The 41,201-nt window shown below is 70.0% G+C and carries 37 protein-coding genes (1 of these 37 only partly in view); 17 read left to right on the top strand and 20 right to left on the bottom strand.

All coding sequences use genetic code 11. The annotated features are described in order from the left end of the window. Positions 1–41 precede the first annotated feature (41 nt). Positions 42–461, top strand: coding sequence for a tRNA (adenosine(37)-N6)-threonylcarbamoyltransferase complex ATPase subunit type 1 TsaE (gene tsaE / locus ACIRDX_RS00410; protein ID WP_396623415.1), 420 nt, complete (start codon positions 42–44; stop codon positions 459–461). Positions 462–500: 39 nt separating this feature from the next. Here tsaE and ACIRDX_RS00405 read toward each other — a convergent pair whose 3' ends face one another. Together ACIRDX_RS00405 and ACIRDX_RS00400 are read right to left on the bottom strand one after the other, a co-directional pair. Further along, positions 501–806, bottom strand: a complete 306-nt coding sequence (locus tag ACIRDX_RS00405) for a hypothetical protein (RefSeq protein ID WP_396623411.1) — start codon at positions 804–806, stop codon at positions 501–503. Further along, a complete protein-coding gene (locus ACIRDX_RS00400; protein ID WP_396623410.1) occupies positions 803–1,627 on the bottom strand; it encodes an HAD-IB family phosphatase in 825 nt (274 codons plus the stop codon). Before ACIRDX_RS00400 ends, ACIRDX_RS00405 begins: the two co-directional genes overlap by 4 nt. Before the next feature lie 172 nt (positions 1,628–1,799). Here ACIRDX_RS00400 and ACIRDX_RS00395 point away from each other — a divergent pair, with 172 nt between their 5' ends. Beyond that, the gene (locus ACIRDX_RS00395) at positions 1,800–2,912 is read left to right on the top strand and encodes a GntR family transcriptional regulator (protein ID WP_396623409.1); all 1,113 of its coding nucleotides are present in this window, start codon (positions 1,800–1,802) and stop codon (positions 2,910–2,912) included. Between the two features lie 53 nt (positions 2,913–2,965). On the opposite strand, the gene ACIRDX_RS00390 is transcribed toward ACIRDX_RS00395, so the two are convergent. The 9 genes from ACIRDX_RS00390 to ACIRDX_RS00350 form a co-directional block, all read right to left on the bottom strand. Continuing rightward, positions 2,966–3,859: a PIG-L deacetylase family protein gene (locus ACIRDX_RS00390; protein ID WP_396623408.1), complete on the bottom strand. Its 894-nt coding sequence runs from the start codon at positions 3,857–3,859 to the stop codon at positions 2,966–2,968. Positions 3,860–3,974: 115 nt separating this feature from the next. After that, a complete protein-coding gene (locus tag ACIRDX_RS00385; RefSeq protein WP_396623407.1) occupies positions 3,975–4,868 on the bottom strand; it encodes a PIG-L deacetylase family protein in 894 nt (297 codons plus the stop codon). A 203-nt stretch (positions 4,869–5,071) separates the two neighbouring features. Next, positions 5,072–6,616: an IMP dehydrogenase gene (guaB, locus tag ACIRDX_RS00380; protein ID WP_396623406.1), complete on the bottom strand. Its 1,545-nt coding sequence runs from the start codon at positions 6,614–6,616 to the stop codon at positions 5,072–5,074. An 83-nt stretch (positions 6,617–6,699) separates the two neighbouring features. Beyond that, complete coding sequence (gene secA, locus ACIRDX_RS00375; RefSeq protein ID WP_396623405.1) at positions 6,700–9,810, bottom strand: preprotein translocase subunit SecA; 3,111 nt, start codon at positions 9,808–9,810, stop codon at positions 6,700–6,702. Positions 9,811–9,921: 111 nt separating this feature from the next. Then, positions 9,922–10,827 carry a M23 family metallopeptidase gene (locus tag ACIRDX_RS00370; RefSeq protein WP_396623404.1) on the bottom strand — a complete coding sequence of 302 codons (906 nt, stop codon included), beginning with the start codon at positions 10,825–10,827 and terminating at the stop codon, positions 9,922–9,924. Between the two features lie 108 nt (positions 10,828–10,935). Next, a complete protein-coding gene (locus tag ACIRDX_RS00365; RefSeq protein ID WP_396623403.1) occupies positions 10,936–12,420 on the bottom strand; it encodes a YifB family Mg chelatase-like AAA ATPase in 1,485 nt (494 codons plus the stop codon). 137 nt (positions 12,421–12,557) lie between these two features. Then, entirely contained in the window at positions 12,558–14,279 is a 1,722-nt protein-coding gene (locus ACIRDX_RS00360) for a transglycosylase SLT domain-containing protein (protein ID WP_396623402.1), read from the bottom strand. 244 nt (positions 14,280–14,523) lie between these two features. Continuing rightward, positions 14,524–16,308: an aldehyde dehydrogenase family protein gene (locus ACIRDX_RS00355; protein ID WP_396623401.1), complete on the bottom strand. Its 1,785-nt coding sequence runs from the start codon at positions 16,306–16,308 to the stop codon at positions 14,524–14,526. Positions 16,309–16,329: 21 nt separating this feature from the next. Next, the gene (locus ACIRDX_RS00350) at positions 16,330–16,626 is read right to left on the bottom strand and encodes a BMC domain-containing protein (protein WP_396623400.1); all 297 of its coding nucleotides are present in this window, start codon (positions 16,624–16,626) and stop codon (positions 16,330–16,332) included. A gap of 148 nt (positions 16,627–16,774) precedes the next feature. On the opposite strand from ACIRDX_RS00350, the gene ACIRDX_RS00345 reads away from it, so the two are divergent. The 11 genes from ACIRDX_RS00345 to ACIRDX_RS00295 all read left to right on the top strand — a co-directional run bounded on the left by ACIRDX_RS00345 (position 16,775) and on the right by ACIRDX_RS00295 (position 27,524). Beyond that, positions 16,775–17,626 carry a hypothetical protein gene (locus ACIRDX_RS00345; RefSeq protein WP_396623399.1) on the top strand — a complete coding sequence of 284 codons (852 nt, stop codon included), beginning with the start codon at positions 16,775–16,777 and terminating at the stop codon, positions 17,624–17,626. A 105-nt stretch (positions 17,627–17,731) separates the two neighbouring features. Beyond that, positions 17,732–18,409, top strand: coding sequence for a lytic transglycosylase domain-containing protein (locus tag ACIRDX_RS00340; RefSeq protein ID WP_396623398.1), 678 nt, complete (start codon positions 17,732–17,734; stop codon positions 18,407–18,409). A 3-nt stretch (positions 18,410–18,412) separates the two neighbouring features. Beyond that, a complete protein-coding gene (locus ACIRDX_RS00335) occupies positions 18,413–19,621 on the top strand; it encodes a type II secretion system F family protein (RefSeq protein ID WP_396623397.1) in 1,209 nt (402 codons plus the stop codon). A gap of 70 nt (positions 19,622–19,691) precedes the next feature. Then, the gene (locus ACIRDX_RS00330) at positions 19,692–21,311 is read left to right on the top strand and encodes a GspE/PulE family protein (protein WP_396623414.1); all 1,620 of its coding nucleotides are present in this window, start codon (positions 19,692–19,694) and stop codon (positions 21,309–21,311) included. A gap of 1 nt (position 21,312) precedes the next feature. After that, on the top strand, positions 21,313–22,272 hold the full coding sequence (gene pilM, locus ACIRDX_RS00325) for a type IV pilus biogenesis protein PilM (RefSeq protein WP_396623396.1): 960 nt from the start codon (positions 21,313–21,315) through the stop codon (positions 22,270–22,272). Then, positions 22,269–22,889 (top strand): hypothetical protein, encoded by a 621-nt coding sequence (locus ACIRDX_RS00320; protein WP_396623395.1) that lies wholly within the window; start codon positions 22,269–22,271, stop codon positions 22,887–22,889. The genes pilM and ACIRDX_RS00320 overlap by 4 nt, the downstream gene beginning before the upstream one ends. A gap of 1 nt (position 22,890) precedes the next feature. Next, positions 22,891–23,466, top strand: a complete 576-nt coding sequence (locus tag ACIRDX_RS00315) for a GspMb/PilO family protein (RefSeq protein WP_396623394.1) — start codon at positions 22,891–22,893, stop codon at positions 23,464–23,466. Next, positions 23,456–24,028 (top strand): hypothetical protein, encoded by a 573-nt coding sequence (locus ACIRDX_RS00310; protein WP_396623393.1) that lies wholly within the window; start codon positions 23,456–23,458, stop codon positions 24,026–24,028. Before ACIRDX_RS00315 ends, ACIRDX_RS00310 begins: the two co-directional genes overlap by 11 nt. A gap of 43 nt (positions 24,029–24,071) precedes the next feature. Continuing rightward, a complete protein-coding gene (locus tag ACIRDX_RS00305; RefSeq protein ID WP_396623392.1) occupies positions 24,072–26,522 on the top strand; it encodes a secretin N-terminal domain-containing protein in 2,451 nt (816 codons plus the stop codon). Then, positions 26,519–27,031 carry a prepilin-type N-terminal cleavage/methylation domain-containing protein gene (locus ACIRDX_RS00300; RefSeq protein ID WP_396623391.1) on the top strand — a complete coding sequence of 171 codons (513 nt, stop codon included), beginning with the start codon at positions 26,519–26,521 and terminating at the stop codon, positions 27,029–27,031. The genes ACIRDX_RS00305 and ACIRDX_RS00300 overlap by 4 nt, the downstream gene beginning before the upstream one ends. A 16-nt stretch (positions 27,032–27,047) precedes the next feature. Further along, positions 27,048–27,524 carry a type IV pilin protein gene (locus tag ACIRDX_RS00295; RefSeq protein WP_396623390.1) on the top strand — a complete coding sequence of 159 codons (477 nt, stop codon included), beginning with the start codon at positions 27,048–27,050 and terminating at the stop codon, positions 27,522–27,524. 37 nt (positions 27,525–27,561) lie between these two features. Here the strand turns inward: ACIRDX_RS00295 and ACIRDX_RS00290 are convergent, their stop codons facing one another. The 5 genes from ACIRDX_RS00290 to ACIRDX_RS00270 form a co-directional block, all read right to left on the bottom strand. After that, complete coding sequence (locus tag ACIRDX_RS00290; RefSeq protein ID WP_396623389.1) at positions 27,562–27,924, bottom strand: P-II family nitrogen regulator; 363 nt, start codon at positions 27,922–27,924, stop codon at positions 27,562–27,564. After that, positions 27,921–29,204: an ammonium transporter gene (locus ACIRDX_RS00285; protein WP_396623388.1), complete on the bottom strand. Its 1,284-nt coding sequence runs from the start codon at positions 29,202–29,204 to the stop codon at positions 27,921–27,923. The genes ACIRDX_RS00290 and ACIRDX_RS00285 overlap by 4 nt, the downstream gene beginning before the upstream one ends. A gap of 231 nt (positions 29,205–29,435) precedes the next feature. Further along, a complete protein-coding gene (locus ACIRDX_RS00280; protein ID WP_396623387.1) occupies positions 29,436–30,992 on the bottom strand; it encodes a sigma-54 interaction domain-containing protein in 1,557 nt (518 codons plus the stop codon). A 114-nt stretch (positions 30,993–31,106) separates the two neighbouring features. Further along, positions 31,107–32,381, bottom strand: a complete 1,275-nt coding sequence (locus tag ACIRDX_RS00275) for a porin (protein ID WP_396623386.1) — start codon at positions 32,379–32,381, stop codon at positions 31,107–31,109. Between the two features lie 322 nt (positions 32,382–32,703). Next, complete coding sequence (locus ACIRDX_RS00270; RefSeq protein WP_396623385.1) at positions 32,704–33,909, bottom strand: PKD domain-containing protein; 1,206 nt, start codon at positions 33,907–33,909, stop codon at positions 32,704–32,706. Positions 33,910–33,931: 22 nt separating this feature from the next. Between ACIRDX_RS00270 and ACIRDX_RS00265 the strand changes: the two genes are divergently transcribed. After that, the gene (locus tag ACIRDX_RS00265) at positions 33,932–34,696 is read left to right on the top strand and encodes a hypothetical protein (RefSeq protein ID WP_396623384.1); all 765 of its coding nucleotides are present in this window, start codon (positions 33,932–33,934) and stop codon (positions 34,694–34,696) included. A 24-nt stretch (positions 34,697–34,720) separates the two neighbouring features. Here ACIRDX_RS00265 and ACIRDX_RS00260 read toward each other — a convergent pair whose 3' ends face one another. Genes ACIRDX_RS00260 through ACIRDX_RS00250 form a run of 3 tightly spaced genes read right to left on the bottom strand, consistent with a single transcriptional unit; the run spans position 34,721 to position 38,119 of the window. Next, positions 34,721–35,875 carry an MFS transporter gene (locus tag ACIRDX_RS00260; RefSeq protein WP_396623383.1) on the bottom strand — a complete coding sequence of 385 codons (1,155 nt, stop codon included), beginning with the start codon at positions 35,873–35,875 and terminating at the stop codon, positions 34,721–34,723. After that, a complete protein-coding gene (locus tag ACIRDX_RS00255; RefSeq protein ID WP_396623382.1) occupies positions 35,875–36,918 on the bottom strand; it encodes a serine hydrolase domain-containing protein in 1,044 nt (347 codons plus the stop codon). The genes ACIRDX_RS00260 and ACIRDX_RS00255 overlap by 1 nt, the downstream gene beginning before the upstream one ends. Beyond that, a complete protein-coding gene (locus ACIRDX_RS00250; RefSeq protein WP_396623381.1) occupies positions 36,905–38,119 on the bottom strand; it encodes a glycoside hydrolase family 10 protein in 1,215 nt (404 codons plus the stop codon). The genes ACIRDX_RS00255 and ACIRDX_RS00250 overlap by 14 nt, the downstream gene beginning before the upstream one ends. A gap of 121 nt (positions 38,120–38,240) precedes the next feature. Here ACIRDX_RS00250 and ACIRDX_RS00245 point away from each other — a divergent pair, with 121 nt between their 5' ends. After that, the gene (locus tag ACIRDX_RS00245) at positions 38,241–39,215 is read left to right on the top strand and encodes an N-acetylglucosamine kinase (protein WP_396623380.1); all 975 of its coding nucleotides are present in this window, start codon (positions 38,241–38,243) and stop codon (positions 39,213–39,215) included. Further along, positions 39,196–39,927, top strand: coding sequence for a glucosamine-6-phosphate deaminase (gene nagB, locus ACIRDX_RS00240; protein WP_396623379.1), 732 nt, complete (start codon positions 39,196–39,198; stop codon positions 39,925–39,927). Before ACIRDX_RS00245 ends, nagB begins: the two co-directional genes overlap by 20 nt. 3 nt (positions 39,928–39,930) lie before the next feature. Here nagB and murQ read toward each other — a convergent pair whose 3' ends face one another. Continuing rightward, positions 39,931–40,881, bottom strand: a complete 951-nt coding sequence (murQ, locus tag ACIRDX_RS00235; protein ID WP_396623378.1) for an N-acetylmuramic acid 6-phosphate etherase — start codon at positions 40,879–40,881, stop codon at positions 39,931–39,933. Positions 40,882–41,015: 134 nt separating this feature from the next. Between murQ and ACIRDX_RS00230 the strand changes: the two genes are divergently transcribed. Further along, positions 41,016–41,201 carry the start of an AAA family ATPase gene (locus ACIRDX_RS00230; protein ID WP_396623377.1) on the top strand. It continues 807 nt past the right edge of the window, so only the first 186 of its 993 coding nucleotides appear in the window; its start codon is at positions 41,016–41,018; its stop codon lies off the right edge, out of view.

The following is a 41,201-nucleotide window of genomic DNA, read 5'->3' as shown; positions in this document are numbered from 1 at the left end:
GAACTCTCCGCCGAGCGGAAGGCCGGCGACGACGAGGACGAGTGATCGCGGAGACGACAACATCGGAACGCGCGACACGCGCGGTGGCCCAGCGCCTGGCCGCGACGCTGGCGCCGGGCGCGGTCCTGCTCCTGCACGGCGACCTGGGAGCGGGCAAGACGGCGTTCGTCCGAGGACTCGCCGAAGGCCTCGGCGTTGCGGAAGACGAGGTGAGCAGTCCGACTTTCACCCTGGTCCATGAGTACCGGGGCGGAAGGCTGCCGCTCCATCACGTCGACCTCTACCGCCTGCCCGACGGCAGTGCGTCCCTCGAGGACCTGGGACTCGACGAGACGGCCGAGGACGGCATCCTGGCCATCGAGTGGCCCGAACGCCTCGCCCGGCCCGTGGCGGGGGCCCTGCACGTCCGATTCAGCATCATCGACGAGGACACGCGCGCGCTGACCATCGGCGAGACGTAGCGCGGGACCAGGCCCCGTAGGGGAGGCTGTCGGGCGTGCTCAGGCGGCCTCCGCGGCCCTCCGGTCGCCACCCGCCTCGGTTGCGGGCGCGGCGGTGGAAGGCGCGGTGCCGGACGCGGGTGCCGAATCGCGGTCCCGACGATGCCGGTACTCAGCCCAGCAGGCGGCGCTCAGCACCAGGATGTTGGACCCGATGACGGGGGGCGCCTGCAACACCAACCCGTAGGTCAGCCACAGCGTCGCGCCGGCCATCTGCACGCGCCGCAACCGCGCCTGCTCGCGTGTCAGGTATGAGGCCGTGAAGACGGCCGTCGCCGCCCAGCCGATGGCATCAGGGGTGGTCATGCCGACTCCGCCCGGACGAGCGCGGGCGTTTCCCGCAGGGTGATGCGGTCGGTGCGTGCCCGCTCCCAGTCCTGGAGCGACAGCCCGTACCCCGCGAACAGCTCGCGAATCCGCGTCGAGTTCCACCCGGCCACATGTCCGAGGATCGGCACCATGACGCTGAGGGCGCTGTCGCTGAGGAGCGTGCGACGGGCGATCCGCGCGAGGTGGCGATTCTCGGAGACGGCGATCGTGAAGCCGTCGCGGTTGTTGACGTGCAGCATCACGTGGACATCGGAACTGCCGTCGCCGACGTAAATCGTGTGCTCGGGCCGACTGCTGGTCCGCGCCTCGAGCTGCTCGAGCACCGCCACCTTGCCGTATCCGGCCGGCACGTGCTTCACGGCCGTGACCTCGCCCGACTGCGCGTCGAACTCGAGCTCGGTGCCGAAGATGTGATCGTCGGGCACGACGCCCTCGAGGGCGGCGCAGATCACCTCGCGCGGGGCCGCCGAGATGACGAAGAACGAGAAACGGCAGCCCGGAATACCCCGCGAGAGGACGTCCACCAGGTGCGGGATGTCGTCCTTCAGCCGCACGCGACGCCCGGCTTCGATCAGGTGCTCCCGCCGGACCGCCCGGAACTCGGGGTCGTGGCGGAGCAGGTAGGCCAGTTCGCCGCCCTGGTGCACGAGGTTGCTGCGGGCGAGGCCGGCGACCTTCTCTTCGAAGCCCGATGCGCCGATGAGTTGGCTCAGCACCACGCCCGAGTCGTTGAAGCTCAAGGTCTGGTCGAAGTCGCTGGCCACCAGGAAGTGCACCGGTTCATTCGTGGTTGTCATGTCACTCCTTCGGAGCTACACCAAGCCTCCTGAAAGAGAGCATAGCAACTTCATAGTGGTCTGACCAGTAAACTTTGCGTAAATGCTTAGACAATGGCGTCACGATATCCCTTGAAGCACGCGCGGGAGCGTGAGCCTTGTTCATGTCGCCAAGTTGTCATAGCATCTTGACATGCAACGGAGCGCGCTCGCCGTCCCCAAGTATCAGGTCGTGTTCGAGGCGCTGCGTCGCGACATCGAGAGCGGCCGGCTGCCGGCCGGAGGACGGGTGCCGAGCGAGGCTGAGCTCGTGGAGCGATTCGGGGCCTCCCGCATCACGGTCGGTCGCGCGGTGAGGGACCTCCAGCTCCAGGGGCTCGTCGAGCGCCGCGTCGGCTCGGGCACGTTCGTCCGTCGTCCGCCAGCCACGGCGGCCGTCGATTGCACGTTCGGCGTGCTGGTACCCGACCTGCCCGACATCGAGATCTTCGAGCCCCTCGTGCAGGGCCTGCTCGCGGCCCCGGAGTCACGCGGCCACGCCTTTCTCTGGGGCGGCGGCGAGCCTGCGCCGGCGGCACGAGCCGCGGCGGCGTGGTCTCGGGTGCAGCAGTACATCGCCAGGCGCGTCGATGGCGTGTTCCTCGCGCCGCTGGAGGGACTGGCGGCCGGCGACGACACGAACGTGCGCATCGTGACGGCGCTCGATGCTGCAGGCATTCCGCTCGTGCTGCTGGATCGGTCGGCCTATCCGTACCCCAGGCGGGGCCCCTACGACCTGGTGGGCATCGACAACCGGCGTGTCGGATTCGCCGTGACCGAGCACCTGGTGCAGGCCGGAGCGAAGCGGGTCGCGTTTCTCGGCTCGGAGATGGGCGTGTCGACGATCGACGGGCGCCGCGCGGGCTACCGGGAAGCCCTCGACGTGCTCGGGGCTGACACCACGCTGGCGCGGCTCCCGCTGCCGTCGCCAGATGACCGCGACGCCGTGGCGGCGTATCTCGCCAGTCATGCGCCCGACGCCGTGGTCTGCGCACACGACCGGGGCGCTGCCCGGCTCATGCATACGCTGCTGGCCCTCGGACGTCGGATTCCCGACGACATCCGCATGGCGGGGATCGACGATGTCGAGTATGCCGGGTGGTTGCCGGTGCCGCTCACCACGATGCGGCAGCCGGTGGCGCAGATCGGGGAAGCAGCGGTCGCGGCGATGCTGGAGCGTCGGGCTCACCCCGAACGCCCCGCTCGCGACATCTTCGTGCAGTGCTCGCTGGTGGTCCGCCAGTCGTGCGGCGTCCGGGCTCACTGACGGGCTGAAGGCCACAGGCCGCCTGTAGCCCGTGGCCTTGTCGCCTGGTGGGACTATCGCGGCAGCAGCGTGTCGAGGTCTGCGGCCGTCACCTGACGGCCGTACTGGTTCAGCTGGAACGCCTCGGCGTACTTCACTTTCGACCCACGCTCCTGGCCGTATCGCGCGATGAGCTGCGCGCGATACTCGTTGGCCCCGGCGGCGAGCCACCCCTTCACCGTCTCGACGATGTAGGCCTTCCGCCCGGCCTCGTCGGTCGGCATGTTGGGCAGGGTGCGGCCCTGCCACGAGTCCGCGTCGCCGAACTGCGACGGCATCGCCGCGATGCACTGGAACTTCTTCTCCGCGACGGCATCGATGTCCACCACCACGCTCGGCACGAAGGTCTTCGGCACGTCGAACCCGTCGGCCGAGTTCAGGTAGATCGGGTTACGGGGCGTGGCCGGCGTGTCGGGCACGAAGAACGGCGCCTGCACCACGATGGCCGTGTCGTTGAGCAGCACCCCCACGTTGCGGTGGTCGGCGTGGTAGTCGTACGGACGATGGCCGATGACGATGTCGGCCTGCCAGTCGCGAATCTTGCGCGCGAAGGCCCGGCGCGTCTCCAGGTCGGGCACCAGCTCGCCGTCGTGGATGTCGAGCACGTCGGTCGTGATGCCGAGGATGCGCGCGCACTCCTGCACTTCCTTGTAGCGCCGCTGGGCAAGCGGGCCGCCCGCCTGGCTGAAGTGCCCGATGTCGCCGTTGGTCGCGGCCACGAACTTCACGCGATGCCCCTGGGCGGCCCACATCGCGGCCACGCCCCCGGCCTGCAACTCGGCGTCGTCGGGATGCGCGCCGAACACGATGATGTTGAGCGGGCGTTGCGCCGTCAGCGGCGCAGACGACGATGCGAGGGTAACCGCGAGCAGGGTGGCCGCCAGGGCCGGGAGCGAACGACGAGTCATGTGAGCCTCTGGGGGAGGTGAGCCCCGGCACGCGCTGCGCGCCGGGGCCAGGCAGGGGAGCGATCGGCCTGAGTCGCGGGGAGGGCCGGACCGCCTGCTGACGAAGGCCGGACGCCTACTTCGGGAACATGCCGTCGAGGTCAGCCGGCTTGACCTGCTTGCCGTACTGGTTGAGCTGGAACGCCTCGGCGTACTTCACCTTCGACCCACGATCCTGCCCGTAGCGCGCGATCAACTGCGCGCGGTACTGGTCGGCGACGGCCGCCGAGCGCTGCTTGGCGAGCTCGAGCAGGTAGGCCGGGCGCTTGACCGGATCATCGGGCACATCAGGACGCGTCCGCCCCTGCCAGGAGTCCTTGTCGCCGAACTGCGACGGCATGGCGTTGATGCAGGCCCACTTCTTCTCGGCGACCTCGTCGATGCCGACGACGACACTCGGCTCGAAGGGCTTCGGATCGGTGAAGTTGTCGGAGTAGTTGAGGTAGATCGGGTTGCCGTTGGTCGCCGGCGTGTCCTGCACGAAGAAGGCAGCGCCGACGACGACGGCCGTGTCGTTCAACAGCACACCGACGTAGCGGTGATCCGGGTGGTAGTCATAGGGGCGGTGGCCCATCACGATGTCGGCCTGCCACTCGCGGATCTTGCGCGCGAACATCCGGCGGTACTCGAGCGTCGGCTCGAGCTCGCCGTCGTGGATGTCGAGCACGTCGGTGGTGATGCCCATGATGCGGGCACACTCCTGCACTTCCTTGTAGCGGCGCTGGGCCAGCGGGCCACCCGCCTGCGCGAAGTGCCCGATGTCGCCGTTGGTCGCCGCCACGAACTTCACCTTGTGCCCGGCCGCGGCCCACTTGGAGGCCACGCCCGCCGCCTTCAGTTCGGCGTCGTCGGGATGGGCACCGAACGCGATGATGCGGAGTTGGCGAGGAGCTGATGGCTGTGTGGCCGAGACGGCGACGCCGAGCGCCAGCAGGCAGAGCCCGAGGGAGGGGAGGAGACGACGAGTCATGTCGCGCATTCTAGACCGGGTTCCGGGTACCGGGTACCGGGTTCGGGATGCCTCGATGCCGACGGCGCGAATGCCGGAGGGGAGAACGTCGGGGGAACGAGGAGGATGGGAAAGGAAACGGCCGTCGGAGGGAAGGCCGACGGCCGTTGGCGTGCGCGAACTCCGTACCCGGCACCCTGTACCCGGTACCCGGCTCCTGATGCCTATCGTTCGACGCGGTAGTTCGGGCTTTCCTTGGTGATGATCACGTCGTGCACGTGGCTCTCGCGCTGCCCGGCGGGCGTGATGCGAATCAGCTGGGCCTCGCGCTGCAGGGCCTCGATGTTCGCGCAGCCGCAGTAGCCCATGCCGGCCCGCAGGCCGCCCACCAACTGGTGCACCATCGCCGCCACGGTGCCCTTGTGCGCCACCCGGCCCTCGATGCCCTCCGGCACGAGCTTGTCGGTGCCCTCGCCGGTCACGGCGTTGAGCTCGAACTCGTCCTGGAAGTAGCGATCGCGCGAGCCCTTGCGCATGGCGCCGATCGAGCCCATGCCGCGGTACTCCTTGAAGGAGCGGCCCTGATAGAGGATGACCTCGCCCGGGCTCTCGTCGGTGCCGGCAAACAGGCTGCCGATCATCACCGTGCTGCCGCCCACCGCGATCGCCTTGGTGATGTCGCCCGAGTAGCGGATGCCGCCGTCGGCAATCACCGGGATGCCGGACGGTTTGGCGGCGCGGGCGCACTCGGCAATCGCCGACACCATCGGCACGCCGATGCCGGCGATGACGCGGGTCGTGCAGATCGAGCCGGCGCCGATGCCGACCTTGACGGCGTCGACGCCCAGCTTGATCAGGTCCGCGGTCGCGGCGCCCGTCGCGACGTTGCCGGCGACGAGTTCGACCTGCGGGAACTTCTGGCGCAGGCGTCGGACCATCTCCATCACGCCGACCGAGTGGCCGTGCGCCGTGTCGATCACCAGCACGTCGACATGCGCGGCAACGAGCGCCTCGGCGCGGTCGAGCGTGTCCTTGGCGATGCCCACCGCCGCGCCGACCCGCAGGCGGCCGAGCGGATCCTTGCACGCCATCGGGTACTTGAGGGCCTTCTGGATGTCCTTGACCGTGATGAGGCCCTTGAGGCGGTACTCGTGATCCACCACGAGGAGCTTCTCGACCTTGTGGCGGTGCAGGATGTCCTGCGCCTGGTCGAGCGTCGTGCCCACGGGAACCGTAATCAGGTTCTCACGGGTCATGATCTCGTGAATCGAGCGATCGAGGCGCGTCTCGAACCGGAGGTCGCGGTTGGTCAGGATGCCGACCAGGCGGCCCTCCTTGCTCCCGTCCTCGGTGATCGGCACGCCGGAGATGCGGTACTTCCGCATCAGCTGGTGCGCCTCGGCGATGGTCTGCGACGGCGAGAGCGTGATCGGGTTGACGATCATCCCGCTCTCGGAGCGCTTGACGCGATCGACCTCGTTGGCCTGGTCCTCGATCGGCAGGTTCTTGTGGACGATGCCGATGCCGCCCTGCTGCGCCATGGCGATCGCCAGACCGGACTCGGTCACGGTGTCCATCGCGGCGCTGGCCAGCGGCACGTTGAGCCGGATGTTGCGCGTGAACCGCGACGAGATGTCGACCTGGCTCGGCAGGGTCTCCGAGCGCTGCGGCACGAGCAGGATATCGTCGAAGGTGAGTGCGGTCTGCAGGCCGCGCTCCACTTGTTCAGCGGGCGAAAGGGTCGCGAGGGTGTCCGTGGTCATGGGCATTCAGGCGCGTGGAAACACGAAAGGCCGACGCATGTCGGCCTCGTGCTGTCGTGCGGATGGCGGAATCGTGGCGCACACCGGCGTCACAGGCCCGCCCCGTGGCACTTCTTGTACTTCTTGCCGCTGCCGCAGGGGCAGTCGTCGTTGCGGCCGACCTTCGGCACGTCGCGGCGCACCGTGCGCAGGCCGGCGTCGTCGCCGCCGACGCGCGCCGGCTTCGGGGCCGTCGCCCCGGTGGGAGCGCCGAACAGGGCCCCGGCCGAGGAGGGCGACGGTCGGTTCTCCTCCACGCGCTTCGGGCGCTGGAAGATGTCGGGCGTCGCCGGCGGGCGCTGCACGGAGGGCACGGGCGCGGACTGGCGCGGCGCCGGTGTGGCGGGTGCCGCCACCGTCGTCTCGTCCTCGGCCAGCACCTCGGCGGGCGCGGGCTCGGACCGGCCGAACATGGGCCGGAGCCGCCACAGGTACCGCACCGTCTCCTCGTCGACGCGCTGCTTCATCGCCTCGAAGAGGGCGTAGCTCTCCTTCTTGTACTCGACCAGCGGATCACGCTGGCCGTAGCCGCGCAGGCCGATGCCTTCCTTGAGGTGATCGAGGCTGTAGAGGTGATCCTTCCACTGCCCGTCGACGACCTGCAGCATGAGGTTGCGCTCGATCGGCGCCAGCACGCTGCGCCCGCCCATGGACGTGCGCTCGTCGCCCTCGACCGTCTTCATCTGCTCGAAGAACGTCGGTCCCGCGATCTGCGGGATGACTTCCTCGGGCAACTGCAGCAGGTCGCGCCCGACCGCCGCCTCCTTCTCGCCGTAGGCGTGCTCGACTTCCTCCCACAGCTCGGTCCGGATCTGGTCGGCGGTCAGCGTCTCGAGCGGCAGGTCACGGAGGATGGCCTCGTCGACGCCGAAGATGCGCTCCACCTCCTCGCGCAACTGCTCGAGGTCCCACTGCTCGGGATTGTCCTTGTTGCCGGCGTACTCGGTGACGAGGGCGCCCAGCAGGTCCTCGGCGAGCACCATCAGGTACTCACGCGAGTCCACTTCGCCGTCGTCGAGGCGGATGCTGCCCTCGAGCAACTGGCGACGCAGCGCGTACACGCTCTCGCGCTGCTTGTTCATCACGTCGTCGTACTCGAGCAGGTGCTTGCGGATGCCGAAGTTCTGGGCTTCCACCTGCTTCTGCGCGCGCTGAATCGCGCGCGTGACCATCCGGCTCTCGATCGGCACGCCCTCTTCCATCCCGAGGCGCTGCATCAGCCCCGAGATGTTGGCCGACCCGAAGATGCGCATCAGGTCGTCCTCGAGCGACAGGTAGAAGCGCGAGGAGCCCGGATCGCCCTGGCGACCGGCGCGACCGCGCAACTGGTTGTCGATGCGGCGCGACTCGTGGCGCTCGGTCCCGACGATGTGGAGGCCGCCCAGGGACACGACCTGATCGTGCTCGGCGCGGCACTCGTCGTCGAAGCTCTTGTAGATCGCGGTCCACGTCGGCGTCGGCACCCGGTAGAAGCTGTCGAGGTGACGGAAGTAGACGAACTCCTCGTCGTCGACGTACTTCTCCTGCCCGCGCGGCACCTTCTCGGCGACTTCCTCGGCCAGGCACTGCTGCCGCGCCATGTACTCGGCATTGCCGCCGAGCAGGATGTCGGTGCCGCGGCCGGCCATGTTGGTGGCCACGGTGACCTTCCCGAGGCGACCGGCCTGCGCGACGATCTCGGCTTCCTGCGCGTGGTACTTGGCATTCAGCACGACGTGCTTGACGCCCTTGCGCTTCAGCATCGTCGACAGCAGCTCGGACTTCTCGACCGAGACGGTGCCCACGAGCACCGGACGGCCCTTGGCCTGCTGCTGCGCGATGTCGTCGACGATGGCGTCGTACTTCTCGCGCTGCGTGCGGAAGACGGTGTCGGGTTCCTCGATGCGGATCAGCGGCCGGTTGGTCGGCACCTGGATCACGTCGAGCTTGTAGATCTTGTTGAACTCCTCCGCCTCGGTGTCGGCGGTGCCGGTCATGCCGGCCAGCTTCTCGTACTTGCGGAAGAAGTTCTGGAAGGTGATGGTCGCGAGCGTCTGGTTCTCGCGCTCGATCTTCACGCCTTCCTTGGCTTCGACGGCCTGGTGCAGGCCATCGCTCCAGCGACGCCCCGGCATCACGCGGCCCGTGTGCTCGTCGATGATCACGACCTGGCCTTCGTCGTTCACCAGGTACTCGATGTCGCGGCGGAAGAGCGTGTGTGCGCGGAGTCCCTGCTGCACGTGGTGGAGCAGGGGCATGTTGGCCGGGTCGTAGAGCCCGCCCGGCTGCAGGCGATGCGCCAGCAACTGCTCGGCGTGCGCCATGCCGCCCTCGGTCAGCGTCGCCGTCTTGTGCTTCTCGTCGACGATGTAGTCGCCCGACAGCTCGAGGGCCTCGCGCTCCTCGGCCTTGACCTGGCCCTGGATCACCGCACCCGGCTTGAGCTTCGGGATGATGCGGTCGACCTCGTAGTACAGGTCGGTCGACTCCTCGGCAGGCCCCGAGATGATCAGCGGCGTGCGCGCCTCGTCGATGAGGATGGAGTCCACCTCGTCGACGATGGCGTAGAAGTGCGGACGCTGCACCATCTGCGACAACTCGAACTTCATGTTGTCGCGAAGGTAATCGAAGCCGAACTCGTTGTTGGTGCCGTAGGTGATGTCGGCCGCGTACTGCCGCTGCCGCTCGTCGTCGCGCAGGTCGTGCTGGATGACGCCGACCGACATCTCGAGGAAGCGGTAGATGCGCCCCATCCACTCCGAGTCGCGGCGGGCGAGGTAGTCGTTGACCGTCACGACGTGCACGCCCTTGCCGGCCAGGGCGTTGAGGTAGGCCGGCAGCGTCGCGACGAGCGTCTTGCCCTCGCCCGTCTTCATCTCGGCGATGCGCCCACGGTGCAGCACGATGCCGCCGATGAGCTGGACGTCGTAGTGCCGCATGTGGACCACGCGGCGGCCAGCCTCGCGTACGACGGCGAAGGCTTCGGGCAGCAGGTCGTCGAGCGACTCGCCGCGGGACAGGCGCTCCTTGAACTCGGCGGTCTTGGCGCGCAGCTGGGCGTCGCCGAGCTGCTGCATGGACGGCTCGAGCCCGTTGATGCGAGCGACGAGCGGATGGATCCGCTTCAGCTCGCGTTCATTCTGCGTGCCGATGACCTTGGCGAGGAGTGTGTCGAAAACCAAAGGGCCTACCAGAAGACGGGCCCGGAAGCGGGCACCGCGATCCTTCGATTGTAGGGAAGGGTTCGAGGGGAGGCAACCCTGCGCGTGTGGAGCGCAGGTCCGGCGCGGCCGCTAGCGGGCGTCGCGCGCGACGAGGTACTGCAGCGGATTGACCGGACGCCCGTCGATCCAGACCTCGTAGTGGAGGTGCGATCCCGTCGACCGGCCGGTCGACCCGGCTTCACCCACGACCTGCCCGCGGGTCACCGACGTGCCGGGACGCACGCGATGCCGCGAGAGGTGGGCGTAGCGGGTCTCGATGCCGAAGCCGTGCGACACGATGACCAGGTTGCCGTACTCGGGGTGGTAGTGCGCTTCAGTCACGACACCGTCGGCCGTCGCGAACACCGGGTCGCCGAGGTCCACGTCGAGGTCGAGGCCGGGGTGCATGCTCTCGGCGGCCGTGAACGGGTCGCGCCGCACGCCGAAGCTGGACGACAAGGCGCCCAGGGCAGGCCAGATGGCCGGCGTGGCCCGCGCAAGGGCGGCGTGACGCTCGAGCCGGGGACGCGCCGTCTCCAGTCGTGATTCGAGGGCGGAGAGCATCTGCCGCACCACGCCGACCGCATCGGGCTGGGCCGTGGGGCCGCTCAACGCGAGGCGCGTCGCCTCCGGCGACAGACCGCCGAGCGCCGACTGCTGCACGCCCTTCGGCAGTCGCCCCATCGCCGTGCGCTCGGTGGCCGACGGCGACAGCTTCGAGATGTCGTCCACCACCGACTGCAGCGACGTGATCTGGGAGGTGAGGGCCCCGGTGGCGCTGCGAATCGTCTCGTTCTCGGTCCGCAGGGCGGCCAGTTCCGCCTCGAGCGACGCGGTCTGCCACGCGGCCTTGCGGGAGGCGCCCAGCACCATCAACATCACGAGCACGCACACCCCGACGCTGACAATCGCCACCGGACGGAGCGACAGCGTCAACCGGCGAACGACCCCGGTGCGGCGATTGGCGATGATGAGGCTATAGCGTGTCGACAGCATGCCGTGTTCTCGGCCGGCGGCGCATGGACGCCTTCCGGACGGGGACTCCCACCTACGTGCGTGCGGGATTGGATGGCCTGGGTGCCGGGGCACCGGCCACGGCGAAGTCTAGCACGGCCGGTACTGCAGCGCCTCTGCCAGATGGCAGCGCTCGACCGACTCGCTCCCGCCGAGGTCGGCGATGGTCCTGGCGACCCTCAGCAGCCGATCCGCCGCCCGCGCGCTCAGTTCCAGACGGCCCATCGCCTGCGCCAGCAGGTCCGATACTCCAGCGCCCCGCCGCAGGGCATCGAGTGGGCGTCCCTGCAGGCGGCTGTTGACGCCCTGCTGCCGGGCCTCCTGGCGCTGGCGGGCCGCCAGCACACGGGCCCGGACCAGCGCCGTCGGCTCCGAATCTGCCACCGGGCCCGTCAGGGCCGCCGGGTCGACCGGCGGCACCTGCACCACGAGATCGATGCGGTCCAGGAGCGGCCCGGAGACGCGGGACGCGTACCGGTCGGCCTCGCCCGGGCGACATCGGCACGCGCGGCGCGGGTGTCCCGCATAGCCGCACGGGCAGGGGTTCATGGCGGCCACGAGCAGGAAGGCTGCCGGAAAGGTCACCGTCCGAGCGGCGCGCGCCACATGGACGACGCCCTCCTCGATGGGCTGCCGCAGCACGTCGAGCGTCCGCCGCTCGAACTCCGGCAGTTCATCGAGCAGCAGGACGCCGTGATGGGCCAGGCTCACTTCTCCGGGCCGGGGCTGCGGGCCTCCCCCGATGAGAGCAGCCGTGGAGGCCGTGTGGTGGGGTGCCCTGAACGGGCGCTCCGTCATCAGGCCCCCGTCAGGAGGCACCAACCCCGCGGCCGAGTGCACGGCCGTGGTTTCCAGCGCCTCCTCGAAGGACCACGGCGGAAGCAGGCCGGGCAGGCGGCGCGCCAGCATGGACTTGCCAGCGCCCGGCGGACCGGTGAACAGCAGGTTGTGGTGCCCGGCGGCTGCCACCTCGAGGGCGCGCCTGGCCATCGCCTGCCCCTGCACGTCGGCGAGGTCGACGACGGGCGGCCCCACCGGGCGGACGACGAGTTCTGCGGGCGGGTCCGGCTCGCGCAGGGCCCGCAGGGCGTCGGCGAGCGATCCGGCGCCTCGCACGTCGACGGCGGGCACCAACCGGGCCTCCGCGACGTTGGGACGCGGAACGACGACCATGTCCAGCGCGGCCGCGCGCGCCGCCAGTGTCGCGGGCAGGACGCCCCGGCAGGGGAGAGCCCGGCCATCGAGCGCGAGTTCCCCGACCACCAGCGCCCGCGCCACCGTGTCGGCCGGCACCTGTCCCGCCGCCGCGAGCACCGCCAGCGCGATGGGCAGGTCGAAGCTGCTGCCGGCCTTGCGGAGGTCGGCGGGCGCCAGGTTGACGGTGATGCGATGGGGCGGGAACTCGAGTCCGGCGCTGCGCACGGCACTCCGGACACGGTCGCGGCTCTCGCGCACGCTGGCATCAGGGAGGCCGACGACGGTGAAGGCGGGGAGTCCGAAGCTGACGTCGGCCTCGACGCGCACGAGTTCCGCGGCAACGCCGACGAGGGCGGCCGTGTAGGTGGAGGCGAGCATGTCGCCCGCCTGTGCAAGCCGCGTGCGCGCGGCCCCAGACGCGAAAACGCGCGAAACCCCGAAGGATTTCACGCGTTCCGTGGACGGGCTGGCAGGAACTGCACGTTGCGGCCCCGCCGCGGGGTGCAGGAACTGCGCTACTGCGCCGCGCTACGGGCCGGCGCCCGGTTGACGCGGACCGTGAGGCGATCGCCGATGTCCAGGCGGGTGCCCTTCATGCGGTTCCAGGTGCGCAGGTCAGCGACGGTGACGTCGTACGTGTTGGCAATCGCATACAGCGTCTCGCCACGCTTCACCCGGTGCGTCACCACCCGCACATCGTCGTCGGCGTCGGCGGTGGTCGTCCGGGAGGCGTTGACGAGCACCGGCGTCGCATCGACCGCGCGCGGTGCCGAGGCGAGCAGCGGGGCAGACGGGGCCCGCGGAATCAGCAGGCGCTGGCCAGGGCGAACGGCGGCCTTCACCGAGACGCCATTGGCCTCGGCCAGGTCGCCGCGCGACACACCGAGCTTCTTGGCGATCGAGGCCAACGACTCGCGTCGACGCACGGTGTGGAACTTGAGGGCGGACAGTTCCGAGGCGTCGGCGGCGACCAGGCGGGCCGACAAGGTCGGGCCCGTGCCCGCGGGCACCTTGACCTCGTACTCCGGGTACCGCAGCGGCGTCGTCCATCGGCGCAACTCGGGGTTCAGCGCCTGGATCTCGTCGATGGAGGCGCCGGTCCACTCGGCCACGCGCCGGAGGTCGACCGCACCCGCCACCCGGACCTTGTCGTACTCCAGGGCGTCGACCGGCGGCGCTTCGAAGCCGTACTGGGTCGGGTTCTTCGCAATGATGACCGCCGCGAGGATCATCGGCACGTACTCGCGGGTCTCGCGCGGCAGGTACCGATCGTCGGACGTGAGGTCCCAGAAGTCATCCACGCCAGACGCCCGCATCGCGCGCTGCACACGGCCAGGCCCGCCGTTGTAGGAGGCCATGGCGAGGTGCCAGTCGCCGAACATGTTGTAGAGGACCTTGAAGTACTTCGCGGCCGCCCGCGTCGCCTTCTCCGGGTCGGCGCGCTCGTCGATGTACCAATCCTGCTTCAGGCCGAAATCGCCGGCCGTGCCGCGCATGAACTGCCACATGCCTCGGGCGCTGGCCCTCGACAGGGCGGTGGGCTTGAAGGCGCTCTCGATGAGCGGCACGTACGCCAGGTCGAGCGGCACCCCCTCGGCCCTGAACACGCTCTGCACCATCGGGAGGTACTTGCTCCCTCGCTGCAACCCACCGGACAGGAAATCGCGCAACCGTCCCTGGAACAACTCCACGTACCCGAGGACACGGTCGTTGAGCGGGATCGGAATGTCGTGCGACGTCTGCGCCAGGTCCAGCTGGACGGTCTGCTCGATGACGCGCGCCGGGGCGACCGGCGGCACGAAGGTCGACACTTCGAGCAACTGGTCGATGGCCGCGGGCTCGGATGCCTTCTCCGTGAAGCCGTCGCCCTTCTGCAGGGCGAGCGTCTCGTGGGCCGCAATGCGGTCGACGAGACGGTCGAAATGCTGGCGCAGCCTGGGATCCACGCGCGCCCCCTGGGGCGCGTCGAGCATCACGTCGAGCGACTTGTCGAACGCGACGCGTGCCTGCTCGAGGTGGCCGAGCGACAGTTCCCGCTCGCCCAGGGCGAAGAGGCGATCGGCCTCGGCGACGAGAGCCACCGTCGGATCGACGACGGGGGCGGGGGGCGGCGGCGCCGGGACCTCGGCGGCCGGGACGGGTGGACGGGGCGTCACCGCGACCTGCGGTGCGGGATTGCGGCTACAGGCCGCGGACGCCAGGAGGACTGCAAACGGCAGCCCGAACGTTCGTCGCATCTGGGCGCTCCCCTGCCGGCGTCCACGGCACGATGGCGTGGGTGCGGCGGGTGGCTCACTCCGGGAGGGGAGGAGCCGGTCAGGTGTTCCCTGCAGGCCGAAACCTGCGAACGAAGTTGGGATCCGGCGGGGCCGGACAGAATCCAATGCCTTGGATCGGAGATCCGACCGTTCGGCGACCCGCGGAAGGTACCACCCCCCGGGGAGTGGGGTCAAGACGCCGATGTGACGAAACGGCGGGGGCTCAGGCGTCGATGAGGACGTCGTGGGCGTCCCCCAGATCGCGCGCCGCCGGGGTCACGATCGCCCGCGCCGAAAGACGGATGCGTTGCCCCGCCCGCAGGGCCTGCCGCACATCGTCCTCACACACGAAATCGACGGCAGCACTGGGGGGCTGCAACTCGACCGTGGGGGGCGCCGGAGCCGCGGGCGCGACGGGCGCCGGCACCTGGGCCGCCGGCCCGGCCTCGCCCTGGCGGCCGCCCACCACGAGGGTCGTGTCCGGCGTGATGCCGCGGCTGGCCAGGAAGCCGTCGATCCGGGCCGACAGCGTGGAGGACTCCAGGGTGCGCACCCGCTCGGGGACGGCGGGGCGGAGGCTCGATTCGGAGGCTGCAGACATGGCCGGGGGGCGCGCGGCTGGCGACGGGCCGGGCGCCGGACGAAGCTCGTACGCGACCCGCTTGATGTTGAGCAAGTGCATCGGCGAGATGTTGTCGGACGTGATGTTGCCGCCGTAGCCGCCACACCCAAGCGTCATCGCGGGATCCAGCCCGGTCGTGAGGCCCACCGACCCGTGGGTCGTCGGCGTGTTGACCACGATGCGGAATGCCGGCTTGTGCAGCCCGAACTGCAGGACCACGTCATCGTCGGTGGCATGCACCGACATGGTGTGGCCCATGCCGCCGTAGCGGAGGATGGCCTTGCAGCGCTCGCACCCCGCCTTCCAGTCCTCGACGACGTAGTAGGAGAGGACGGGGCAGAGCTTCTCGATCGACAGGGGATGATCGCGACCGACGCCCTCGAGTTGGGCAATCAGGGCGCGCGTCCCGGCCGGCACGGTGAGCCCGACCGCCTGGGCGATCTCGAGGGCCGACCGTCCCACGAGCGCAGGGTTGGGCAGGCGCTGGGGCGTCACCAGGACCGTCGCCAGCTTCTGGGCGTCGGCGGCCGACAGGAAGTGGCCGCCGTTGGCGACCAGCGCGGCCTTCAGCGGCTCGTCGATGGCCCGGTCGGCGACGATCGAGTTGGGCGACGAGCAGAGCAGACCATTGTCGAAGGTCTTGCCGAGGACGATGTCGCGGGCGGCCTTGGCGACGTCGGCGCTCTGGTGCACGTAGCACGGCGCGTTGCCGGGCCCGACGCCGTAGGCCGGTTTGCCCGCCGAGTAGGCCGCCCTGACCAGGCCCAGGCCGCCCGTCGCCAGGATGACGGCGACCTCGCGCTGGCGCATCAGCTCCTGGGTGCCCTCGAGGGTCACCGTCTGCATCCAGCCGATGCTGCCGGCCGGGGCCCCGGCGCGGGCCGCGGCGCCGGCCATGATCTCGGCGGTGCGGCTGATGCAGCGGGCTGCTGACGGATGCGGGCTGAGCACGATGGCGCAGCGGGCCTTGAGGGCGATCAGGATCTTGTAGATGGCCGTCGACGTGGGATTGGTCGTCGGGACGATGCCCGCCACCACGCCGAAAGGCTCTGCAATCTCGATGATCTTGCGGGTCTCGTCGCGTCGCAGCACCCCGACCGTCTTCATGGGCCGGATGAACTCGTGAATCTGCTCGGCGGCGAACCGGTTCTTGGTGACCTTGTCCTCGTAGACGCCGAACCCGGTCTCCTCACGCGCCATGCGGGCGAGGGCTTCGACTTCGGGCCGCACGGCGGCCGCCATGGCGTCGACGATGGCGTCGATCTGGGCCTGGGAGAGCTCGGCCAGTTGCGCCTGCGCGACGCGAGCCGTGCGCGCGAGGGTGCGCGCCTCGGCGATCGAGGCGAGGTCCTTGTCTGACGGGGGCGCGGCGGGGGCGTCGGCCATGTCGAGCGAGGCCGGACGCGCCTACTTGGCGGCCGGGGCTGCGGCCGCGGGCTTGGGCAGGATCCGCTCGACTTCGGCGTGCGGACGGGGAATCACATGGACCGAGATGAGCTCGCCGACGCGGCGGGCGGCGGCGGCACCGGCGTCGGTGGCGGCCTTGATGGCCCCGACGTCGCCCCGCGCCATCACGGTGACGTAGCCGGCCCCGATGTACTCCTTGGCGATGAGCTGGACGTTCGCAGCCTTCACCATCGCGTCTGCCGCTTCGATGGCGCCGATGAGGCCACGGGTTTCGATGAGTCCGAGGGCGTCTCCCATGAATTCGAGCGGACTCTAGCATGTTGCCCCTGAGGCCGCAACGGTTTACCCTAGGCTGTTTGCCGGAGGCCCGGACCTGCGGCGATGTCCCGTTCCATTTCGTTTCGAGGAGTCCAGAGGCGTGAAACCCCTAGCCGCCTGCGTCGTCATGGTCATGGCCCTCTCGGCCGTGGCCGGGTGCAAGAAGAAGGAAGACACCCAGCCGCCCGTCGCGACCGCGACGTTCTCGTCCAGCCGCGCCAAGGCCCCGCTCGGGAGCCCCCTCGACCTGACGTACCGGTTCGTGGTGGCCGCCAATGCGCCGGCGTTCGACAAGGAGTACCGGGTCCTGGTCCACTTCCTGGACTCGGACGACCAGCTGATGTGGACCGACGACCACTTCCCGCCGACGTCCACCAAGGACTGGAAGCCCGGGCAGCGGGTCGAGTACGCGCGGACGATGTTCGTGCCGCAGTACCCGTACATGGGGCAGGCCACCATCCGCATCGGGCTGTATGACCCCGAGACCGGGGCGCGCCTGCCGCTCGGCGGGGAGAACGACGGCCAGCGTGCCTACAAGGCCGGCTCGCTCGAACTCCTGCCGGCGTCCGACAACGTCTTCGTGCAGTTCAAGGACGGCTGGCACAACGCCGAGGTGGCGGCCGAGAACGCCCAGGTCGAGTGGCAGTGGACGAAGAAGACCGCCACGCTCGCGCTGCGCAACCCGCGCCGCGACGCCACCTTCTACCTGCACTTCGACGGGCGGCCTGACCTCGTGCCCGGCCAGGTCGTGACGGTGCGGGTGGGGGAGACGGTGCTCGACACCCACACGTTGGCCAACAACGAAGAGGTGATTCGACGGATTCCCGTGACCGCCGCCCAGTTCGGCGAGGCCGAGAACGTCGACGTGACCATCGAGGTCAACCAGGCCTTCGTTCCGGCGCAGACCCCTGCCGCCAAGTCGTCGGACCCGCGGGAACTCGGAATCCGCGTCTTCCACGCGTTCATCGAGCCCAAGTAGTCGTTTCTGCCCCGCAAGGTAGGGCCGGGTGTCCCACCCGGCCGCCTTTCGCAGCGGCGCGGTCGGAGACCGCGCCCTACCTCGCCCCTGCTACACTCTGTAGCCGTGTTTCTCCGTCCATTCGTGGCACTGCTGGGTGGGGCGCTCGTGCTGCTCCTGCCGGCGGCTGCCGCGGCAGAGCTCGTCACGCTCACGACCGGACGGACCCTCTCGGTCCGGAGCGTGCGCATCGACGGCGACACCGCCGTCCTCGCGCTGCGCGCCGGCGGCGAACTGACGTGTAACGTGGCCCTGCTCAAGGGCGTCGCCCCGGACGAAGTGCCCTATCCGGATCCGGTCGTCGAGATCGCCGAACTCCCGCTCGAGCCGCCCGTGCGGCGGACGCTCACCGACGTGGCCGATGCAGGGAGCCGCCCGTATCTCCCCCTGATCGAAGCAGCCGCCAAGCGTCACCAGGTCGATCCCCTGCTGGTGCATGCGGTGATCACCGTCGAGTCGCGGTTCCACGCCAGGGCGCGGTCGCGCAAGGGCGCCATGGGCCTGATGCAACTGATGCCGGCCACCGCCCGGGAGTTGCAGGTCGGCAACCCGTACGACCCGGCGGCCAACATCGAGGGCGGCGTGCGGCACCTGCGCCAGCTCCTCGACAGGTTCGACGTCCGCCTCGCCGTGGCCGCCTACAACGCGGGCGCCGGGGCGGTCCAGCGCTTTGGCGGCATCCCCCCGTTCCGCGAAACGCAGGCGTACGTCCGTCAGGTCCTCCAGTTGGCAGGAGTGTCCTGACGCATGGAGTTCCGCTGCCGCCTGGCCACCGCCTCCGGACAGATTTCCGAGGGCGTCTACACGGCCGACAGTGAAGTCGCGCTCCGGCGTGAGCTCGAGGACAAGGGCCTGTACGTGCTCGAGGTCAAGGCGGCCCGAGCCGGGCTCGGCGCCTTGCGACGCCCCGGTGGCGGCGGGCGCATCAAGCTGCACGAGTTCCTCGTGTTCAACCAGGAACTGGCCACGCTGCTCAAGGCCGGCATGCCGCTGGTGCAGTCGCTCGACATCCTGCGCCGCAACGTGCCGAACCCGGTGTTCAAGGGCGTCCTCGACGATGTGTACGACAAGGTGCGGTCGGGGACCGCGCTTTCGGACGCATTCGAGGCCCACCCCCGGCACGTCACGCCCATCTACACGGCCTCGCTCATGGCCGGCGAGCGCAGCGGCAGCCTGGAGCAGGTGCTCCGTCGCTATGTCGCGTACGTGCAGGTGCTGGGCGCGATCCGCCGGAAGGTGGTGTCCGCCCTGGTCTATCCGGCGGTGCTCACGATCCTCTCCATCGCCGTGGTGGCGATCATCGTGGTGCGCGTGGTGCCGCAGTTCAACGAGTTCTACGCGGGCTTCGGCGCGCAGTTGCCGCTGGCCACCCGGCTCATCGTGGCGCTGTCCAACGGGATCCGGAGCCAGTTGCTGCTGCTCACGCTCCTGGCGGGCGCGGCCGTGGTCGGCGGCCGCTGGCTGCTGCAGCAACCGGAGCACCGCCAGCGGATCGACCGCGCCGTGCTCTCGCTGCCCGGGCTGGGCGGGATCGCCCGGCAGTTCGCGACCTCGCAGCTGGCCCGGACCCTGGCCACGCTGCTGGGCGGCGGCATCCCGCTGGTGAGCGCACTCGACGTGGCGAGCCGCTCGGTCTCCAATCGACACATCGCCGCGCAGATGGCCGACATCACCCGTCAGGTGCGCGAGGGCCAGCCCCTCTCGGTGGCGATGGCGGCCAAGGGCGAGTTCCCGGACGTCTCAGTGAAGATGGTCGAGGTCGGCGAGGCGACGGGCGCGCTGCAGGACATGCTCAACGCCATCGCCGACTTCTACGACGAGGACATCGAGACCAAGCTGGGACGGTTCCTGTTGCTGATCGAGCCCATCCTCCTGGTGGTGATGGGCATCGTCATCGCGGCGCTGCTGATCGCGCTGTACCTGCCCGTGTTCCAGCTGTCGTCGGCCCTGAGCTAGCCGCGGAGACCATGCGTTCGTGAGCACATCGACTCTCCCCCCCGGACCGCCGGATCCCTCGGCCCTGCCGATGCCCGAGCTGCCGACCGCCGATGGCGGCCGCAGCGGCGGCGCGCGGGAACGCGAGGAGGCCCGGCGCCTCGCCGAGCGCTACCGCCTCGAGTTCGTCGACATGGACGCGTTCCATCTCGACAACGACCTGTTCCGGTCGATCCCGGCCGACGTCATGCTCCGCTACGGGTTCGTCCCGCACCGGCGCGAGGGCGACGTGCTGGTCATCGTGGTGTCGGACCCGACCGACCTGCTGATGATCGACGAACTGCAGCAGTTGCTCGGGACGCGCCTGAAGGTGACCGTCGGCACCGCCTCGGCCATCCAGGCGATGCTCAAGAAGTCCGAGAGCAGCCAGCGCGTCCTCGAGGACGCCACCGAGAGCTTCCAGCTGCAGCTGCTCAAGGAAGACGAGAGCGGCGAGGAGTCGCTGTCGGTCGAGAAGCTCACGAGCGACATCAGCCCGGTCATCAAGCTGATCGACTCGACCGTCTTCGCGGCCCTGCAGCGGCGGGCCAGCGACATCCACATCGAGACGCAGGACGACGCGGTGGTGGTCAAGTACCGCATCGACGGCGTGCTGCAGGCGGCGATGCGGCCGATCGACAAGCGGTTCGCCGGGCCGATCATCTCGCGCATCAAGGTGATGGCCGAGCTCGACATCGCCGAGAAGCGGGTGCCGCAGGACGGCCGCTTCAAGCTGCGCATGCGCGGCAAGACGATCGACTTCCGTGTGTCGGTGATGCCGAGCGCGCACGGCGAGGACGCCGTCATCCGCATCCTCGACAAGGAGTCGATCAGCGAGCAGTTCCGCGAACTGCGCCTCGACATCCTCGGCTTTCCCGAGGAGGAACTCCGCCGGTTCCGCAAGTACATCCGCGAGCCCTACGGGATGGTGCTGGTCACGGGGCCGACCGGCTCGGGCAAGACGACGACGCTGTACGCGGCGCTGTCGGAGATCAGGTCGGTCGAGGACAAGATCATCACGATCGAGGACCCGGTCGAGTACCAGTTGAAGGGCATCGTGCAGATTCCCATCAACGAGAAGAAGGGCCTGACGTTCGCGCGCGGGCTGCGCAGCATCCTGCGGCACGACCCCGACAAGATCATGGTCGGCGAGATCCGCGATGCCGAGACGGCGCAGATCGCCATCAACTCGGCGCTGACCGGCCACCTCGTGTTCACGACGGTGCACGCCAACAACGTGCTCGACGTGCTCGGCCGCTTCCTCAACATGGGCGTCGAGGCCTACCAGTTCGTGTCGGCGCTCAACTGCGTCCTCGCGCAGCGGCTGGTCCGCAAGATCTGCGACGACTGCAAGCGGCCGGCCACGGTCACCGAGGCACAGCTGGCCGAGGCGAAGATGGACCCCTCCCTCGCGCACACCCACACCTTCTACGAGGGCGCCGGGTGTCTCGAGTGCAACGGTTCCGGGTACCGCGGACGCATGGCCATCTGCGAGCTGCTCGACCTGAGCGACACCATCCGTGACATGATCCTCGCGCGCAGCCCGAACTCCGAGATCAAGCGCGCGGTGCGCGACGAGGGCATGCGTTTCCTCCGCGAGTCGGCCGTCTCGCGCGTGCTGTCGGGCGAGACCACGCTGCGCGAGATCAACAAGGTCACCTTCGTCGACTGACATGCCGTCGCTTCCTGCCTGGCTCAGAACGCCGCCCCCGATGCTCGGCCTGCACGTCGACCAGCACCGCGTGACCGCCGTCCACGTCGAACGCGACGGCGGCATGCCCGTCATCCGCGCCGTCGGGACGTCGCCGCTGCCGGCGGGCGCCGTCGTGCCGTCCCTCACGGCCGCCAACGTCATCCAGCGCGACGTGCTCGTCGCCGCCATCCGGCAGGCCGTCGACCAGACCGGCGTGCGGACCCGTCGTGTCGCGCTCGCCATCCCGGACACGGCCGGCAAGGTCTCGCTGCTGCCGTTCGAGACGCTGCCGGCCAACGCGCGCGACCTCGACCAGCTCGTGCGCCTCCAGTTGCGCAAGACGATGCCTTTCGCCGTGGAGGAGGCCCAGGTGGCGTGGACGCGCGGCGGCACGCTCGGGGCGACCACCACGCTGGTGGTCACCGCCATGCGCCGCGACCTGGTCGAGGAGTACGAGGGCGCCTGCGCTGCAGCGGGACTCCACGCCGGGACGGTCGACCTCGCCACCTTCAACGTCGTGAACCTGGCGTTGCTGGGCGGCGCCTCTGACGCGGTGGGGCAGGGTGACGTGCTCCTGGTGCACGTGACGCCGGGGTATGCCTCGATCGCCGTGCTGCGCGAGGGGGCCCTCATCTTCTTCCGCACCCGACCGGCCGATGCCGCCGAACCGGTCGCCGACGTCGTGCACCAGACGCGGATGTTCTACGAGGACCGACTGGCCGGGCAGGGCTTCGCGCGCGTGTTGCTGGTCGCGGGCCAGGATCTGGACGACCGCGACGCGCTGGCGCGCAACCTGGGACAACTGTTCGAGGCGGCGGTCACACCCCTCTCCCTGCAGGGGCTGGCCACCTTCGGCGACCGCCTGTCGCCCAGTGAGGGGCTGGTGGGCCAGATTGCAGCGCCGGCGGGACTCGTCCTCCGCGAGGGGGCGTTGACATGATGCTGCGCGGCAACCTCGCGACGCGCCCGTTCTACAACGAACGGGCCGTGCAGGTCGTGCTCACGGGACTCGCCGTGGGGCTCGTCCTGCTCTCGGCGTTCACGGTCTGGCAGCTGGTCTCGCTCACGGCGCAGCAGCGCGACCTGGCGGCGCGCATCGCCCGCGACGAGGGGCGCGCCGCGTCCCTCCGCCGCGAGGCGCAGCAGGTCCGCGGTCGCCTCGATGCGGCCCGCCTCGACGCCACGGTCAAGGCCACGCGCGAAGCCAATGCCGTCATCGACGCGCGCACGTTTTCCTGGACGGCGCTGTTCAACGTGATCGAGCGGACGATCCCGCCCGACGTCCGCCTGCAGGCCGTGATGCCCTCGATCGACGGCGAGGCGCTGATGGTGCGGCTCGTGGTCAACACGCGGCGCGTCGAGCCCGTCGGCGCGTTCATGGACCGCCTCGAGGCGGCCGGCGCCTTCCGCGACCTGCGCTCGCTCGAGGAGCAGCTCCTCGACGACGGCAGCTACAACGTCGTGTGCCTCGGACGGTACCTGGGACCAGGCGCCCCCACCCCGGACGCGCCGCCGGCGCCCACGACGGCCGCCCCGGCTGCGGCGGGGGCGAACTGACATGGTGCCTGCCGCTCGGATTCTCGCGGACCGTCGCCTGCTCGTCGGCGTCCTGGCGCTGCTGGCCGTCGCCAATCTCGTGGGCCTGCTCCTTGTCGTGGGCCCCCTGCGCGCCCGTGTGCAGGGCCTTGCCCAGCGGGCCACCACGGCCACCCTCGCCGCCTCGACCGCCGGGCGCGAACTGGCCGAGGCGCGACAGACCGCCGAGGGAAGCGTGAAGGCCGAGACCGACCTGCGTCGCTTCTACTCGCAGGTCCTTCCCGACGGACAGGCGGCCGCGCGGCAGGTGACCTTCGTCCGGCTGGCGCAGCTGGCGCGTGAGGCCAACCTCAGCTACGACCACCGCACGTTCACACAGGAAGAGGTCGACCAGGACAGCACCCTCATGCGCGCCACGTTGACCATGAGCGTCTTCGGCACGTACCGCGACCTGCGCCGGTTCCTCTACCGTCTCGAAACGGGGCCGGACTTCATCGTCGTGCGCGAGGTGGGCGTGGTGCAGTCCGACGACCCGAAGGAGCCGCTGGAGGCCGCGCTGACGCTGTCCACGTTCTTCAAGGCCGACGATGGCCACTGAGTCGCGTCGGCGACTGCCGCTCCTGGCGGGCCTGCTCGTCGTGCTGGCGCTCCTGAGCTGGTGGCAGTTCGGCTCGACCCCCACGGGACCGGCGACCGCGGCGCGGCGCCCAGCCGCGAGGCCCGGCTCCAGGACGGCCAAGCCGCCAGCCCGCGTCCTTGCGGAGGGGGTGGGCCTGGAGCGGTTGAGCGAGGATCGACCCGCGCCGCAGGAAGGCGGGCGGGATCCGTTCCGAGGCGGGGCGGCCGAGGCCGTGACCAGTGGCGATGGTCGTGGGACCCGCCCGCCGGTCCCGGTGGCGCCCGTGGCGCCGCCTCCGCCGATGCCCATCGGTCCGCCCCAGCCGCCGCCTCCACCGCCCATCACCGTCAAGTTCATCGGCGTGGTGTCGCGGCAGGACGTGGGCAAGGTGGCCGTCCTCAGCGACGGCAAGAACGTCTACTATGGCCGCGCGGGTGAAATCGTCGACGGCCGGTGGCGCATCGTGTCGATCGGCGAGGAGTCCCTGCAGATCGAGTATGTCGACGGCCGCGGGCGCCAGACCGTGCGCCTGACCGGGTGAGGCGGGCGGACGCGCGGACGTGGGCAACGAACGACGAGGTAACGTGCAGACAGGCGTGACGATGCAGCGGTGGATGCGGGCGACGGGCGTGGGAGCGCTGCTGGCCGGGCTGTGCCTCGGCGCGGCCGCGTGCGCCTCGTCGAGTGCATACAACCGTGGGCGCGAGGCGTGGATCAAGGGAGAGTGGGACCAGGCCGTGGTCAGCTTCCGCGAGGCGCTCCAGGAGCATCCCGACCGCACCGACTACAAGGGCGCGCTGCAGCAGGCCATGCAGACCGCCTCGATGGCCCACCTGAAGGCGGCGCGGGAGGCCGACGAGAAGGGCGACCTCGAGGTGGCTGTCGTCGAGTACCGGAAGGTCTACGAGTACGACCCGTCCAATCGCAACTCGATGCTGCGCGCCGCCGAGATCGAGAAGGAACTGCGCGAACGCGCCGAGGCGGCCCGCCCACGGCCCGCCATCGAGGCGATGCGCGAGACGGCACGGCAGCGGTCGGCACCGCCGCTGCTCAATCCCGCGTCTCGCGATCCCCTGGAGATCAAGTTCTCGCAGGCCGGCTCGCAGGACGTGCTCACCTTCATCGGCAAGGCGACCGGGATCAACGTGATCTTCGAGTCGACGTTCCGCCCGGCGCAGATCACCGTCGACCTGACGGGGCTGTCGCTGGAGGAGGCCCTCACGCAGGTGATGTCGGCCTCCAACAACTTCTACAAGGTCGTCAACCCGCGCACCATCATGGTGATCCCCGACACGCCGCCCAAGCGCGCGGCGTACGAGGAACAGGTCATCCGCACGTTCTACCTGTCGCACGCCGACGCGACCGACCTCGTGCAGACCGTGCAGCAGATCCTGCAGTTGCCCGGCCTGCCGGTGCAGCCGCGCGTGCTGGCCAACAAGACGCAGAACTCGCTCACCGTGCGCGCCTCGGACCGGGTGATGAACATCATCGACCAGGTGGTGCGCAACAACGACAAGCCCCGCGCCGAGATCGTGGTCGACGTCGAGATCATCGAGGTCAACCGCGCCCGCGCCAAGGAAGTCGGGCTCAACCTGTCGCAGTACTCGGTGGGGGCGATCTTCTCGCCCGAGGCGCCGCCCTCGAGCGGCGAAGGCGGCACCTCCGTGCCCCCCTTCAACCTCAACACGATCACGCGCGGCATCAGCGCCGCCGATTTCTACCTCACGGTGCCGCAGGCCGTCGTCAACTTCCTGGCCAGCGACAACAACAACAAGATCATCGCCAAGCCGCAGCTGCGCGGCATGGAAGGCAAGACGATCACGCTGGATCTCGGCGACGAGATCCCGGTGCCGAGCACCACGTTCGGCGGCCTGGGCGGTGGCGGGCTCACCACGATCCCGATCAACCAGTTCAACTACCGCACCGTCGGCCTCAAGGTGAAGATGACCGCCCCGCGCGTCACGCTCGAGGGCGAGATCGTCTCCGAACTCGAGGTCGAGAGCAGCACGCTCGGCGCCAACATCGACATCGCCGGCCAGAGCCTGCCGACGTTCGGGACGCGTCGCGTCACCACCGTCATCCGGATGCGCGAAGGCGAGTCGCTGATGCTGGCGGGCCTGTTGCGCGAGGACCAGCGCAAGGCCCTGACGGGTTTCCCCGGGCTGCTGCGCACGCCCATCCTGCGCCGCATCTTCGGCAACACGGTCGACCAGGTCACGCAGACCGACATCGTGTTCCTGCTGACGCCGCGCCTGGTGCGGTCGTCGGAAGTCACGCAGGAGAACCTCGATCCGATCTACATCGGCAGCCAGCAGAACCTCGGCCTCACGGGAGCGCCGCCGCTGATCGCGGTCGATCCCAGCGCCCAGGCGCCAGCGCCGAACACCCCAGCCGGGACCGCTCCGCCGGCCGCGCCTGTCGCCGTGCCGCAGCCGGTTGCGACGATGCCGGTCGTGTCGCCGCAGACGGGGCAGGTCACCTCGACGCCCTCGGTCCTGCCCGCAACGCCGCCTCCCGCGGCGGCCCCGCCGACGCCGGCCACGCCCGTCCCGGAGGCCCCGCCGGCCACGCCGCAGGCCGCGGCGACGCCGCCCCCGGCCCCGTCTCCAGCCCCGCCGCCAACGGCGCGGCTCGCGATCACCACGCCGGGCCCGCAGTTCGCTGTTGGCGGTGGTCCGTATACGGTGCCCATCACCATCGCCGGCGCGCAGCGCGTGTCGACGATCAGCGTGTCGGTCACCTACAACCCGTCGGTGCTGCGGGTCCGCACGGTGCAGCCAGGAACGTTCCTCGCGCAGGGCGGCGTGACGCCGACCTTCACGCAGCAGGTCGATCCCGGCGCCGGGCGCGTCGATCTCACCGCCCTGCGGCCTGGCGATCAGGTCGGCGCGACCGGCACGGGGCTGGTGGCGACCCTCGTCTTCGAGGCCATTGCCCCGGGGCAGTCGGCCATCACGCCGGCCGGGGTCGCGAGCACGCCGGAACAGGCGAGCGTGGGACTCCAGTTGGTCCCCGCGACGGTCACCGTGCGATGACCCTGGCGCGCAGCGGGCTGCGGCGGTGGCGCCGCGCCGTCGGGGGCGCGCAGGGTGGCTACACGTTCGTGGAGTTGCTCGTCGTCGCCGCCGTGGTGCTCGTGATGGCGACCGCGGTGCTGCCGCTGAGCAAGGTGGGGATCCAGCGGCAGAAGGAAGTCGAGTTGCGGCGCACGCTGCGGGAACTGCGGACGGCCATCGATCGCTACAAGGACGCCGCCGATCTGCAGCAGATCTCGAACCTCGAACTCGAGCCCGACGACATGGGGTACCCGCCGGACCTCGAGACCCTCGTCAAGGGCGTGACCAAGGCGGGCGACGCCACGCAGACCAAGTTGCGGTTCCTGCGTCGCATTCCGGTGGACCCGTTGACCGGGGACGCGGAGTGGGGCCTGCGCTCCTATCAGGATCGCCCCGACTCCACGTCATGGGGCGGCCAGAACGTGTTCGATGTGTACTCGAAGGCAGGCGGGACGGGACTCGATGGCACGCCGTACAGCGAGTATTGAGGCGATGGGGAAGGGCGTGACCGACCCAGGCGTCGAGCGCGGCGCGACGACGGCCGACACGGGCGTGCGGGCTGACGGGGAGGGCCTGCGCGCCGAGGGGCGGGCGCGGCGTCAGCGCGGATTCACGCTGCTGGAACTGATGGTGGTGATGGCGCTGATTGTCGTCATCGCGGGCATGGCGATGGCGAGCTACCGCAACGCGGTCACGCTGGCGCAGGAGGCCGTGCTGCGTGAGGACCTGTTCCGCATGCGCGATGCCATCGACCAGTACTACGCCGACAAGAACAAGTACCCGTCGACCCTGGAAGCCCTGGTCAGCGACGGATACCTCCGCTCCATCCCCGAGGACCCGTTCACCAAGTCGGCGTCCACGTGGCAGGAGGTGCCGGCCGAACCCGACGCGAGCAACCCGTCTGCCGAGCCCGGCGTGTTCAACGTGAAGAGCGGGTCCGATCGGACCTCGATGAACGGCCAGGCGTACAACGAGTGGTGAACGTCGCGCCGCCCACCACTCGTCATCCCGAGCCGGCCTACTGGTGGAGCACGGCGACGGGCGTCACCGCATCCTGATCCTGCTCTCCGGTGCGGATGCGCACGACGCGCTCGACCGGCAGCACGAAGATCTTCCCGTCTCCCACCTCGCCCGTGCGCGCGGCGCCGGCGATGGCCTCGATGGTCCGCTCGACGAAGCCGTTGCTGACGCCGATCTCGATGCGCACCTTCTCGGCGAGCGCCATCTTGACGCTCGTACCCCGATAGTTCTCGACGTGCTCGGTCTCGCCGCCGTGGCCCTGGCCGCGGCTGATGGTCAGCCCGCGGACCTGGACGCTGAACAGCGCCTGCAGGACGTCGTTGATTTTCTCGGGCCTGACGAATGCCACGACCATCTTCATGCCCGGCTCCCTTCCGCCGTCACGGCGCTGCTGGCCACCGCCCCGTGCAGCAGGTCGGGGCTGATGAGGATCGCCCCGTCGCCGTGGGCGTACGCCTCTTCGCCGTGGTCGCTGACGTCGAGACCGAGGGCCTCATCACGCGTGCCCGTGCGAAGCGGCAGGACCAGCGCGATGAGCTTCAAGAGGACGAAGGTCATGACGGCGCTGTAGACCAGCGCGGCGCCGATGCCGGCCGCCTGGATCCCGATCTGGGCCGCGTTGCCGCCGACGAGCCCGTTGGCCGCGCCGCTCCACGCCTTGTCGGCGAAGACGCCCGTGAGCAGCGCGCCCACGGTGCCGCCGACGCCGTGCGCCGCGACCACGTCCAGCGAGTCGTCGAGGCGTGTGCTGGCCCGGAACTGAATCGCGAAGTAGCTGGGGACGGCCGCCAGCCCACCGAGGAGCAGCGACGACATCGGGCTGACGTAGCCGGCCGCGGGCGTGATGGCCACCAGGCCCACGACGATCGCGGTGGCGCCGCCCACTGCCGTCGCGCGGCCCGTCCGGACAACGTCGAGCAGCGTCCAGACGACCAGCGTCGCCATCGGTGCGAGCATCGTGTTGGTGAACGCCAGGCCGGCGATGCCGTTGGCCGAGAGCGCGCTACCGGCGTTGAAGCCGAACCAGCCGAACCACAGCAGGCCCGCGCCGAGCAGCACGAACGGCACGTTGTGCGGCAGCATCGCCTGCCGGCCGTGGTCGAACCGGGGACCGACCACCACGGCGGCCACCAGCGCCGCCGCGGCGGCGTTCACATGGACCACCGTACCGCCGGCGAAGTCGAGTGCGCCCATGGTGGCCAGCCAGCCGCCGCCCCACACCCAGTGGGCGACCGGCGCGTATACGACCAGCACCCACAGCGTGATGAAGGCGATGTAGGCGCTGAACCGCATGCGCTCCACCACGGCCCCGGAGATGAGCGCCGCCGTGATGACCGCGAACGTGCCCTGGAACGCCATGAACAGCACATGGGGAATCGTGCCCTGCGGGTCCAGCGTCACGCCCTTCAGGAAGGCGAAGTTCAGTCCACCTACCCAGGGCGTGCCCGGGGCGAAAGCGAGGGAGTACCCGACGAGGGCCCACGCCACACCCGCGAAGCCCAACGAGATGAACGACATCATCATCGTGTTGAGCGCGTTCTTGGACCGGACCAGCCCGCCGTAGAAGAAGGCCAGGGCCGGGGTCATCAGCAGCACGAGGGCCGTGGAGACCAGCATCCACGCCACATCTGCGTTGTTCATCGATCCTCCGAATGGAGACGACGGGCCGGGCGGGACGTCGGTGTCCCACGCGGGTCGCGTCCGCTCGGCTCTATTACGTAGCAAATTCGATGCTTGATCGAACTGGCACAGGCTGTGACTTTTGCAAGTCACTGATATTGAAGGATGTTGCAGCGAATCGTCAGGAATCGGCCAGGAACGGAATCAGACAATTCTGTCTGCCGTTCACCGATGATCCGACATTTACGTCGCCTACTCTCGGCGGAAGCGACGGAGGTCGATGCCGAGCTTCTTGACCTTGTACGCGACGATCCGCTCGGTGGTGTCGAGCAGCCGCGCCGTGCGGGCCAGGTTGCCGCCCGCGGTCTTGAGGGCGTCCTGAATCAGGTCGGTCTCGAGCGCGGCCGTCGCCGACGCCAGCGACACGCGGGGCAGGGTGCCCGAGACCTCGGCGGTCTGCAGGCTCGGAGGCAGGTCGTGGCCGTGAATCACGCCGCCGGTCGCCACCAGTACCGCGCGCTCGATGCAGTTCTCGAGTTCGCGGACATTGCCCGGCCAGTGATAGCTCATGAGCATGTCGATGGCCGTTGTCGCCAGGCGACGGACGTCCTTGCCGTGGGCCGCGGCGTACTTCTCGACGAAATGGTCGGCGAGCAGCAGGATGTCGGGCTTGCGGTCGCGCAGGGGCGGCAGGAACAGCGAGAACACGTTCAGCCGGTAGTAGAGGTCTTCGCGGAACGTGCGCGCCTTGACGGCGTCCTCGAGGTCGCGGTTGGTGGCGGCGATGAGTCGCACGTTCACACGGATGGTCTGCGTGCCGCCCAGCCGCTCGAACTCGCGCTCCTGCAGCACCCGGAGCAGCTTGACCTGGGTGCCCACCGACAGTTCGCCGACCTCGTCGAGGAAGAGCGTGCCGCCGTGCGCCAGTTCGAAGCGCCCCTTCTTGGCGGTGCGTGCGTCGGTGAACGCGCCGGCCTCGTGCCCGAACAGCTCCGATTCCACGAGTCCCTCGGGCAGGGCACCGCAATTGACCTTCACGAACGGCTTGCTCGCGCGGGCCGAGTGGTAGTGAATCGCGTGCGCGATGAGTTCCTTGCCGGTGCCCGACTCGCCGCGAATCAGCGCCGTCGTCTGGCTGCGGGCCACCTGCGTCACCTGCCCGAACAGCGCCTGCATCGGACGGCTGCTGCCGATGATGTTGCGGAAGTCGTAGCGCTCGCGGAGTTCCTCGCGCAATTGCGCGTTCTCGGCCACCAGCTGCTGCCGCTCGGCCTGCTGCAGCCCGTGGACACGCACGGCATAGCCGAGCAGGGAAGCCACGACGCCCAGGAACTGCATCAACCGCTCGACGTCGGCGTCTGGACGATGGGGACGCGCCAGGCCGACGGCGCCGACACAGGCACCCGCCGCACAAATCGGGACGCACAGGAACGACGTGTCCTCGCCGGCCGCTGCCGTGCGCTTGTGCACGCCGGTACGGTTCAGGAACAGGGGCTCCTGGCTGGCGCGCGGCACCACCACCGGCCGACCGGTCTCGACGACCCGGCCGATGATGCCCTCGCCGACGCGATACCGCACACGCTGGGCGGTCTGCCAACTGATGCCGGTGGCCGCCGCCACCGAGAGTTCCCGGCCGTCGCCCTCGCGCAGGGCGATGAGGCCACTGCGCGCCGACACGGCCTCCGTCACGTGCTCGAGGGCACGAGCCAGGGCTGTCTTGAGGTTGGGGGCCTCGCTCAGCACGGGACCGAGCGACAGCAGGGCCGCGAGGTGATCAGCCTCGACCCTGACGGCCAGTTGCCTGGGCATGCGGCCCATAGCCTACGCCTTTCCGGCGTCGCCGTGAGCGCAGAACCGTGGCGCATGACGCAATCGGCTGGTCAGCGTGGCGGGCCGCCCCAGTGACGGCCCGCCGCTCGCACCTCAGGGCGTGGCCAGGGCGTAGGTGAAGCCGAAGAGGATCGTGTTCTGCTGTGGCCGGAACTGGTCCGTCTTGTACTCGAAGAAATCCTCGTCGGACCAGTCGCGCCGGTACTCGACGCGCAAGGCGAGCCCCTTCACGATGGTGTGCTCGCTGGTCAGGGTGATTTCCTGGATGGTCTGGGCGGTGCCCGTCATGAAACCATCACGATCTTCGAAGACCTCGAACCGGCTGGCCAGGGCCCAGGAGGGGAGCACCACCACCCGCCCATACCCGGCGATGCCCTGCCACGCCGTGGTCACGCCGCCCACCGTGTCGCGACCGATGTCGATGTTGGTCATCAGGGTCAGCCGCGGGTTCACCGTCCAGGTCGCGATGGTGTCGTAGAGGTTGCGCCAGCCCGCCGCGCCGTTGGGCCCCTCGGGGCCGCCCATCCAGGCCTGCGAGAGGGTGAGCGCCGGCGTGACCTTCCAGCTGACCGTCGCCGCCCCGGTCTTGCCCCGGTTGTTGTCCTGGGCATTGTTCCAGCCGTTGATGAGGTAGCCCGACACCGACACGGTGTCGCTGAGCGGCAGCGAGGCCCGCATCCCGAGATGGTAGTAGGGGGCCGCCCACGAGAAGAGCAGCGAACGCGAATAGTTCCAGTTGTAGGCGGTTTCGGTCGGCTCGGCCCCGATCGGCGTGTTGAACTTGCCGACGTCGATCTGGAGGCCGCGGCCCACCGGAGCCAGGACGCTCACGTAGGCCTGCTGCAGGTACTTCAGGGCCCCATCATCCGGATCGGTCGAGTTGACCCACGTCGCCGTCGGTCCGAACCCGATGTCGGTCCGGAAGCCGAGGCGGCGCTTCTCGGTCGGCACCTGCTCGAACGCGATCTCGAAGTAGCTGCCGGAGAACTGGTTGTCGTTCTCGTCGAAGTTGCGAAGGACGTTCTTGCCAGACGAGGGCTCGTTGCCGTTGTAGGCGTAGTACGTGTCGCCCGTTGTCGACACCTTGGTGGGGCCGAAGAGCCGCATCCAGGGGTTGGTGGGGGCGGGAGCGGCGACCTCCACGGGCTGGGCGGGCGCAGGGGCCTGAGCCGGCGACTGGGGCTCTGGCGGCGCCTTCTCGATCAGGGCGGCCGTCGTGGTGACCGGCGTTGGCTGCTCACCGGCGGCGGCCGTCGTCCCGCTCTGGGCGGCGGCGGGGGCGACCAGCACCAGGGACGCCAGAGTCAGGGCCGAGACGACGCCAGCGGGGCGAGTCCATGACGAGACAAAGTGGGCAGAGGATGCCATGCACTTCCTCTCTCTATCAAAGCCCGTGCCGCTGTCGTCCGCGGTTGTCACACGTTGAGGCTAAGTCGAATTTCTACAATCCATTGCGCCTCTACCGCCTGGTGCCCCCAGGAATCCGAGATCCGACATTAATGTTTCTCATCTGACATAGTGCGACAAGTTTGTTGAATGAGGTGCGGCTAAGGATCATCACATCGGGCAAAGAAGCACTTTGTTTTAACGAGCATAAAGACCAAAAGAAGCGCCGGGCGTCACTGGACAGCCGGCGCTTCGGACGGGGCACGCAGACGCGCGTGCCCCTCGATGGCTCCACGCCGCAGCGCTACTGGATTAGCACCTCGATCGTGGCAATCCCACGCTGCCCGACGGCGTTGACCACTTCCACCGACACCCGCCGGCGACCAGCCGATCCGTAGACCTTGCTCGTCGTCGGTCCGGTCGTCACGCGCGTGTCGCCATCGCCCAGGTTCCAGTTGTAGGTCACGATGTTGGTGCCAGAGGCCGTGGCGGTGAACTGCACGACCGTGTTGACGCCCGCCGTCGAGGGCGAGGCCGTCAGGGTCACGTTGATGACCCGCTCCTCGACCGTGACCGTCGTCGTCGCCGTCGTCGTCTCGCCGCCGGTATCGAGCACCGAGACGGTCACCTGATACGTGCCCTTGCGCGCGTAGACCTTCTGCACCGTCCGCGACCCCGTCAGGGCCCCCAGGGACCGTCGTTCGCCGTCGCCGAAGTCGATCACCACGTCCCGCACGGCGTCGCCGTTGGTCTGTGGCTGCACGTTGACCGTGAACGTGGTCGTCTCACCCTCGCCGACGGCCGTGGACGGCCCAGTCAGCGTGATGATCGGCCGCGTGGTGACGCGCACCGTGGTCGTGGCCTGCACCGTGCCGACCGTGGCCGTCACGGTGGCCTCGCGCGTGGTCGTCAACAGCGTCCGCGCCTCGCCATTGCCGTCGGTGATGACGGTGGCGTCGCGCAGGGAGCCCGCCGTGGTCGCGAAGGTGACCGGCACGCCGGGGAGGCGCTGGTTGTTCTCGCCCGTCGCCACGGCCAACAGGTCCACCGTCCCGCCATTGGCCCCCACCGCGCTGGGCAGCGCGCTGAGCGTGAGCTGCGAGGCCGCCGCCGCACCGACCCGGATTTCCACGGCCTCGGCCTGCGCCCCGCCGGAGAACGCTCGGACCCGGGCGATGCCGGACGCCGTGCCGGCACTGAGGCGCACCGTGGCCTTGCCCCCGTTGGTGCGCGCCTCGGCCGGCTCGAGCGACCCGAGCGTGGTGGTGAAGTTCACCTGCGTGCCGTTTTGCACGGGCACGCCCCCGGGTTCGGTGACGTTGGCCGTGATCTCGACGGTCCCGTTCAGCGCCACCACGGTCTGGGCGGCGAACAGGGTGACCGCTGAATCAGTCGGCGCCGTGAGGGGCACCTTGTTGCAGGCGCCCGCGACGAGCGCGATCAGCACGGGCAGCGTGCCGAGGAGGGCCCGGAGGGCAATCGGCCGGCCGGCGTGACGCGGTGCTAGCATGACTGGCAAGAATACCAAACGCATGAGGCCCCCCGATCAGACCCCGGCTGTGTCAGACGCGCGCGGCTACGCCATGGCCGTGCTGCTCGTAGCGTTGGCGGTGATGCTCACGCTGATGTCGATGGCCATGCCGGTGTGGAAACAGCAGGCCAAGCGCGAGAAGGAGGAGGAACTGTTGTTCCGCCTCAGGCAATACGCCCACGCGCTGGCGCTGTACCAACGCAAGCTCCCGGGCGCCTCGCCAGCCAACCTCGACGACCTGGTGAAGGAACGCTACCTCCGCCGCAAGTACAAGGATCCGATGACCGGCAAGGACTTCACGGTGCTGCGGGTGGGGCAGGTCTCACCGGGCATGACCGCCACGGTACCCGGCGTCGGGGAGGGAGGCGCCGGCACGAGTGTCCGACCGGGCGCCCTGACCGAGGGGCCGGCCGGCCCCTCGCGCGCCGGGCAGGGGATGGGCCCCGGAGGCACATCGATGGCCCCGGGCCAGATCCTGCAGCCCGGCATGGGCGCCGCCGGTGGCGCCGTCGGCGGCATCCGGGGAGTGGTCAGCACGAGCAAGGAAACGTCCTTGCGCGCGTGGAAGGGGCGCACCCAGTACGACCAGTGGGAAGTCGCCATCGAGGACATCACGCCGCGATTCTTCGGCGTGCAGCAGCAACCCGGGCAGAACCAGCGACCGGGTGGCCCCGGCCAGCGTCCGGGAGGACAGAGCGGCCCTGGAGCGACATCGCCCGGCGGGCTGCCGCCCAATCCCTACGGCAACACCATTCGCCGGCAGTGATCGGCGCGTCTGCCTCGTCCGGGATCAGCGGGGGGCGCGCGGGCGGGCCCCGTACAGGGCCAGCGCCATGCCGAGGCAGAGCAGCAGAGGGAACGAGGCCAGTATCCGCCCGCCGGCCAGCGGCAAGGTGAGTCCCATGCCCCAGGGCAGCAGCATGGCCCCGACACAGCCGATGGCGGCGACGATCGATACGGCAAACGCCGCACGGTCGGCGAACCGACTGGTCACGACCCCGAACATCGACGGGTAGATGGGGCCAGTCGCGCCACCGAGCAGGACCAGGGCCACCGTCGTCGGCAGCCGTTGCCCCAGGCCCGCGAGGAGGCACACGCCACCCGCCGCCAACACCGCCAACGAGCCCCACAAGACGGTCGCCGGCCCCACCCGCAGTGCAAGGAGCGTCGACACGATGCGGCCGGCCAGGTACGACGACCAGTACGCCGACATGGCGAGCGCGGCATCGGCCGGCGAAATCCCCAGGGTCTGCTCGAGGTAGGTGGGCGCCCAGCCACTGAAACCCGACTCGACGCCGCCGTAGAGGAAGACCAGGACCCCGATGAGCACCAACGCGGTCGGCACCGTCCGATGGCCGCTCGTCGGACCGTCGACCCGCCGGGACGGCGCAGGATCGCCGGGAAGGACACGCCAGGCCCATGGCAGCAGGCCCAGCGCACAAACTCCTCCGACCAGCGGCACCCACCGGGCCTGCCCCCCGGTCCGCAAGGCCGCACTCGTAATCAGCGGGCCGATGACCGTGCCCACGCCGTAGAGCGCATTGATCAGGTTGACCACGAAGGCCGGGCGATGGGCCAGCAGGCGCGAGGCCACCAGGTTGATGCCGATGGTGCCGAACCCGTAGCCGGCGCCCAACACCGCGCTCCCCGCCAGCAACGACGTGGCGCCCGGCGCCACCGCCAGCGCGGCAGTGCCAGCGGCGAACACGGCGATCGCGCCGAGGATGGTGGGCCGCGTGCCCACGCGGTCGAGCAGGAAAGCCGCCGACACCTGCGACGCGAGAAACCCGGCGAACAACGCGCTGTACAGCACGCCCATCGCCGAGACGGGCAACCCGGCGACCTGGGCGAACTCGTGTAACGCCGGGCCCAGCGTGGCGATGCTGAGGCCGAGCGCGACGAAGAACGCACACAGGAGCGCGATGAGCGCGTGCGGCGTCGGCATCAGGCCGGGCCTTCCCAGGCGGCCCCGATCGTCGTGTGGACGGACCGGCGGAGGTCAGCCATGTCTGCCGCGGTGGCCCGCCCGGCGACCCGATTGGTGAGCAGGACCACGTAGAGATCCCGCGCCGGGTCGATCCAGACCGAGGTCCCGGTGAATCCCGTGTGGCCGATCGCGGATGCCGACAGCCGTGGGCCGCACGACGAGGTGGGCAGCGCCGTGTCCCAGGCGAGCGCCCGGGACGACCCGGGGACCGGGGACCGGCGCGCGAACGCCCGCACCACCCAACTCGGCCCGATGGGCGTCTCCGCCCCGCGGACGCCTCCGAGCACCGCCCTCGCGATGTCGCCGACGCCGCCGACCGTCCCGAAGAGGCCGGCGTGGCCAGCCACCCCGTGCATCGCCGCGGCGTTGTCGTCGTGCACCTCGCCACACAGCGCCCGCCCGCGCCAGGCGCTCGTCCCCGTCCCCTGCACCAGCGCCGTGCAGGCGAGCGGGCCGAAGCGGGGCGGGGCAGGGCTCAGCCAGCCGAGGAGCGTGTGAATCTGCTCGTCGAGCCGCGACTCGGTGATGACCGCGAGCAGGGCCCCCAGCACGATGAAGCCGAGGTCACTGTAGATGGCCGCGCTGCGAGGCGCACAGGCCAGGGGAGCCCGCGCGCTGGCCGCCGCCAGCGCCTCGGCCCCACGATGCCGCTCGAACAGGGGCAGGTGGGCGGGCAGTCCAGCGGCATGCGCCAGCAGGTCACGCACACGGACGTCGGCGCGGTCGGCGCCACGCCAGTCGGGCATCAGGGTGCGGACCGGCATGTCGAGATCCAGGAGGCGTCGTCCACACAGGTGCGTGGCGAGGAGCCCTGTGCCGAGCACCTTGGTCAGCGACGCCAGGTCGAAGCACGCGTCGTCTGGCACGCCGACGGCCGCCCGGCCGGCGACCCCCGACGAGGTGCCGATCTCGAGCACGGCGGCCGGGATGCGTCCGTCGTCGACCGAGGCAGAGAGCAGCGCTGCGGCGGCCGAGAGGCCGGGGACGTCAGCGCGTCGCACCGACCTGGCTCGCCGCGCCGTCGCGGAACACGCGCCGCTGGACGGCGGCCAGATAGGGCGAGGGCCGCCCCACGCCGCCGGTCATGCTGTCGTAGGAGTAGAGGAGGACGCCCGTGAAGCCGCGCGCGCGGGCCACGGCCACGCGGCGCGAGGCCTCGTCGGGCTCGATCTTGTAGGCGCCGATCCCAGGCCAGACGGCGCCCGCCGTACTGTCGGCCAGCACCTGCAGTTGCCGCTCGTACGAGGCGCCGCTGGACATGTACAGCATCGGACACGCCGCGTCGATATGCCCCTCGCGTAGCCAGCGGGCCCAGTCCTGCAGCTTGTAGTCGCGAGCGTAGTCGGGATCGGGCCACACCGCAGCCGTCATCCGGACCTGGGGGCGGTTGCGGCGAGCCGTGGCGGCGAGCCGCGCCACCAGCTGCGTGAGACGTTCGCGACGCCAGCTGATCCAGCGGGCGGGATACGTGTCGACGAAGGCGAGCGGACGCGTCGCCGCGCGGTCGTCGAGCGCGGCCAGCTCGGCTGGGGTCAGCTCGAGCGCGATCGAGGCGCGGAAGGCCGTGAGCGCCGCACGACTGTAGTCGAAGTCCGGTGACGGGAAGCGGATGTAGTCGAGGTGCAGGCCGTCCAGCGCGTACCGGGTCGTGAGGTGATCGACGATCGCGTCGAGGCGGGCCTGTGCGCCGTCGAGCAGCGGCGAGCTGAACACGCCCTCGATCGTCGCGTTCTGCTTGAAGCTCCAGGCCGCCAGCGTCGAGGCGTAGCGTGGGTCCCTGGGCGACATCGGCAGCAGGGTGTCGACGAGCGGCCGCGGCACCATCAGCCACTCGGGATGCTGCACGGCCACGTGCTGTGATGCCGACGGCATCGCAGTGGCGCCCGCCACCAGGTTGGCGTTCAGCCAGGCGTGGACCTGCAGGCCGCGGGTCCGCGCGCGGGCGACGAGATCGCCGAGCGGGTCGAAGGCCGCCGGCTGACGCGCCAGCAAGGTGGCACGAGGATCCGGCCCGCCCTGATAGAAGGCATCGCCCCGGCCCCGCACCTGGACGAAGATCGCCGTCAACCCGTGCCGCGCTGCGTCGTCGACCACCTGCGTGACGTGGGCCGGGCTCGTCATCCAGCTGCGCGTGACCCACAGGCCTCGCATCTCGCTCGCACCGGGCTGTGGGCGCGCGGCGATGACGCGTGGCCAGGCCACGGCAGGCAGCAGGGTTGCGAGGGAGAACCGCAGGAGGTCGCGGCGGGAGGCTACGGGCATCGATCCGGCGCGCGCGAGGGAACGAGCACGCGCATGCGAAGTATATACTCGCGGTCGCGTGATGTCGGGCAGCCACACCCTTCCCCTCGTGATCGGCATCGACGCCGGCGGGACGAAAACAGAGGCCGTGCTGGCCGATGGGAACGGTACGGTCGTGGCCCGCGCCCGGCGCGGCGGCGCCAACCTCGCGGCGCACGGCGAACTCGCGGTCGAGAAGACCCTGCACGAGCTGATCGACGAGGTCCTGGGCGAGGGGCACCTCCGGCCCGACGTCATCTGCCTCGGCATCGCCGGCGTCGACCGTGCCGAGGACAACGCCATCATCCAGGGCATCATGCGGCGCATCGGCGCACGGGCGCGGATCCTCGTGACCAACGACGCGCTCATCGCCCTGGTCGCGGGCGCGGGCGTGGGGCCGGGCGTGGTGGTGATCGCCGGCACGGGATCCATCGCCTACGGTCGCAACGACCGCGCCGAGGCGGCGCGCGCCGGCGGGTGGGGCTACATCCTCGCCGACGAGGGCAGCGGCTTCTGGATCGGCCGGCAGGCGCTGCGCGCCGTCGTGCGCGCGGCCGACGGGCGCGGGCCCGCCACCGCGTTGACGCCGCTCGTGCTCGACTTCTTCGGCGTGACGCGGCCGGAACAGCTCGTGCGCGAGGTCTACCGCCACTACCTGAAGCCGAGCGACATCGCCCGGTGCGCCAGCCTGGTGCAGACCGCGCGCGACGCCGGCGACGCCATGGCGACCCACATCGCGTCAGTGGCCGCTGACGAATTGGCGGCCTCGGTCCGCTCGGTCGTGCGCCAGCTGGCACTCGACGGGGCGTTCCCGGTCGTGATGGCCGGCGGCGCGTTCCACGCGGTTCCGTGGCTGCAGGACGCGCTGCGGACCCGCCTCTCGGAGGACGTGCCCGGCGGGCACGTCCAGTTGCTCACCACCGACCCGGCGATTGGCGCCGTGCGCCTGGCCCTGGCCGAGGCTCAGGGCGGCGCATCCCTTCCCACATACAAGACTCGTGATCATCTCGCTCTGTGATTCTCCCCAGGACGTGGCCGACCTCGCGGCGCAACGCGTGGCCGACCTGCTCCACGACACCCCCCGCGCCGTGCTCGGTCTCCCCACCGGACGGACGCCCATCCGCATGTACGAGGAGTTGGCGACGCGCGCCAGCGACGGCGAGGTCGACTTCTCGCAGGCCACCAGCTTCAACCTCGACGAGTTCGTCGGCATCGGCGTGAGCCATCCGGGCAGCTACCGCGCCTACATGAAGGGCCATCTCTTCGATCGCGTCGGCATCACCGAGGCGCGCGGGCACGTGCTCGACGGGTTGGCCGCCGACCCCGACGCCGAGTGCGCCCGTTTCGAGGAGGCCATCGAGGCCGCCGGCGGCATCGACCTGATGATCCTGGGCCTCGGCGCCAACGGGCACATCGGCTTCAACGAGCCCGATGCGACCCTGCAGGCGCGCACGCACCGGGTGACCCTGCTCGAGCCGTCCCGGAAGGCCAACGCCGAGTTCTTCGACGGCGACCCCTCACGCGTGCCTGCCGAGGCGATGACGATGGGGATGGGGACGATCCTGAAGGCGAGGCGGATCCTGCTCCTGGTGACGGGCAGCAGCAAGGCCGCCACCGTCGCGGCCCTCATCACGGGGCCCGTCACGACGCAGTTGCCAGCGTCGTTCCTCCAGTTGCACGCCGACGTGGAGCTGATCTGCGACACCGAGGCCGCCGCGCAGATCCGGTGACGTCTACTTCTTGTCGAGCCCCAGCAGCGCCCGCAGCCGGGGCTCGACATCCTCGCCCACGGCCTCGCGGACCGAGTCGTGCGACTGCTTCAGGGTGGCCAGGGCCTTGGAGAGCGTCAGGCCGGTGCGCTGCATGACGATGGCCGCCTTCACGTCGTTGCGGGCCGACTTCAGGAGCTTGCCCGCCGTCTCGTAGTCCACGCCGGTCGCCATGCAGATGATGCGGCGGGCGCGATCCTTCAGCTTGTCGTTGGTGGCCTGCACGTCCACCATCAGGTTGCCGTAGGTCTTGCCGCTGCGCACCATCGCGATGGTGGTCAGCATGTTGAGGACCATCTTGGTGGCGGTGCCGGCCTTGAGGCGCGTCGAGCCCGTCAGCACCTCGGGCCCGACGGCGGGCGCGATGATCAGGTCGACGAAGTTCTGCAACTCGCTGCCGGGCCAGCACGTCACGAAGATCACGCGCAAGCCCGCCTTGCGGGCGCGCGTCAGCGCACCGCGCACGAACGGCGTCACGCCGCTGGCCGAGATCCCGATCACGACGTCGCGCTTCTGGGGACGCAGCCGGGCGATGGCGCGGGCGCCTTCCTCGTAGTCGTCTTCCACGCCCTCCTTGGGCTGGAACACAGCGTCCTTGCCGCCCGCCATCAGCGCGCGCACACGGGTGGTCGACACGCCGAAGGTCGGCGGCATCTCGGCCGCCTCGACCACGCCGAGACGGCCGCTCGTGCCGGCGCCGACGAAAATCACCCGGCCGCCCTTGCGGAACGACTCGGTCACCATCTGCACGCCGGCGGTGATGCGTTCCTTCTCGCGATGGACGGCGGCGACGACCTTCCGGTCCTCGCTGACCATCAGGTCGATCACGTCGCCGACCGACGCGGTGTCGAGCGCGAGGCTGTTGGGGTTGATCGCTTCGGTCGGGAGGGCTTCCCACTTCGACATCATCGGCATGAAGGGTGACTCGTGGGGCGATCGCGGCGAACCGGTGAAGCGTAGCGCGGGGGTTTCGAGGCTGTCAACGAAACGCCCGGCGCCCCGTCGTCGTGTAGACGCTCGAGGTCCGGTTGCTACAATCGCAGCCAGACATGCCCACACGCGCGCTCCCGATTGACGACGCGGCCGCGCTCGGCCAGCGGCTCGAAGCCGAGCTCGGACGGACCATTGTCGGCCAGCGCGCCGTGCTCCGCGAGATTCTCGTCAGCTTCTTCGCGGGCGGGCACTGCCTGCTGCGCGGCGTCCCGGGCCTGGCCAAGACGCTGATCATCAAGACG

Source organism: Luteitalea sp., assembly GCF_044337415.1.
GTDB lineage: Bacteria > Acidobacteriota > Vicinamibacteria > Vicinamibacterales > Vicinamibacteraceae > Luteitalea.
The sequence above is the reverse complement of the archived record's forward strand: the minus strand, read 5'-3'. Positions and strand labels throughout refer to the sequence as shown.

Bases quoted from the DNA above. Each gene is read 5' to 3' on its own strand.
- ACIRDX_RS00400 (WP_396623410.1), bottom strand. From the start codon at position 1,627: ATGACAACCACGAATGAACCGGTGCACTTCCTGGTGGCCAGCGACTTC.
- ACIRDX_RS00260 (WP_396623383.1), bottom strand. From the start codon at position 35,875: ATGCCGACGCCGCACGCGCTCATCGCGCTCCTGTGTGCGTTCTTCGTC.
- ACIRDX_RS00320 (WP_396623395.1), top strand. From the start codon at position 22,269: ATGATGCTGCGCGGCAACCTCGCGACGCGCCCGTTCTACAACGAACGG.
- ACIRDX_RS00390 (WP_396623408.1), bottom strand. From the start codon at position 3,859: ATGACTCGTCGTTCGCTCCCGGCCCTGGCGGCCACCCTGCTCGCGGTT.
- pilM (WP_396623396.1), top strand. From the start codon at position 21,313: ATGCCGTCGCTTCCTGCCTGGCTCAGAACGCCGCCCCCGATGCTCGGC.
- ACIRDX_RS00280 (WP_396623387.1), bottom strand. From the start codon at position 30,992: ATGCCCAGGCAACTGGCCGTCAGGGTCGAGGCTGATCACCTCGCGGCC.
- ACIRDX_RS00310 (WP_396623393.1), top strand. From the start codon at position 23,456: ATGGCCACTGAGTCGCGTCGGCGACTGCCGCTCCTGGCGGGCCTGCTC.
- ACIRDX_RS00360 (WP_396623402.1), bottom strand. From the start codon at position 14,279: ATGCGACGAACGTTCGGGCTGCCGTTTGCAGTCCTCCTGGCGTCCGCG.
- ACIRDX_RS00385 (WP_396623407.1), bottom strand. From the start codon at position 4,868: ATGACTCGTCGTCTCCTCCCCTCCCTCGGGCTCTGCCTGCTGGCGCTC.
- ACIRDX_RS00265 (WP_396623384.1), top strand. From the start codon at position 33,932: ATGAGGCCCCCCGATCAGACCCCGGCTGTGTCAGACGCGCGCGGCTAC.
- ACIRDX_RS00405 (WP_396623411.1), bottom strand. From the start codon at position 806: ATGACCACCCCTGATGCCATCGGCTGGGCGGCGACGGCCGTCTTCACG.
- ACIRDX_RS00330 (WP_396623414.1), top strand. From the start codon at position 19,692: ATGCCCGAGCTGCCGACCGCCGATGGCGGCCGCAGCGGCGGCGCGCGG.
- ACIRDX_RS00355 (WP_396623401.1), bottom strand. From the start codon at position 16,308: ATGGCCGACGCCCCCGCCGCGCCCCCGTCAGACAAGGACCTCGCCTCG.
- ACIRDX_RS00350 (WP_396623400.1), bottom strand. From the start codon at position 16,626: ATGGGAGACGCCCTCGGACTCATCGAAACCCGTGGCCTCATCGGCGCC.
- ACIRDX_RS00270 (WP_396623385.1), bottom strand. From the start codon at position 33,909: ATGCTAGCACCGCGTCACGCCGGCCGGCCGATTGCCCTCCGGGCCCTC.
- ACIRDX_RS00335 (WP_396623397.1), top strand. From the start codon at position 18,413: ATGGAGTTCCGCTGCCGCCTGGCCACCGCCTCCGGACAGATTTCCGAG.
- ACIRDX_RS00300 (WP_396623391.1), top strand. From the start codon at position 26,519: ATGACCCTGGCGCGCAGCGGGCTGCGGCGGTGGCGCCGCGCCGTCGGG.
- ACIRDX_RS00290 (WP_396623389.1), bottom strand. From the start codon at position 27,924: ATGAAGATGGTCGTGGCATTCGTCAGGCCCGAGAAAATCAACGACGTC.
- murQ (WP_396623378.1), bottom strand. From the start codon at position 40,881: ATGCCGATGATGTCGAAGTGGGAAGCCCTCCCGACCGAAGCGATCAAC.
- ACIRDX_RS00275 (WP_396623386.1), bottom strand. From the start codon at position 32,381: ATGGCATCCTCTGCCCACTTTGTCTCGTCATGGACTCGCCCCGCTGGC.
- ACIRDX_RS00345 (WP_396623399.1), top strand. From the start codon at position 16,775: ATGGTCATGGCCCTCTCGGCCGTGGCCGGGTGCAAGAAGAAGGAAGAC.
- ACIRDX_RS00315 (WP_396623394.1), top strand. From the start codon at position 22,891: ATGGTGCCTGCCGCTCGGATTCTCGCGGACCGTCGCCTGCTCGTCGGC.
- ACIRDX_RS00245 (WP_396623380.1), top strand. From the start codon at position 38,241: ATGTCGGGCAGCCACACCCTTCCCCTCGTGATCGGCATCGACGCCGGC.
- ACIRDX_RS00285 (WP_396623388.1), bottom strand. From the start codon at position 29,204: ATGAACAACGCAGATGTGGCGTGGATGCTGGTCTCCACGGCCCTCGTG.
- ACIRDX_RS00370 (WP_396623404.1), bottom strand. From the start codon at position 10,827: ATGCTGTCGACACGCTATAGCCTCATCATCGCCAATCGCCGCACCGGG.
- guaB (WP_396623406.1), bottom strand. From the start codon at position 6,616: ATGCCCATGACCACGGACACCCTCGCGACCCTTTCGCCCGCTGAACAA.
- ACIRDX_RS00395 (WP_396623409.1), top strand. From the start codon at position 1,800: ATGCAACGGAGCGCGCTCGCCGTCCCCAAGTATCAGGTCGTGTTCGAG.
- ACIRDX_RS00365 (WP_396623403.1), bottom strand. From the start codon at position 12,420: ATGCTCGCCTCCACCTACACGGCCGCCCTCGTCGGCGTTGCCGCGGAA.